This window comes from Bacteroides timonensis (assembly GCF_000513195.1).
In the GTDB taxonomy this organism is placed as follows: Bacteria; Bacteroidota; Bacteroidia; order Bacteroidales; family Bacteroidaceae; genus Bacteroides; species Bacteroides timonensis.
This window is the reverse complement of the sequence record NZ_CBVI010000089.1, coordinates 1-57,671: the sequence shown is the minus strand read 5'-3', so window position 1 is coordinate 57,671 and position 57,671 is coordinate 1. Positions and strand designations below refer to the sequence as shown.

The window sequence follows — 57,671 nt, the reverse complement described above, 5'->3', positions numbered from 1 at the left end:
CGGTAAAACTCGCAGATTGTTGGACGCTTATGTACGTGTATTGCAATTCAAATCCGATGACGAGCTGTGGGTAGGTACGGAATCAGGTCTGTATATATACAATCTGGTAAATGATAAGGTGACGCATCTGTCGGTTCCTGATCAGGATGATTTTTATGCATTGTCGGATAACGCCATTTATTCACTGTGCCGTGACAAGGAAAATGGTATGTGGATAGGTTCATATTTCGGTGGTGTGAACTATTATCCATATCAATGGACTTATTTTGAGAAGTTCTATCCAAGAGATGATCTCAGGCACTTCGGGCGTCGGGTACGAGAAATATGCGAGAGCAATGACGGTACGTTGTGGATAGGTACCGAAGATAAGGGATTATTCAATTATGACCCTGCAAACGGTAAAATAGTGCCTTTTGATCATCCTGCTATTTACAAGAATGTTCATGGACTTTGTCTGGATGGAGATGATCTATGGGTGGGCACTTTTTCCGGTGGATTAAATCGGGTGAATTTGCATACCAGGCAAGTGAAGCATTATTCCAGAGGTGAAACTCAGAACTCGATGTCCGCTAATGATGCTTTTACCATTTGCAAAACCACTACAGGCGATGTCTGGATCGGTACAACGGCCGGTCTGCTGAAATACAACCGCTCTTCTGACGACTTTACACGCATTACTGAATTGAAGAACATGTTTACTTATGATATATTGGAGGATTTCAACGGCAATCTCTGGTTTGCTACTTTCTCCAATGGAGTTTTTTGCTATAATGTCCGAAGTCAGAAGTGGAAGAATTACCTGTCGAATGAAAAAGATTCCGCTTCGCTCTCTTACAATAAGGTGATCAGTATCTATGAAGACAGCAGAAAACGCCTGTGGTTTATGACCTTGGGCGAGGGCTTCTGCCGTTATAATCCGGAGACGGATGACTTCACCCGATATGATATGTCGAAAGGTTTTTCAAGTAATACTATCTATAAGATGGTGGAGGATAAGCGTGGAAATCTCTGGATTACGACTAATAATGGTCTTGTTTGCTTCAATCCGGAGACAGAGAGCAAGCATGTCTATACCACGGCCAACGGATTGTTGAGCAACCAGTTCAATTTCCAGTCCGGATATTGTGACAAGAAAGGATGTATTTACTTGGGGAGTATCAATGGATTTATAGCTTTTGACCCTGAAACTTTTGTTGAGAATACTTTTCTTCCTCCGGTGGTCATTACTGATTTTTACTTATTCAACAAGCGGTTATCGGTGGATAGTCCGGATTCTCCTATGGAAAAGAGTATTACTTATTCAGATGAAATAGAGCTTGATGCTAATCAGAATTCCTTTTCTCTTCAGGTGGCTGCCTTAAGTTATCAAGCTCCCGAGATGAATAGGTTAGAGTATAAGCTGGAGGGCTTTAACCGTGAATGGTATACGGTAGGCAGGAACTCCATGATCAATTACTCCAATCTGCCTTACGGAAGTTATACGTTGCGTATAAAGGGATCTAATAGCGACGGTAAATGGAATGAAGCGCAACGTGTGCTTAAAATACGTATTCGACCTCCTTTTTACTTGTCTACCTGGGCCTATGTCGTTTATGTACTATTGGCTTTATGTTCTCTGGTTGCCGTTATTTTCTATTTTAGGAGAAGGAACCAACAGAAGCATCAGCAGACCATGGAGAAGTTTGAGCGTGAGAAGGAGAGGGAACTGTACACGGCTAAAATAGATTTCTTCACGAATGTAGCTCATGAGATACGTACGCCGCTTACACTCATAAAGAGTCCGCTTGAGAATGTGTTGTCGTCCAAATCGGTATCTGATGAAATCAGGGATGATTTGGAGATAATGGACCTGAATACAAACCGGCTGCTCGACCTGGTCAATCAGTTGCTCGATTTCAGAAAAACGGAGACGCAAGGATTCCAACTGAATTTTGTGGAATGTGATGTGTCGGACATCCTGCAAAAGACGTGTAAGCGTTTTAGGCTTTCGGCACGTCAGAAAGAATTGGAATTTGTTATTGACTCTCCCGAAACGGTGTATGCTTCGGTCGATAAGGAAGGATTGACCAAGATTATCAGTAATCTGCTTTCCAATGCCATCAAGTATTCTGAAACTTATATCCGCGTTAGGCTGTATGTGGAAGAAGATAAATTGTTGTTTTCGGTTTGTAATGACGGTCCTGTTGTTCCGGCAAAAATGCGTGAAGAGATTTTTAAGCCGTTCATCCAGTATAAGGAGGGAGTCTTGAGCTCCGTATCCGGTACCGGTATTGGGTTGGCATTAGCCCGTTTGCTTGCCGAACTGCATGAGGGTACATTATATATGGAAGATTCCATGGAATATAATTGTTTCCTGTTATCACTTCCGCTGAGGCATGTACAAACTGTCACAATAGAGCGAAAAGAACCGGTAATGAATGAAGAATCATCCGGAGAAGGAGAACCGGGAACCGGTCGTAAACAATGCCGGTATACCCTGTTGGTTGTAGAAGATAGTTTGGAGATGCGGTTGTTTGTGACCAAACAATTGTCATCGGAATATCAGGTGCTGACAGCCGTCAATGGTATAGAAGCGTTGAAAGTATTGGGAGAACATACGGTCAACCTGGTTATTTCTGATATTATGATGCCTGAGATGGATGGATTGGAACTGTGTGAACATCTGAAGTCGGAGCTCGATTATAGTCATATTCCCATTATATTATTGACAGCTAAAACCACCCTTCAGGCAAAAATAGAAGGTATGAGGCTTGGTGCGGACGTTTACATAGAAAAACCGTTCTCTGTGGAATACCTAAAAGTGTGTGTGTCTAACTTGTTGAGTAACCGCGAGAAGTTGCGAGTTTCTTTTGCTCATTCTCCTTTTGTACAAGCTAACAGTATGGCGATGACTAAAGCAGACGAAACCTTTCTTAAAACATTGAAAGAAGTAGTTGTGGCCAATATGCAAAATCCTGAATTCTGTCTTGACGATATGGCGAGCCTGCTGAATATGAGCCGTTCGAGCCTGAACCGGAAAATAAAAGGGATACTGGATTTGACCCCGAATGATTACATTCGTCTGGAACGTCTGAAGAAGGCGGCACAGCTGTTGCAGGAAGGAGAATGTAAGATCAATGAAGTGTGTTACATGACTGGGTTCAATACCCCTTCTTACTTCACAAAATGCTTCCAGAAGCAGTTCGGAGTTCTGCCTAAGGACTTTATAAAGTGACAACAGGGGCGATTGGTACTATTTTCGCATTGTTTGGATAAATATTTATACTCTATATCTCAGGATTTTGCTATTTTTGGACTGTCATTTTATATCGCTGTTCCTCCTTTAGTAAAAGACGGGAAATAGGCTTTATTTTAAAGATTAATTATGAAAGATACATTGATCAGCAGGAGAGAGTTTCTGAAAGATATAGGGATGATTGGAGCCGGAGTGCTGCTATCGGCAAGCCCTTGGCTTTCTGCTTTTTCGGAAGTTGTAGAAACATCCGGTGAAAAGTGCCGTCTGGCCATCATCGGTCCGGGTTCAAGAGGACGTTTTTTGATGAGCTTCCTGGTACAGAATCCTAAAGTAGAAATTGTGGCATTGTGCGATATCTATCAGCCCTCTATTGAAAAAGCACTGGAACTGGCTCCGAAAGCTAAAGTTTATGACGATTACCGGAAAATACTGGAAGATAAAACCGTTGATGCCGTACTGGTAGCTACTCCTCTTAATTCCCATTGCCAAATTGTGCTGGATGCTTTTGATGCCGGCAAGCACGTGTTCTGTGAGAAATCTATAGGCTTTACGATGGAAGAATGTTTCCGCATTTATAGTAAGCACATCAGTACGGGCAAAATATTCTTTACCGGACAGCAACGTCTTTTCGATCCGCGATACATCAAGGTCATGGAAATGGTTCATGCCGGCACTTTCGGTGAGATAAATGCTATCCGTACTTTCTGGAACCGGAATGGAGACTGGAGGCGGGAAGTGCCTTCACCTGACCTGGAACGTCTGATTAACTGGCGTCTGTATCGCGAATATTCCAAAGGACTGATGACCGAACTGGCTTGTCATCAGTTACAAATAGGGAGCTGGGCACTGCAAAAGCTTCCCGAGAAAGTGATGGGACATGGGGCTATCACCTATTGGAAAGACGGTAGGGAAGTATATGATAATGTAAGTTGCATATATGTGTTCGATGATGGAGTGAAGATGACATTTGACTCTGTCATATCCAATAAATTCTATGGTTTGGAAGAACAGATCATGGGTAATCTGGGGACGGTGGAACCGGAGAAAGGCAAATACTTCTTTGAAAGTGTCCCTCCCGCACCCGGATTTTTGCAGATGATTAACGAATGGGAGAATAAAGTGTTTGATTCCTTACCTTTTGCCGGAACAAGCTGGGCACCGGAAACCGCCAATGAAAACAAAGGGGAATTCATTCTGGGAGAACGGCCTAAATCGGATGGCACTTCTTTGTTATTAGAAGCTTTTGTTGAGGCTGTCATTACCCGTAGGCAGCCGGAACGCATAGCCGAAGAGGGCTATTATGCAAGTATGCTTTGCCTGTTGGGCGATCAGGCTTTACAGGAAGAACGGGTACTATACTTCCCCGATGAATATAAAATCAATTACCTGAATCATCAAGCTAAAACACCTCAAGCCGTATGAAAAACACAGTCATTACCGCCCGCCGGAAAAAGATGGAACTGCTGACTTTGCTGGCGTGCTTCATTATAGGTAATCTGGCAAATCTGTATGCCATAATTTCTTATGAGACTCCTTTCTCGGAGATGCTGACATCCTTTTTCTATGTCCTTGCATTTTCGGGCGTGCTTTATGTCTTTTGGACAATCCTGCGCATTCTGTTCTATGGGATAAGAAGTCTGTTTTTGAAGAAAAGAGATGCGGTCTGAAGATGATCGAGATTCAGTAACTTAATTAATACCAATGATATATGACGACACGAAGAGATTTTTTGAAAACGATGACAATGGCTTCTGCCGGGCTGGCATTCGGAGCCGGTGATGTGCTGGGAGCCCGTGCTTCCACGACGCAAAGGAAAGTGACGGATAAAGTGAAGATTGCCTATATAGGCATTGGAAACCGTGGCGAGCAGATTATAAGCGATTTTGCCCGTACCGGTATGGTAGAAGTCGTGGCTCTGTGCGATGTGGATATGGGAGCCGCTCACACCCAGAAAGTGATGAACCAGTATCCTAAGGCGAAACGCTTCCGTGATTTCCGTGAGATGTTTGACAAGGCGGGCAATGATTTTGATGCGGTAGCCATAGCTACTCCCGATCATTCACATTTCCCTATCAGTATGCTGGCTTTGGCATCAGGCAAACATGTGTATGTGGAGAAGCCACTGGCGCGTACTTTCTATGAGGGAGAATTGCTGATGCAAGCTGCGCTGAAACGTCCGAACCTGGCTACGCAGGTCGGTAACCAAGGGCATTCGGAAGCCAACTATTTTCAGTTCAAGGCGTGGATGGATGCCGGTATTATCAAGGATGTAACGGCTGTGACGGCACATATGAATAACCCCCGCCGCTGGCACAAATGGGATACCAATATCTATAAGTTCCCTTCCGGCCAGCAACTGCCGAAGGATATGGAGTGGGATGCCTGGTTGGGAGTAACTCCTTATCACGAATATAACAAAGACTACCATTTGGGACAGTGGCGCTGCTGGTACGATTTCGGAATGGGCTGTCTGGGCGATTGGGGTGCGCATATCCTGGATACGGTTCACGAATTCCTGGAATTGGGATTGCCCTACGAAGTGTCTATGAAATACGCCAACGGACATAATGACTATTTCTTCCCTTATTCTTCCACTATCCTGTTCCGTTTCCCGCAACGTAAGGGTATGCCGCCGGTTGACATTACTTGGTATGATGGTCTGGATAATCTTCCCCCTATCCCTGCCGGTTATGGTGTATCCGGTTTAGATCCTAATATTCCTGCAACTAATCAGGGAGATACGCCGGCCTCCAGTCTGAACCCCGGAAAGATCATTTATACAAAGGATTTGATATTTAAGGGTGGAAGCCATGGCAGTACACTTTCCATAATACCGGAAGAGAAAGCTAAGGAAATGGCAGGCAAACTGCCGGAAGTACCTAAGAGTCCGTCGAATCATTTCGAAAATTTCCTGTTGGCTTGTATGGGACAGGAAAAGACCCGCTCACCGTTTGAAATTAACGGTGTGTTGGGGCAGGTATTCTCATTAGGAGTGATTGCGCAACGTCTCAATACGCAAATATTCTTTGATCCCCGCACCAGGCAGATTACGAATAATGAGTTTGCGAATGCAATGTTGACCGGCGTACCGCCTCGTAAGGGATGGGATGAGTTCTATAAACTGTAATTGCATAGTATTAAATAATCAATAGAAGAAATATCAATATGAAAAAGAATTATTTGTTGCTTTTGTTAGTGTTTTGTGCCTCCGTTGTTTCAGCGCAGGACTGGGAGCCTCTTTTCAATGGGAAGAACCTGAGTGGCTGGAAGAAGCTGAATGGTAAGGCCGAATACAAGGTGGTGGATGGTGCTATTGTCGGCATTTCGAAGATGGGAACGCCTAACACATTTCTGGCTACAAAGAAGACGTATGGTGATTTTATCCTGGAGTTTGATTTCAAAGTAGATGATGGCTTGAATTCGGGCGTGCAGCTGCGCAGTGAAAGCAGGAAAGACTATCAAAAAGGACGCGTGCACGGCTATCAGTTTGAAATTGATCCCTCCAAGCGCGCCTGGTCGGGTGGCATCTATGATGAGGCCCGTCGTAACTGGCTTTATCCGCTGACACAAAATCCGGCGGCTAAAAGTGCTTTCAGGAACAATGAGTGGAATAAGGCCCGTATCGAGGCTGTAGGTAATTCTATCGCTACCTGGATCAATGGAGTGCCTTGCGCCAATATCTGGGACAATATGACCCCTGCCGGTTTTATTGCTTTGCAAGTACACGCTATCGGTAATGCTGCCGATGAAGGAAAAACAGTCAGTTGGAAGAATATCCGCATTTGTACAGCAGACGTAGAGCGCTACCAGACAGATCGGAAAGTTCCGGAGATAAATGTTATCCCCAATACCATCTCTCCGAATGAAGCAAAAGAAGGTTGGACGCTTCTTTGGGATGGCAAGACTTCGGAAGGTTGGAGAGGAGCCAAACTGAATTCTTTCCCAGAAAAGGGCTGGAAAATGGAAAACGGCATCCTGAAAGTGATGAAGAGTGGTGGCGCTGAATCTGCTAACGGTGGCGATATCGTAACTACCCGTCAATACAAAAACTTTATCCTGAAAGTAGATTTCAAGATTACTGAAGGCGCTAACAGTGGAGTGAAATATTTCGTAAACCCCGATATGAATAAAGGAGCCGGTTCGGCTATTGGTTGCGAGTTTCAGATTCTTGATGATGATAAGCATCCTGATGCTAAATTGGGCGTGAAAGGAAACCGTACATTGGGTTCACTTTACGATTTGATTCCTGCTCCGGCAGACAAGCCTTTCAACAAGAAAGATTTCAATACGGCTACGATTATCGTGAAGGGTGACCACGTAGAGCATTGGCTGAATGGTGTGAAGCTCATCGAATACACACGTCAGAACCAGATGTGGGATGCACTGGTTGCATATAGCAAGTATAGAGATTGGCCTAACTTCGGTAATTCAGAGTCTGGAAACATTCTTCTGCAAGACCATGGCGATGAAGTTTGGTTTAAGAATATAAAGATCAAGGAGTTGTAATTAATAGTATGTCTTTGAAAAGGGTGAGTTGCAGAATTGTGGCTTGCCCTTTCATTTTTCTTTAGGAAACACAGACTTGAAAATGCCGGACGTTATTAAGCATCTTTATAAATATTCACCTTCCCAGGGTGGCTTGCTTTATGCCTGGTTTCCATCTATGCATACACGTGTCGATATAATGCTGTGTGGCAGGCAGGGGGAGGGCGTTTTACTGTCGGTAGTCGATGCGGTGTACAAAATGCTGTGTCGTTTAGAAAAGATGGCCAACTATTATGATGCGGATAGTGAACTGGCATATTTGAACCGGACTGCTTCTACACATCCGCAACAGGTCAGCCACGAGCTTTATGATATGCTTACTTTCTGTGTAGATTGCTATACCCGTACCGCTGGATGTTTTGATGTAACTATTCATTCGGCTGACTATACACCCAATTTAATCCGTTGTGTTCAACTATCACCTCAGGAGCGTACCCTTCTTTTTTTGCGACCGGGAGTGACTATCAACCTTTCCGGATTCCTGAAAGGGTATGCTTTGGAAAAGACACGGAAATTATTGCAACATTATGAAGTGAAGGATGCATTGATCAATATGGGAAACAGTTCTGTATTGGCTTTGGGGCATCATCCCTTGGCTGATGGATGGAAGGTCAGTTTTGGACAGGGCGCTGTTCCAAAGGGGAGGGAACCACAGGAGTTGCTTCTTCAGAATGAATGCCTCACAACTTCCGGTAATGATTCGCGTGAGCGAAAACATATCATCAATCCTCGGAATGGAAAACCGGTGGAAGGGGAAAGAGAGGTAGCGGTGGTTACGGACAATGGTGCCATAGGCGAAGTTTTATCGACCGGTTTATTTGTGGCTGATGTCCGTCAGCGAAAAATTCTGGAAGCGGAGTTCCATCCGCGTTTGATTCTTGATCTTTAAAAGAACTTTTCAACTGAAGTAATGAGATATCTAAGTCGTATCTAAGTCGTATCTGAGCCGTACTTGCTCCGTACATTCTTCGCTCAGAGGTACTTCTGGACGAAGAAACTACGGATTTGGTACGGAGCAAGTACATCTCAGGTATTCTGTATGCAAGGATAGGATCTGTTTGTATAATATCTGTGTCAGAGGTATAGCCGGATACGCTACTAATACCTTTTTGCCTCGATTATTCTATAAAATGATCTTTTCGTTCTATCGGAAATAGCACATAAGCGCTACCTTTGAATGGCTGGATTCAGCTTGTTAGTATCCGGAAACTATCAGGAAGAACCGGTCTTATGGAAAACAGAAAATGATGTTTAATTAAAACTTTAAATCTTATGCAGGTAAATACAAAATTCCTCGTGTGTTCGCTTATATATATGGGGAGTCTTTCTGCGAATGCGGCGGGATCGTCTTCTTTGGCAAATGAAACGGTGCACGTATCTATCCTTTCGGTGGATCAAACAAAAAATGAACGGAACATTACAGGACGTATAATCGACGGAGATACCGGAGAGGCTCTTATTGGTGTCAGCATTCTGGTTAAAGGAGCCTCTATGGGTACGGTGACCGATGTTGATGGGAAGTTTTCATTGTCTGTGGCTACAGGAGATGTCTTGGAGATATCGTATATCGGCTATAAAAGCCAGTCGATAGTGATTGGCAATCAAAGTGTCTTGGATATCCGGATGATGTCCGATAACGAATTGTTGGATGAAGTGGTAGTGGTGGGCTATGGCTCTCAGAAAAAAGTGAATTTGACGGGTTCTGTTGCTACGGTTAATTTTGATGATAAGACCTTGTCGCGTCCCGTAACTACGCTTGCCTCTACTTTATCGGGTATGGTGGCCGGACTGAATGTGATGCAGACATCCAGTAAACCCAACTCGGAATCATCTACTCTGCGTATTCGCGGTACAGGTACTTTAAATGATTCTGCACCATTGGTGTTGGTCGATGGGATGGAGATGTCGCTGAATAATGTCAATCCTAATGATATCGCTTCCATTTCCATCCTGAAAGATGCCGCTTCGTGTGCTATTTATGGTAACCGGGGTGCTAATGGTGTTATTCTATTGACTACCAAGAAAGGTACGGACGGGAAAATCAACGTGACCTATTCAGGAAAATTCTCCTATAATACACCGGCTAATCTGATTCGCATGGTTTCAAACTATGCCGACTATATGGAATTTATCAATGAGGCTTCGGACAATGCAGGGCAGGCACAGGTATTTAGCCAAACTACCATTGATACGTGGCGTTCAGCGGCCAGCAATCCGAATGGAATATCCGAATCGGGCTACCCGAATTATGTGGCCTATCCGAATACGGACTGGTACGATGAGGTGTATAATCCGAAGTTGATGCAGGAACATTCTATTACGCTTACCGGTGCGGAAAAGAAAACCCGGTATAGCCTGAATGCCACGTACGTGGATAATCCCGGTCTGGTGGTAAATTCAGGAATGAAGAAATATTATATGCGCAGTAATCTGGAGTCGCAGGTCGCCAGTTTCCTAGCTGTGGGACTGAATGCATGGGGGTATCATGTCGATCAGGAAAGAAATAATGTTGATGATCTGAATGGTTTGCAAATGCAGAAAAGCACACCGGGAACCTATCCGTATTACGATGGGAAATATGGAGCTCCCGAAGCCCTCGAAGAAGATCCGGTAGTCAACAATCCGGTTTATTATCTGAATAGTGCGGGAGGCTCTTATAAAACAACGAAATTCTTTGTAAACCCTTATATTAAGATTGATTTCCTTAAGAACTTCCATTTGACTTCTAACTTCTACTACGATCATTATCGGCAGGAGAATCTGTGGCATTATTCCGATTATCAGGAAAGATTTTCATTCCAACGTGGAGAAACTATGAATGTTCCTCCTACTTCCGAATTGCTTGCGGAGTACCCTGTGAAATATTATATTGATGGAAATCAGAGCTGGAAAAATACTACCACCTTAAACTGGGGACAGATTTTCAAAGGTAAACACGATGTGGCAGCCTTAGTGGGCTATGAGGAATTCCGCAAATGGGCACGTACTACCGACATTAGTAAGAAAGGAATGCTTGATACCAGTCTTACAGACTTTGATGCATTGACGGAGCCTGATTATATCGATGGAAGCACTACAGAGTTTTCATCCCGTTCTGTCTTTGGTCGTGTTACTTATACGTATGATTCCCGTTACTTATTTGAGGCGAATGTCCGTTATGACGGTTCCTCCCGTTTTTCTCCGGAGAACCGCTGGGGTATATTCCCATCCTTCTCGGTAGGGTGGCGTTTGTCGGAAGAGAAATTCATGAAGAAGTTGAATTGGCTCGACAACCTGAAACTACGTGTTTCCTGGGGACAACTCGGAAATAACTCAATCGGTAACTATGAATGGCAGGCTGTTTATGCTACGGCTCCCCATTATGCCTTTGGCAACAAGGAGGTTCCCGGACTGGGCATGGGAAGTTTTTCCAACTACAACCTGGAATGGGAGACAACTACGGTAACCAACCTGGGTATCGACTTCTCTATGCTGAAAAACCGTTTGAGTGGAACAGTGGAGGTTTATAATAAGTTGACGGACGGTATCTTGTATAATCCGACTTTGTCACCTACTTTGTCTGGGTTCAGTTCTCCCCGACAGAATATTGCAGAGGTTACTAATAAGGGACTTGAAATAACCTTAGGTTGGAATGATCGGATCGGTTCTGTCTCGTACGGCATATCCGGAAACTTCTCTTACAACAAGAATGAAGTAACCAAATACAAAGGAAAACTTGTCCGCGGATGGCAGCAGAATGCGGATGGTAGTTCCACTTATTATACCAATCTGGGTGAGGTTTCAACAGGAGACTTGCAGCGTGTTTTGGAAGGGCACATGTTCAATGAATTTTATGTGCTGAACGTATATAAAGGCAATAGAAACTATTTTAATGCCGACGGTACGGTAAATCCGAAAGGGGGGCCTTCTGACGGAATGATCCGTACGGAAGATGATATGAAATGGTTGCAGGCCATGGCGGATGCCGGATATAAGTTCTATCCGAAACAGGGAATCGGCAAGAGTAATATCTGGTATGGTGATATCATTTATGCAGACTTGGATGGAGATGGCATTTATGGTGACGACGATGACAAGGATTTCCAGGGTTATTCTAAAACACCGAAGTATTACTTCGGTTTCCAGACAAACCTGTCATGGAAAGGCATTGACTTCTCTATGAACTGGGCTGGTGCTGCCGGATTCAAAATCAACTGGTATCAGTCTGGTGAGAATAGCAGTATAACCTGGTTTGGGTATGGAATGGGTAAAGATGTAGCTTATGACCATTACTTTTACGATCCTGAGAATCCGAATGACCCGCGGACAAATCTTACTTCGGCGAATCCCCGTCTCACCATGGATAAAGCAGCTCAGGTAAGTGTTTCCGGCCAGCATATTCTACATAATGGCAATTATCTGAAACTGAAGAATCTGACAGTCGGCTACACGCTCCCCAAAGATTGGGTACAGAAGGTGTGCATGCAAAATGTGCGTGTCTATGTTTCGGGAGAGAATCTGTTGACGATTACTAAGTTCAAAGGTATTGATCCTGAAATGATGAGTGGAGTGGGTTATGCTCCTATGAGACAATATGCTTTTGGTGTAAATGTTACTTTCTAAAATTAAATGGTATGAACAAGATTAATATAAACAGAAGAAGAAATCTGATGAAAACAATGGCCGCAGTGGTCCTTGTGGGAATGTCAACCGCAGGTTGCGTAGATATGGATTTGTCACCCAATGGAAAGCCGGCGGAAGGGAATGTATGGTCGACTCCTACCTTGGCGGAACAGACGATAGCGGGTGTGTATAATCAACTGTATGTGGATTATAGCGATGTTGCCAACGGATGGTTTGATATATGGTCCAGTACTATGGATTACGGTATAGGTATAGCTCCTACTTTCAATTTCTTATTTGCGACAAATTCTCCGAGCTCTGTTAAGGGGAGTTCTGCTCCCTGGCAAAGATTCTATAAGGGAATTATCAAGGCAAATGATGTGATTGGCAATCTGCCTACGGTCGAGGGATTTGATGAGACTAAAAGAAGCCGCTATATTTCAGAATGTATGTTTCTGCGTTGCTGGTGGTATTACAGGCTGAATATCTTGTATAATGGAGTTCCTTACTATAAAGATCCGATTAAGGATATTGATGAGGCAAAACTGGCACGTTCCACTCAGGATGAAGTCTGGGGATATATAGTGGATGATCTGACTTCCTGTATCAATAATCCGGATTTGCCGGATAAATACAGTTCGGATGATGCCAATTACGGGCATATTACAAAAGGTGCAGCCTATGCTTTAAGAGGCAAGGTATATCTGTGGATGAAAGAATGGAAAAAGGCGGCTGATGATTTTCAGGCAGTAAAGGATTGTGGATACACGCTCTATAAAGGTGCGGGTGAGGAGTCATACAAGAAACTGTTTAAGGTGGAAAATGAGCGTTGCGATGAAATGATATTCTCTTTGCAATGTCTGGACCATCCGGATTATACGCAGAAAAAGAACAGAGGTTTCGGTAACAGATGCTTGCCGCCTGACCCTTCAGGCAATGGATTGGGGTGGAATAATTATATTATAAACCCGCAGTTTGCCGAGTCTTACGAAAATAGAGACGGTAGTAAGTTCAATTGGGATGACATTATCCCCGGATATAATGATATGGGCATTGATAAGCGTATGGTGTATTTCCTGCGGAATAACATCACGGAGACTGAAAGAAAGAACGCAGTAGCTGCGGGGGCTGATATGTCCAAATATGATGCTTCCGGTAACGAGGAGAGGATTAAAAAAGCCTATGAAAACCGTGATCCGAGAATGGTAATGTCCGTTATAACCCCTTATGCCTCTTTTCTTGGTGGGGTTGAAGGAATTCCTAAAGAGTATGTGATGCGTTATCCTTTCCGTTCTTATACCACATATGGAGATTTGAAAACAGATACAAGTTTGAAGTTCTATTACTTAAACCGTAAGTTTGTGGGTGAAGGATTAGAGTTACCGAATATATATTCTGAATTGGATTTGCCGTTTATCCGTTATGCGGATGTTCTGTTGAATTGGGCGGAGGCATTGAATGAGTTGAATGATCTTCCCGGAGCCATAAGCAAAGTGAATGAGGTGCGTGAAAGGGCAGGAGCCCAATTACTGGGAACCAACGAATTTACTCAGGTTACAGGAAAAACAGATATGCACCAACGTATCATGAACGAACGCCATTGGGAATTAATAGGTGAAGACGTGATTTATTTCGATGAGATTCGCTGGAGAACCTGGAAAGATCTGAAGTTCTATAAGGACAAGGAAGGCAAGATGAATGGTATGACTCAGATATGGGGAACCAGAACTAATAATTATGCCTGGGGAGGAGATCATTACTGGAGTCTTCCGATACCGGCGAGAGAAATGCAAATGAATCCTAATATGGTGCAGAATCCGGGTTGGGATTGATGTGATTGAGTCTCTGCATACTTCATAATCTCTTTATAGGGGTTATGGAGTATATGTCGTTTTTATATGGTTATTAATTAAAATCAGATAGTTATGAATTTTAGAAAACATCTTTTTTCAGGAATCGCTCTCCAGGGAATAGGTTTGTCTTTGTTTGCACAGACAGATAAACCTAATATTGTAGTGATAATGACGGACCAGCAACGTGCCGATTTGTGTGGACGCGAAGGTTTTCCTATGGATATTACTCCATTTGTCGATGAATTGGCACATCAGAACGCTTGGTTCGATAAAGCGTATACGGTTATGCCGGCCAGTACTCCTGCACGTTGTTCCATGTTTACCGGCCGTTTTCCAACTGCAACTCATGTACGTACCAATCACAATGTGCGTGACATTAATTATGCGAAAGACTTGGTAACTGTTCTGAAGGAGAATCATTATAAAACAGCTTTAGTAGGTAAGAATCATGCTTATCTGAACTCAAAGGATATGGATTTCTGGTCTGAATATTCCCACTGGGGGAAGAATAAGCCGGTGACAGAAGGAGAGCGTGCTATTTCCAAATTCTTTAAAGAGGCAGTCGGACAGTATCTGGAACCTTCGCCTATACCTTTGAAAGATCAGCAACCTACGAGAATTGTGGATGAGGCTATAGAATGGATAGATAGCCAGAAGGACAATCCGTTCTTTGTATGGGTTTCATTCCCTGAACCGCATAATCCGTATCAGGTTTGTGAACCTTATTACTCAATGTTTGCACCGGATAAGATTCCGGCTGTGAAGACTTCACGTAAGGATGTATTGAAGAAGGGAGAAAAGTATCAGATTCTGGCGGAACTGGAAGACGCCTCTTGTCCTGATCTTGAAAGAGACCTGCCTCGGTTGCGTGGAAATTATATGGGGATGATTCGTCTCATTGATGATCAGATCAAACGCTTGGTTGAGGATCTGAAGGAAAAGGGACTATTCGAGAAAACTATCATCGTTGTTCTGTCCGATCATGGAGATTATTGCGGTGAATACGGACTAATTCGTAAGGGAGTAGGCTTGTCTGAGTCTCTAACCAGAATACCGATGGTTTGGGCAGGCTATCGGATAAAGAAGCAACCTAAAGCTATAGATGCGCATGTTTCGTTGGCCGATCTTTTCCCTACTTTCTGTACTGCGATAGGTGATTCAATACCGGTAGGTGTTCAGGGACGGAGTTTGTGGCCTATGTTGACGGGTAAAGAATATCCGAAAGAAGAGTTCTCAAGCGTTGTTGTACAGTTAGGTTTTGGCGGAGAAGATGTTCCTTTGGACGATAACTTGACTTTTGAGCAGGAAGGTGCGCTGGGACCCAATAAAGTGGCTCATTTTGACGAACTGAATACATGGACTCAAAGTGGAACTTCCCGAATGGTACGTATGGGTGACTGGAAACTGATTATGAATAGTTATGGAAAAGGGGAACTGTACAATTTGAAGAAAGATCCGTATGAAATTAATAATTTATTTGGAAATCCCAAGTTGATAGATAAGCAGAGCGAGTTGCTGACAAAATTGTTGGCCTGGGAATTGCGTTTGCAAGACCCGTTGCCATTGCCAAGACACCGTTATCATTTTAAGCGGAACCCCTATAACTATCATTTTACTGACTAATGAAGAATGTATTCAGGTTGTGTTAATAGAGCATTATCAAAATAGAATTGTATGAAAAAGAATTTATTTCTTGTCTGTTTGTTTATGTTTGGAACATTGGCATCTTGTCAATGTTCCTCTAAAAAGAGTGCTGACAATGCTGTTGTCAATGCCACTGAAACACCTGTGCCTTTGGGCGATCCGTTCATTTTGCTGCACGATGGAGTATACTATGCCTATGGTACGCATTCGAATAAAGGAATTGAATTTTATACCTCCGATGACTTGCTGGCCTGGAAGTATGGAGGGTTGGCATTGAATAAGGAAGATTCCTGGGCGGACCGTTGGTTCTGGGCTCCTGAGATTTATTTTGTAAATGGGAAATTCTATATGTATTATTCGGCAGATGAACATATCTGTGTAGCGGTTGCGGACTCTCCCACGGGACCGTTTGTTCAGGATAGGAAGGAGCCGATGATTGCTGATGAGAAGTGTATTGACAATTCTCTGTTTATAGATGATAACGGTACGCCTTATTTATCTTTTGTACGTTTCAATGACGGTAACAACATTTGGATAGCAGAGTTGGAAAAGGATTTGATTACTATCAAGAAGGAGACAATGCATCCTTGTCTCCATGTAACTCAGGAATGGGAGAAAGTCTGGCCTCGCGTGAATGAAGGTTCCTATATTCTTAAGCATAATGGGATTTATTATATGTCTTATTCGGCTAATAGTTATGAAAGTCCATTTTATGGTGTAGGCTGTGCTACGGCTACCGATCTGATGGGTACATGGACGAAGTATGATGAAAACCCTTTATTGCAAAAGCCCGGTAAGCTGGTTGGAGTGGGGCATAGTGCTATGTTTACGGATAAAGCCGGTAAACTTCGCATAGTCTATCATGCTCATAAAGATAAGGATAACATTCATCCGCGTGCCATGTACATCGGAGAAGTTTCGTTTGAAAATGTCGATGGAGTGGATCGCATGAGAATTAGTGAAGAGTATATAACCCCTAAACTTGTGAAATGAGGATTGTTTTGAGTCACAGAACTTCGATGAAAAGGGCTATTTTTATCGAAGTTCTGTTATAAACCATTGTTTGGTTGATTCTCTTAAATCTTAAAGGGACGATATTTCTATTTATTGAAATGTTTCTTTTATTGTTTATCGTCAAATTGGGCTATATTTGACGTATGAATCTATAAAAAGCACGAAAATGAAGAAAAGAATAATAGCCCTTATTAGTTTTCTTTGCTATATCATTTGCTGGGTACAAGCAGCAGATGAACATTACTATTTCAAAAACCTCAGTATTCAGGATGGGTTATCCCAGACTACAGTCAATGCAATTATGCAGGACAAGAAGGGATTTATGTGGTTTGGTACCAAGGGTGGTCTGAGCCGATACGATGGGATGTCATTCCGGAACTTTAAGCGTGATATGACTGATAATCATAGTTTGGGAAACAATTTCGTGACTTGTCTTTATCAGGACAATAAAGGGAATATCTGGGTTGGTACAGATGCCGGGGTGTATATTTATTATTCTGACCAGGAGATTTTTATTCCATTTGACCGTTTGAGTGGGGAGAATACAAAGATAGAGCGGACTGTCTTTGCTATTTCGGGAGATAAACAGGGCCGGGTATGGATAGCGGTCGAAACACAGGGACTCTTCTGTTATGAGCCGCAAAAAGGTCAACTTCATAATTATACATTGAATGAGTTCTCAGCCAATGTACAGAGCGTTGCCTTTGATAATAGTGGAACAATCTGGGTAGGATTTTATGGCAATGGCCTGTTCTATTCCAAGGATAATTTAAAAACGCTTCACCCTTATCTTTCCCCGAAGGATAGTGATGAGGTTTTTAAGGATGATGTTATTATGAAGATTGTTCCGGGAGCATATAATTGTATCTATATAAGTTCCATAAGAAAGGGAGTGCAGGAGTTGAATCTGACTTCCGGTAACCTGAGAAATTTGCTGTTGATGGATGAAACCGGTGAAATGGTATATAGCCGTGACCTGTTGGTAAATTCGGATAATGAACTGTGGATAGGAGCTGAATCGGGAGTTTATATCTACAATCTTCGTACGGACAAGTATGTGCATCTGCATGGTTCTAAGGATGATCCTTATTCGTTGTCCGATAATGCCGTTTATTCGTTGTGCGAGGATCGTGAAAGTGGCATCTGGGTAGGTTCATATTTTGGGGGAGTAGATTATTATCCGAAATCCTATACTTATTTTGAGAAGTATTATCCGAAAGATGGGGACAATAATTTGCAAGGTAAGCGGGTTCGTGAGTTTTGTCAGGATAATAAGGGCGTATTATGGATTGGTACCGAAGATGGTGGTTTGAACCGTTTTGATCCGAGAACCAAGACCTTCTCATTCTTTGCACCCAGTTCCGGGTTTACGAATATTCATGGGCTCTGTATGGTGGGTGATAAGTTGTGGGTTGGAACTTTCTCTAAAGGTTTGAAAATTGTAGATACTAATACCGGTAATATCCTGAAGACCTACCAGAAAAATGATTCTCCGCATTCATTAATTGATAACAGCATCTTTGCTATTTGCAGAACAACGACTGGTGATATTTATTTGGGAACGATGTTCGGTCTGTTAAAATACAATGAGCAAACGGATGATTTTGAAAGGATTACAGAACTGGCAGGCAGGTTTGTATATGATATAAAGGAGGATTCGGGCGGTAACCTGTGGCTGGCAACCTATGCGAATGGCGCTTATTGCTATAATGTGAATGAAAAGAGATGGAAAAACTATGTGCACAATGAGGGTAATCAAGAGAGCCTTCCTTATAATAAGGTTTTGAGTATTTTTGAAGACTCCCATCGCCAGATCTGGCTGACTACGCAGGGAGGTGGTTTCTGTCTGTTTCATCCTGAAACGGAGACTTTTACCAGCTATAATTCATCCAACGGATTGCCTAATGATGTCGTTTACCAGATCGTAGAAGATGCGGAGGGTCTGTTCTGGTTGACTACGAATAGTGGGTTGGTACGTTTTAACCCTGTAACTAAACAGGTGAAGGGATATACTACGGCCAATGGATTGCTTGGTGATCAATTTAACTACCGTTCCAGTTATAAGGATGAAGCCGGTAACATTTATCTGGGTAGTATTGATGGCTTTATTGTATTTAATCCTAAGACATTTACAGAGAATAAGAACCTGCCGCCGGTGGTGATTACCGATTTTATGCTGTTTAATAAAGAAGTTCGTGCCGATGAAGAGAATACTCCTCTTGATAAGAGCATTACTTTCTCGGACAGCATTACCCTTCAAGCTAATCAGAACTCATTTTCCTTCCGTATTGCAGCCCTGGGTTATCAGGTGCCGAAAATGAATAAATTGATGTACAGATTGGATGGCTTTGATAAGGACTGGATAACTGTGGGGGAAAGCCCTATTGTGACTTATTCCAATCTGTGGCATGGTGATTATCAGTTTCGTGTGAAAGCGTCCAATAGTGATGGTATTTGGGGACCTGAAGAACAGTTGTTATATATCCATATCCGTCCTCCTTTTTATCTTTCCATCTGGGCTTATTGCATTTATTTATTGTTGTTTATTGTTTGCTTTGTATATACTTTCTGGTATTTCAAGCAACGTAGCAGCAGGCAGCACCGTCGTCAGCTTGAGAAGTTCGAACAGGAGAAAGAACGTGAGATTTATAATGCCAAGATAGATTTCTTTACGAACGTAGCACATGAAATCCGCACTCCGCTGACATTGATAAAAGGACCTTTGGAGAATATTATTCTGAAAAAGCATCTGGATCCGGAAACTCATGAGGATCTGAACATCATGCAGCATAATACGGAAAGGTTGCTGAACCTGACGAACCAACTTCTGGATTTCAGAAAGGTAGAGAGTCAGGGATACAGTCTGAACTTTACTAAATGTGATATTACTAATGTTTTGAGAGAGACTTATATGCGATTTAGTTCCCTTTCGCGCCAGAAAGGTCTCGACTTTACATTGGAGTTGCCGGATGAAAACTTCTGTGCGCATGTCAACCGTGAAGCTTTTACGAAGATTGTAAGTAATCTTTTAAATAATGGAATGAAGTATGCTGATAGTTATATGCATATAAAGCTGGAGGTAGATCAGGAAAAACAGGCTTTCTATGTGGTGACTAAGAACGACGGAGTAATCATTCCTGATGAGATGAAAGAGGAGATCTTTCAGCCTTTTGTCCGTTTTAGCCAGAAGGAAGAGGGAAAGGTTACTACAGGCGCAGGTATCGGTTTGGCTCTTTCCCGTTCGTTGGCAGAGCTCCATCGTGGTACTTTGGTCATGGTTCAGGGAGAAGAAGCGAACATTTTCCGCTTGACACTTCCTATCATCCAGGATATGGTCATAGCTCTGGATTCTGATGTAGAGAATAAAGATGCAGAGTTGCAAGCGGAAACATCCGGTGAATCCTATCCGGATGATAAATTGGAAGGGAAACATTCGAAAGAAAGCAAACATATGGTTTTGGTTGTAGAAGACAATCCGGAAATGCTCGCTTTCATCGAACGTCAGTTATCGTCTCAATATGCTGTAATCACCGCTACCAATGGTAAAGAGGCTTTGGAAGCTTTGGATAGTAATTTCGTAAATCTGGTGGTGAGTGATGTCGTTATGCCGTTGATGGATGGTTTTGAACTTTGCAAGACTATAAAATCGAATGTAGGTTATAGCCATATTCCTATTATACTTTTAACTGCAAAGACAAATATCCAGTCTAAGATTGAGGGAATGGAACTGGGAGCGGACTCTTATATTGAAAAGCCTTTTTCACCGGAATATCTCCTGGCTGTGGTTTCCAATCTGATAAATAACCGGGAGAAGCTTCGCAGGGATTTTGCTAAATCTCCTTTTGTTGCGGTCAATACAATGGCATTGACTAAGGCTGATGAAGAATTTATCAAAAAACTGAACGAAATAATTCTTTCTAACCTGTCAAACCAGGAGTTCAGTATGGATGATATGGCAGAGAGCCTGAATATGAGCCGTTCCAGTTTCTATCGTAAGATGAAGGGAGTATTAGACTTGAGTCCCAATGAGTATTTACGCATAGAACGTTTGAAGCGTGCCGCCCAATTATTGAAAGAAGGTGAGAGCCGTATCAATGAAATCTGTTATATGGTCGGGTTCAATTCTTCTTCTTATTTCTCTAAATGCTTCCTGAAGCAATTCGGGGTACTTCCGAAGGATTTTGCCGGCTAAAGGGGGCATCCGGAATTTCCGGTGTATGAGTTATGGAAGTCTTGAACGTCTTTCTTTTTTCTGTTCGTTTTGCATCTATATGTCGGTGGCGTTGGATATATAGATACAACGTATTGGATATATAGATGCAACACATTGGATATATAGATGCAATACGTCCGATATATAGATGCTGCACGCCCTGTCTATACAACTAATTGCCGGGACAGTTTAAACTCATGCGACGCTCCGGCTAAAGTAAGTAAGAAGTAACTTGTGCAAAGAAATGAGATTTTTCAGCAAGCTCAGCATGACGGAGTGAACAAATTCATTGATGACTGATATTTAGTGGCTTTATTTGGAATAAAATTGTGGCTTTTATGCGATTTTGAGATGTTTTTTCTATTTATTGGAATGCTTATTTCGTATTGAGAAGATACTGTGCGCTATCTTTGTAACCGTCTCATAAGAGATTATACCATGATAACAATTATGTGTTTCTTAATGTCTAATAAATAAAGAATTAACCTTATGTGTAAGAAGTCGTTATTATTGCTGTTTTTACTTCCTTTTCAGTTCGTGTTCGCTCAAACAAGTTTATTGACCGATTTTCCTGAGGGATATACCCCTAAAGAAGTCGGTAAACGTCTTGCATATCATTTTGTAGATGGAAAGCACATGCTTCATATTGGAAAGTGGATTAGTTATCCGGAAACTTTTACCTGGAATGGAGGGCTAAAGTTTGCTGCACTTACCAATGATCAGGAACTTGTGAAGCTTTTGCAGAACAGATTTGAACTTCTGTTCACAACAGAAAAGGCTTTATTGCCTATCATGAATCATGTGGATGTAAATATGTTCGGTAGCTTACCTTTGGAACTGTATAAGATTACAAAGGACCAACGCTATCTGGATTTGGGTCTTCCTTATGCCGATACTCAATGGCAACTCCCTGCAAACGCCAAACCGAAAGAAAGAGAATGGGACCAGAAAGGTTATTCCTGGCAGACCCGTTTGTGGATTGACGATATGTACATGATTACTATTGTGCAGACTCAGGCTTACAGAGTTACAGGTGATCGTAAATATATAGACCGTGCTGCAAGAGAGATGGTGATGTATCTGGACGAACTGCAATGTCCGAATGGCCTTTTCTATCATGCTCCGGATGTTCCTTTCTATTGGGGAAGAGGTAATGGATGGATGGCTGCCGGTATGGCCGAATTGTTGAGCAGCTTGCCCGAAGACAGTGAATATCGTCCACGTATTCTGCACGGTTACCGTACCATGATGAAAAGTCTGAAGAAATATCAGTCTTCAAACGGTTTGTGGCATCAGTTACTGGATCATCCTGATTGTTGGCTCGAAACCTCGGGATCTGCCATGTTTACCTTTGCTTTCATTAAAGGAGTGAAGAATGGTTGGTTGGATGCCAAGGAATATGCACCCGCTGCCCGCAAAGCATGGATGGCTATGGTGAGATACATAGATGAAAATGATAATGTGAAATCTGTTTGCGAGGGTACCAATAAGAAGAACGACAAACAGTATTACTATGATCGCAAACAAAATGTAGGTGATTATCATGGACAAGCTCCTTACCTCTGGTGTGCCGTTGCACTTTTGGAGGAATAAGATAGCATTACTTTAATAATCTCATATCGAAAATCTATTTATACTTATAAGATGAACATAAGCAGTTGGGTGAAGGCCCTTACCTTTGTTGTACTGTTGTTTTCCTATTCGACAGTAGTAACCGGACAAACCAAAGTAAATGATGTCAGAGACTCTGAACGCCTCTGGCTCGACTCGGAAATTACCCATAATGGAGACTATCAGTGGAAAATGATAAAGGCAGGAGATGTAGCAGATCCTGGAGAAAAGGTATCATTGTCAGATTACCCGACCGCGAACTGGTTGCCTGCCATTGTGCCCGGTACAGTTCTGAATTCATTGGTACATAACCGTAAATATCCGGAACCTTATTACGGAATCAACAATAAGATCGAATCCAAATTAATACCGGATATCTCTGAAACCGGTCGTGACTTTTATACCTATTGGTTCCGGACTGAATTTACAGTTCCCAAATCATTTGAAGGAAAACATGTCTGGTTGCAAGTGGATGGTATCAACTATCGTGCCGAAGTATGGGTGAATGGAAATCTGCTCAGTACTATTAAAGGTATGTTTATGCAGGATTATATTGACGTGACTGACTTTGTGAAGATAGATAAGGCTAACGCATTGGCTATAAAAGTATATCCGGTTGATGTCCCCGGCAGTGCCAAACCCAAATCCTGGGGTGCAGTGGGTGAGTTCCACAATGGTGGAAACGGAAATATCGGATTGAACACTACTATGCTGATGACTGTAGGCTGGGATTTTACTTTCATGGATGGTATCCGCGACCGTAATACGGGTATCTGGAAAAACATCTCTCTCTATGCTACCGGTAAAGTAGCATTACGTCATCCTTTTGTGAAGTCCGAACTGCGTAAACCTGGTTATGACCAGGCACGTGAGTTCATTTCTGTGGAAGTTGTAAATCCTACTACCGGATTTAGTGGAATTAATTGTACGGTAAGAGGTGAGATTACAGGTGAAAATATAACTTTCGAGAAAAAGCTTAAAGTTTTGCGTGGAGAAGAGAAAATCTTGTCTTTTTCTCCGGATGAATTTCCTCAATTAGTGATTAACTCTCCTCGTTTGTGGTGGCCTGTGAACAAAGGTCCTCAAAACCTGTATGAGTTGAAAATGACCGTATCCATCGATGGAGTAGTTTGCGACTCGGTTAAAACAAAATTCGGTATTCGTGAGATTACTTCCGATACGAATACGCCTGATAAGTCACGTGTCTTTTATGTCAATGGCAAGCGTCTCTTTATCCGTGGAACGAACTGGATACCGGAAGCTATGTTGAGAACTTCTGACGAGCGTACATATGCCGAACTGCGATATAGCCGTCAGTCGGGTGTCAATCTCTTACGCATGTGGGGAGGTGGCATTGCCGAATCCGATTATTTCTTCCAGTTGTGTGATGAGATGGGACTGCTGGTATGGCAGGAATTCTGGATGACGGGTGATACACGCCATCCGAACGATAAGGGCAATTATCTGGATAATGTGGCATCTACTGTGAAACGTATCCGCAATCATCCTTCTCTGGCTTATTATGTAGCCTCTAATGAAAGTACCGAGGTTACAGGTACCCCTGAATTATTGAACAAGCTGGACGGTACGCGAGGATATCAGATGCAGTCAGAATGTGCCGGAGTGCATGATGGAAGTCCGTATAAGCAGGTGAATCCGATGCAGCATTATGAAAATACGGCATCTCCGCGTGGAAGCCGTGTCGATGGTTTCAATCCGGAGTATGGTGCGCCTACACTTCCCACAGTGGAGATTCTTCGTGAGATGATGGATGAAAAAGATCTCTGGCCTATCAATAAAGAGGTGTGGGATTACCTGGATGGAAATGGTTTCCACTTGATGACTACCATGTATACTGATTTGGTGAACAACTATGGAAAGTCATCCTCTATTGATGAGTTTGCTCAGAAAGGACAACTGTTGGGTGCCATTAACTCAAAGAGTATCTGGGAAGTGTGGAATTACAATAAGTTGGATTATGGTGATCGCTTCTGTTCCGGACTCTTGTTCTGGTATCATAACTGCTCCATGCGTCAGGTATCTTCCCGTATGTGGGATTGGTCTTTGGAACCCACTGCTTCTTTGTACCATACAGCCAATTCATTGGAGCCACTACATGCCCAGTTCGATTATCTGAAGAATACAGTGTCTGTGGTGAACGATTATTATCGCTCTTTTAATAATTACAAAGTGATAGCACGGGTATATGATATCAATAGCCGGAAGGTATTTGAAGAATCTGCTTCCGTGAATCTTCCGGAAGATGGAGTAGCCAATGATGTACTGACCATCCGTTTTCCTGAAAACATCTCTCAGGTTCACTTTATCAAGCTGGTGCTGAAGGATGAGAAGGGTAAAGACGTTTCTTCCAACTTTTATTGGAGATCAAATGATAAGTATGAAGGCAGTAAGACTCTGACCGGTCCTGCATCTTCAGGATTTGAAGACTTGAGTAAGCTGAAAGCGGCTAATGTGAAGCTTTCCTATAAAGCGCGTCAAGCAGACGGTCGCTATTTCGTAGACATTACATTGAAGAATACCTCCGGTGGTATCGCTTTCTTTAATCAATTGCAATTCCTCGATTCCAAGATGAGTCCGATACGCCCGTCGTTTTATTCGGATAACTTCTTCTCTCTGGTTCCGGGTGAAAAGAAAACTGTCACCATTGAAACGGCGGAAGAAAAGTTGACTGAGGGAGCTGTTCTGGTATTGAAGGGTTGGAATGTAACTACTCAGAAGTATAAACTCAAATAAAAAATAACGTGAAGAGATTCCATATTCTTACTGTTTTGTTGCTGCTCAGCTGGGGGATATCCGCTCAAAATCATTTTGATATTGTGGTGGTAGGCGGTAATCCCGGTGGCATAATGGCGGCGATTGCAGCGGCCCGGCAAGGCAAGACCTCAGTTATTCTGGAACGTACCCAGCATATTGGAGGACTTCCGGCCAACGGACTGGGAGCTACTGATATTGCTACCCGGGAGGCAACTACCGGTCTGTTCATGGAGTTTACTTCCAGAATCAAGCAATACTATGCAGAACGTTATGGAAAGAACTCTCAGCAGCTGAAGGATTGCAGTGACGGCTTTCATTTCGAACCGTCTGTTGCAGCCTCTATCTATCAGGATATGCTGAACGAACATAAGGATAAAATTACCGTGCTTCTTATGCGGCAGTTCGATGCTGAAGATCAGAATATCACTCTCAGAAACGGGCGCATTGAAAGCATCTGTATACTGAATCGTGAGAATGGAGAGAAAGAACTTTATCAGGGTGACATCTTTGTGGATGCCACTTATGAAGGTGATCTGGGTGCTGCGGCAGGTGTGCCTTTCCGCGTAGGTAGGGAAAGCAAAGCCGAATTCGGAGAACCCGGAGCTGGAAGAACCTATGAATACTGGAAAAGTCTGCCAGCCAGTGGTAGCACAGGAGAGTCTGATAATGCAGTCCAGGCATATAACTATCGCCTTTGCCTGACTAATGATCCTGATAATCGTGTTCTCTTTCCGAAGCCGGCATCGTATAACAGGAACGAATATGTCTCACTGATTGAAGATGTATGGACCGGAAAGAATACTCAACGGGCCATGCTGAAAGTGACCGGTGAAATGATGGAAGAAAACCGTCGTCATATCGCTGGCGGTAACCAGACTAAACTGCCAGGAGACAGTTGGGGAATCAGAAAACTGAGCAGTATCGTGAAACTGCCTAATCAGAAGACAGATGGCAATAATCAGCACGCTGCATTTATCTCTACTGATCTGCCGGAAGAGAACTGGCCTTGGCCTACTTCTTCCTGGGAGTGGAGGGATAAGTTTGCCAAACGTCTGAAAGATTATACATTGGGTTTATTCTGGTTTGCCCAGAATGATCCGGAATTGCCGGAGCATTTCCGTAAAGCAATGCTAGAATGGGGATTGGCTAAAGACGAATATCAGGATAATGAATATTTTCCCCGCCAGGTCTATGTACGTGAAGGAAGACGCTTTGAGGGAGTTTACTTCTTTACAGCTAAGGATGCTTTACCCACTGCACCGGGCAAACGCCCGCCTTTGCATGGCAGTAGCGTGACAGCCAGCCATTATGCACTCGATTCGCATGCTGCCAGAAAGCGGGAAGCCGGAAGAGTACATTTGGATGGATTTGTCAGCTACCCTACAGCAGTGTATACGGTGCCCTTGGGCGTGATTCTACCCCGGAATGTAGATAATCTGCTATTACCTGTACCTGTATCCGGTTCACATATCGGATTCTCCACATTGCGTATGGAGCCATGTTGGATGGCATTGGGGCAGGCGGCAGGTATCGCTGCTTCGTTGGCTATTGACCGTAAAGTTGCTGTTCAGGATGTGGATATGTCCATATTGCAGGATCTGCTGATTGACCAGAAAGCAACGCTGATTTACTTTCGTGACTTGCGTCCGGAAAATACAGGTTTCCATTTGGCTCAATATATGGGATTGAGAGGGTATTTGCCCGGATGGGATGCGGATTTGCAAGGAATGGTCGATGAAAAGACGTTGCAGGACTGGAGTACATTATGTGGGTTTAAGCCCCGGGCTGTTCCCGGAAAAACAACCAGATTGGAAGTATTGACTGAGATTTATAAACATATTCGTCAATAAAACGATAACTTTAACCATGCAAAACATAGATATTAAGATGAAGTTAAAACTCATAGTCGGTTTGATAGGAGTGCTGTCATTGAGTAGTTTTTCTACTCTGCCTTCTTCAGATGATACCGATAAGAAAGAACAGGAGAACTGGGTAATTGGCCCATTCCACCGTCCTGAAGGTGTCAATCCTGTACTCACTCCACAGCCTACCTCTTTCTATTGTCCGATGCGAAAGGAACAGGTGAAGTGGGAAGAAAGTGATATTTTCAATCCTGCTGCCACGGTGAAAGATGGAAAGATTGTCGTGCTCTATCGTGCTGAAGATAACTCGGCACAAGGCATTGGGAAGAGAACTTCCCGTATCGGGTATGCCGAAAGTGTGGATGGAGTGATTATGGAGAGATTCGACAGCCCGGTACTTTTCCCCGGTGGAGATGATTTTGAGAGTATAGAGTGTCCGGGTGGTTGCGAAGATCCGCGAGTGGCAATGACCGAAGACGGATTATACGTGATGCTTTATACGGCGTGGAACCGGAAGACTCCCCGTCTTGCAGTAGCTACCTCCAGAGACTTGAAGAACTGGACCAAGCACGGTCTTGCTTTTGAAAAAGCGTATGACGGGCGTTTCGCCAGAATTGCTACCAAGTCAGCCTCTATGCTTACCAAGGTGAAAGGTGGAAAACTGGTTCTCGATAAAGTAGATGGTAAGTACTTCATGTATTGGGGAGAATATGCCGTGCATGCAGCTACTTCCGACAATCTTACAGACTGGTATCCTGTGCTGGATGAGAACAACGAATTGTTGAAAATAGCCAGGCCGCGTAACGGATACTTCGACAGCCAGATGACTGAATGTGGGCCTCCTGCTATTCGTACCAAACAAGGCATCGTATTGATGTATAATGGTAAGAATGATAAAAAGAGAGGCGATGCAAATTATCCGGCAGGTGCTTACTGCGCTGGTCAGCTCCTGCTTGATTCCGAAGATCCTTATAAAGTATTGGGCCGTTTAGACAAGCCTTTCTTCATGCCCGAAGCTTCTTTTGAGAAGAGCGGGCAGTATAAGGACGGAACCGTGTTTATCGAAGGATTGGCCTATTATAAGAAGAAGCTATATCTTTATTACGGCTGTGCAGACTCCAAAGTGGCGGTAGCCGTGTGCGACGACACCAAGAAACTATTGAAAGTGAAGTAATATCAACGGATATTCCAGAGAAAGTAAATTATTGTAATGTTTAATAGATAGAATTCAAATTGTTATGTACAAGAAAGTATTCGCATTCTTATTTTTATTATCGTCTTTCCAGTTGCTAATCGCTCAGACTAGTCTTCTGAAGAATTTTCCCGAAGGGTATACTCCCGATGAAATCGGCAGACGTATTGCCTACCGTTTTGTAACCGAGAAACATGCATTGCATGCCGGAAAATGGATTGGTTATCCTGAAACCTTCTATTGGAACGGTTCTCTTAAATATGCGGCGGCGGCCAAAGACAAAGCGCTCATCAAACTTTTGCAAGCCAGATTTGAGCATCTGTTTACTACCGAAAAGGAGTTGTTGCCCATCAAGAATCATGTCGATCTGAATATGTTCGGAAGTTTGCCTCTGGAGCTTTATTGGGTGACGAAGGATGAACGCTACAAAGAACTGGGATTGCCTTATGCCGATACCCAATGGGAAGTTCCCGAAGATGCCAAACCAAGTGAGAAGGAATGGGTAGAGAAGGGCTATTCGTGGCAAACACGTCTTTGGATTGACGATATGTACATGATTACCATTGTACAGACACATGCCTACAAAGTGACCAATGATAGCAAATATATAGATCGTGCAGCCAAAGAGATGGTGATGTATCTGGATGAATTGCAACGTCCCAACGGTCTCTTCTATCATGCACCGGATGTGCCTTTCTATTGGGGACGCGGAAACGGATGGATGGCAGCAGGTATGGCAGAATTACTTCGTTATTTGCCCAAGAAGCACAAAGACCGTCCCCGCATTATGGAAGGTTACCTGACTATGATGAAAAGTCTGAAGGAATATCAGAACCCGGAAGGTCTGTGGAATCAGTTGCTCGATGATCCTGAATGCTGGACTGAAACATCGGGTTCTGCCATGTTTACTTTCGCTTTTATTACAGGTGTAAAGAACGGATGGTTGGATGCCAAAGAATATGCTCCGGCAGCGCGCAAGGCATGGATGGCTTTGGTGACTTACCTTACCGAAAAAAATCAGGTGAGAGAAATCTGTGTCGGTACCAACAAGAAGAACGACAAGCAATACTATTATGACCGTCCGCGCCGTACCGGTGATTTTCATGCACAAGGACCTTACCTTTGGTGTGTGGTTGCCCTGATGGAGAAGTAACTTATAAATTATCAATAAATAAACCATGAGTATTTTTAAATCTGTTTTATTAGGAGGCATGTTGCTGCTGAGTTCTTCAGTGGCGTTGGCTCAGGTTTCGCTATCGCAAAATAGTAGCGGATCCAACGTATTCAGTCTCGTAGGCAAGAAGGATAAAGCCTGCGTGTACTATGACGCACAAGATTTTGAAGTTGTAAAAACAACGGCGGGACTATTTGCGAATGATGTGAAAGAGGTGAGTGGACAAATCCTAGGCGTTGCTACTACCAAGGAAGCTCCTCAGAAGAATTGTATTATTGTCGGAACCTTGGGGCATAATGAATGGATTGACCAGATGATTGCAAAGAAGAAACTGGATGTGGAAACTTTGAAGAATCGTTGGGAAAGCTATCTGGTACAGCTCGTTCGTAATCCGCTTCCTGGTGTAGACAAGGCATTGGTTATTGTGGGTAGCGACCGCAGAGGTGCTGCTTACGGATTGTTGTCTGTGTCGAGGACTATCGGTGTATCTCCCTGGTACTGGTGGGCAGACGCTCCCATTGTAAAGAAGGATCAGTTACACCTGAAAGTAGATAAATATATATCTAAAGAGCCTACTGTGAAATATAGAGGTATCTTCATCAACGATGAAGACTGGGGGCTCTACCGTTGGTCTAAGAGAAACTTCGAGAAAGAAGTGGGTAATTTCGGTCCCCGGACTTACGCTAAGGTTTGCGAACTGTTGCTCCGTCTCCAGGCCAACTATTTGTGTCCGGCCATGCATGATGCATCTATGGCATTTCACCGCATTCCCGAGAACAGAGTGGTTGCAGACCGCTTTGCCATCATCATGGGTTCTTCTCATTGTGAACCGTTATTGTTTAATACCGCAAGTGAATGGAAACGTGATAAAATGGGTGAGTGGGACTACATCAATAATAAAAAAGGTGTAGACAGCGTGTTGAATGCACGCGTGAAGGAATGTGCTCCCTTTGAAAATGTATATACGCTGGCATTGCGCGGACTGCATGACAGAGCCATGAATGCAAGCAATGATATGGGCGACAGAAAAGATATGCTTCAGGAGGCTTTGATGGCCCAAAGACAGATGTTGATTGATGCCATCGGTAAACCGGGTGAAGAGATTCCCCAAGCATTTACTCCCTATAAAGAAGTGCTGGATGTATATGACGAAGGTCTGGAATTACCGGATGACGTAACAATCATCTGGCCGGATGACAACTATGGTTATATGAAACGTTTGAGCAGTCCGAAGGAACAGAAACGTTCGGGTCGTTCGGGTGTGTACTACCATTCTTCTTATCTTGGCAAGCCTCACGATCATCTTTGGATGAACACGGTTTCTCCTACATTGATGTATGAAGAACTTCGTAAAGCGTATGATGCAACGGCGGATCGCATCTGGTTGCTGAATGCCGGTGATATCAAATCCTGTGAGTTCGCTGTAGATTATTTCCTGACAATGGCTTTCGATATTGATGCTTTTAACTTTGAAAGGGCAGCCAACTACCGTACTGAATGGTTGTGTGGTATGTTGGGCGACCAATACCGTAACGAATATCAGGATGTGGTTAATTCTTTCTATAAGCTGGCTTTCGCACGTAAACCCGAATTTATGGGGTGGGGTTACCAATGGACTACTGATAAGCATGGGAGAGAACGGAATACGGATACGGATTTCTCACTTACCAACTATCGTGAGGTAGACAATCGTTTGAATGAATACCGCCGTATTGGAAGCACCGTAGAGAAGATCCTAAACAATATGTCGGACGAGAAACAGAAAGCATGTTTCTACCAGTCACTGTATTATCCGGTGAAAGGGTGCGAATTGTTGAACAGAATGATACTGGACGGACAAAGAAACCGCTGGTATTCTATTCAGCAGAGAGCATCAACCAAAGAACTGGAGAAATCAGCGAAAGCCTGTTATGATAGTCTGGAAATAATTACCAACGGCTATAACTCGTTGCTTGGCGGTAAGTGGAATCATGTGATGACGATGAAACAGGGATTTGCTGCCGCTTATTTTGAACTTCCGAAATTGAGAGACGTTGAATTGGCTCCTACTGCTTCTTTAGGCGTAATGGCCGAAGGTGAAGCTGTGCTGAAAGGCCTTCAGAGTTTCCACTCATTGCCATGTTTTAACACTTACTTGCGCCAGTCCTATTATGTAGATGTATTCAACAAGGGCGCTACTCCGCTGAAATGGAAAGCTGCTGTAACAAATGACTGGATTTTGGTTAGCAAGAAATCTGGAGAGACAGCTACTGAAGATCGTATTGAAGTTTCTATCGACTGGGCAAAAGTCCCTGCCGGTGAAAGAATACTAGGAACACTGGATATCACTTCTGATCGTGGTGAGAAGGAAAGTGTCTATATCTCCGTCTTTAACCCTACCTCTCCTTCATTGGCCGAAATGGATACGCTGTTCGTTGAAAACAACGGATATGTTTCGATAGATGCGGCAAGTTTCCACCGTAAAGTGGAGAATGATGCCATTAAGATGATTATTATTCCGAACCTGGGATGCGAGAATACAGCTGTACAGTTGGGTAATCCTATTGCTCCGGCGCAACGTACCGCAGGACGTAATACACCGCGTCTGGAATATGATTTCTATACGTTTGAGCAGGGATCGGTAGACGTTTATACGTATGTGCTGCCTACATTCCCCATCAGCAAGGACAGAGGATATGCCGGACATGAAGCAACCAATGTTGAAACCAAATATGGTGTATGTATAGACGAAGGTCCGGTAATGACTCCATCTACTTCTTCTTTCGAATATGCACAGATATGGTATGAAAGCGTATTGAAGAATTGCAGAATCAACAAGACCACTCTCCATATCGATAAACCGGGTAAGCATACGGTGAAAATCATCTGTGGAGATGCTGGAACAGTTCTGCAAAAGGTTGTGTTGGACTTTGGCGGTATGAAGCGTTCCTATATGGGACCGCAACCTACCAGAAACGAACAAGAGGTTGCTAAATAAAAGCCATTGTGAACGGTGAATAGAATTACTTCCTTGCTTGAATAGCTGGAAATTCTTTAAAATCAATAGTACCATGATGAAGAAGTTGATACTTATCCTTTGCATTTTGCAGGGTGTCCTGTTGTCACTGCAAGCGCAGGGTGAACAGCAGAATATTGCTTATACTGATAACAATGTACGGTTTACGGTCATATCGGATGGAACACTCCGTTTGGAGTATGCTCCGGATGGAAAATTTGTAGACGACAAGTCTTTTATTGCAGTAGACCGTTTATATCCGCAGGTTGATTACAAACTGAAGACAAGGGGAGCATGGATTGAAATAACCACCTCCAAGATGAAAATGCGTTATAAAAAAGACAGTGGGTGGTTTACGGACAATAATCTGATAATCGAAGCTGTAAAGGGAGCATTCCCCTTCACCTGGAAGCCCGGAATGCAACAGAAAGGCAATCTGAAAGGCACATATCGCACTCTTGATGGGATGGACGGTGATACACAGACTCAAACTTGGGTGTCTGATACGAAGAAAGGAGATAAACTGAAACTGGAAGACGGCTTGTTGGCAACTGATGGCTGGTCGCTCATTGACGATTCCCGCGGACTTTTGTTTGATAATGATCCAGACTGGGACTGGGCTAAGGAACGCCCCGCTAATGAAGGGCAAGACTGGTACTTCATGGCTTACGGGCATGATTATAAGCAGGCCTTGAAAGACTATACTCTTTTTGCCGGCAAGATGCCGTTGCCTCCTCGTTACGCATTTGGCTATTGGTGGTCGCGTTATTGGCTGTATTCTGACAAAGAGTTCCGTAATCTGATTGATAATTTTCATACTTATCAGATACCTTTGGACGTGTTAGTGGTAGATATGGACTGGCATTATACCGAGAAAGGTAAGGGAGGCTGGACCGGCTGGACTTGGAACAGGGACTTATTTCCGAATCCTCAGGGTTTCTTGAAATACCTGAAACAGAATAACGTGAAAGTGACACTCAACCTGCATCCGGCAGACGGAGTGGCCGCTTATGAAGAGAAATATCCGGAGATGGCTAAGGACATGGGTGTAGACCCGGCTACAAAGCAGACGATCCCTTGGATAAATTCAGATAAGAAGTTCATGAAGAATATGTTCAAGAATATCCTGGCTCCCATGGAAAAAGACGGAGTGGACTTCTGGTGGCTGGACTGGCAGCAGGGAATGTTCGACTCAAAGATGAAGAATCTGAGTAATACCTGGTGGATTAACTATGCATTTTTCAGCGATATGGAGCAACGCCGGGAGACACGTCCGATGCTCTACCACCGCTGGGGAGGATTGGGAAACCATCGTTATCAGGTAGGGTTCTCGGGTGATGCTGTGATTTCATGGAAGTCACTTGATTTCCAACCCTATTTCAATTCTACTGCTTCCAACGTGTTGTACGGCTACTGGAGTCATGATCTGGGCGGACATATCGGTAGCCAGATAGATCCCGAAATGTATACCCGCTGGCTACAATTCGGAGCATTAAGTCCGATTATGCGTACTCACTCTCAGAAAGGGGCTAAGCTGAATAAAGAACCCTGGGTGTTCGATAAGGAATATTGTGATATCATCCGTGAAACGATTCGCCAACGCTATGTGATGGCTCCTTATATCTACACCATGGCCCGTAAGGGGTATGACGATGGATTGTCTCTTTGCCGTCCGATGTATTATGATTATCCGGAGAACAAAGAAGCTTATGACTTTGGTAATGAGTATATGTTTGGAGATGACATTCTGGTTGTACCGGTCACTACTCCGGCTAAGGATGGTTATGCACAGGTACGTGTATGGTTGCCGGAAGGAGAATGGTACGAATGGCATACGGGAGCTTTACTGGAAGGTAACCGGATTGTAGAACGCTCTTTCGCCATTGATGAATATCCAATTTATGTAAAGGCGGGTGCCATACTTCCTTTGTATCTGGAGAATGTGATGAACCTTAACAATAATGACGAAGAGATAGCGGTGACGGTGTTTCCCGGTGGAAGCGGTACAACGGCATTTAATTTGTATGAAGATAACGGAAATGATAAGAATTATGCATCCGAGTATGCCGTGACTAAGCTGACTTCTGCCCGTAGTGGTAATGAGCAAACGATTGTTATCGGCAAGCGCAAAGGTGGCTATAAAGATATGCCTCTTGCCCGTCCGTTCACGGTGAAAGTGCTTTCATCCCTGCTTCCCCAGTCCGTCACGGTAAATGGAGTCCCAGCAGAATACAGATACTCGGTTGAAGACTTTGCATTGCTGGTAGATTTGCCGGAATTGCCTTGTAACCAGGAAAAAGTGATTAAGATCATTTATCCGTCCGGGAAGGTGGATATGAACGGACTTTTGGGGGCATCCAAAAGAGTAGCCCGGTCTATGGAACAACTGAAGTATCGTAATTCGTATATTGTCTTTAAAGAAGAGTTCGGCAAAATGGGAAGTCTGAATGAGGCTGTGATGTATGCTCCGTCAGAAACGCCCGCTTTGATCGCTGATTTCTGGAAGAGTTATCATGAATTGCCTTCCGTATTGGAACGGCAGGGCTTGAAGAGCGAGCAGGCGACATGGTTCCTGCAATCAGTTTGCTGGGGTGAAAAGTAACTCCGGATGTGTCCGGAATAGGAGTTACTGAATGAGGTATCAGTGGTTTGCTTGTTGGTATTTATGGAATCGGATAATACTCTTTGCTTCTTTTGTAACTATTTGATTGACAGTAGGCAAAAGTGCTCTATAATGAGGTAACGACTGAATAGGGATGAAGTAACGAGTGAATGGCAATGAAGTAACGACTGATATAGGTTAAGGTAACGACTGTTTCATAACGTAGGATCGCTGTAAATGATTCTGTAAATTAATGATGAAAGCGCACATAGTGCCGAATATTAAAGCTATAGTAATAGATGAAACGATACTTGATGACATTTCTGGCCGCAATTATGGCCTTTTGCTGTGCAGGAGCTGTTTTTTCTTTGCCTTCTTCGGGTAATAGTCATGATATAGCGTCATTGCATGCATGGGGACCTTACTCGAAACGTTATGCCGGCATCTCGCACATACCTGATATGCGTAAAGGGATACGTTTTGACTTCTCGGTGATGCCCGGGTATTACCGGAACCGTCAGTTAGTGCCGCATGTCCTGTTCGAATCATCCTACTATCCGTGGGAAATAAATCCGGAGATGACCCGCATCACTTACCGCTATGAACTGGAGTGGAAAGACCGGGTTTATACGGATGTCACCTATCATATATTGGATGATAACCGTACGCTGGTCGGGATACATTGTGTCAACAATACGAGTATGCCCCAAAATCTGGTCTTGAATCAGATGGCGTATATAGATTATCCTGAGACATATCCGCAGGTAACGGTTTCGGATACGTCCGGCCTGCAATGGTATAATGCCATTGACTATATTGAGAATGAACCTGCCATTAAATCCCCTCAATACAGATTGGTGTATGACGGATGGCAACGGAATGAGGAGCGCAGCGCTTTGTCCCTCGACGGTTCCATACTGGGGAGAGGGTTCGGCAGGAATGAAGGTGACCGGTTGAGCTATCTGATAAACATTCTTCCGGGGCAGGAAGACGGGGCGATAGGCATCCGGTTTAAAATAAAGAAAGGAGAGAGTGCCGTGCTGCGTCTGAAAGGACTGGTGGAACAATCTGTAGAGTTGGAAGGTACGGGGGAATTCTCCTTCTTGTCAGTTCCTTATCATGGAAAGAAGGCAGGAGAATATAAACTGGAACTTGTTTCGGGCAGTACTGTTGCAATCAGTCTGGATGGATTTTTTATAGGGGATGCTGACGATATAAACAAAGTGAATGTGGTTCGCACGCCGATTCCTTTCACCCCTGTAATGGAGGTGGGAGAAACCAAACAGGATTTTATACTGAAATACAAGGATTGTGACAACTATTATGGCGTGGCTTGGAACTACCAACATTCGGAAGTGAGGGAGATACTGAACGGTGAATTGGAGTCTTTCTTCCGTAGAAGGGTGCATGAACATGTATCTTCAAGGTTGATTGGGGACAGGAACTGGCATTATGCCAATGCTTTTTTGCGCCCTATCGTACTGGAAGCTGACTCGGAACATACCATTTACATGCTGGTGTGCAGTGGGAATAAAGAACAGGTGAAGCAGGAATTGCAGGATTTCCATTCGACACCGGATAAACTGGTTGCACGGATCAGTTCAGCGGAAAAAGCGAAGCCTGAAGACCAGGTGCTGCCAGGCGGAGAGAAGTATCTTCTGGGAAATCGCCTGCTGCAAGCCTCACTCTTGTCGAATATCGTATATCCGGTTTATACACAGAAGGAATACATCAGACATTTTACGCCGGGTAAGAATTGGAACAGCCTTTATACCTGGGACTCCGGTTTCATTGCGTTGGGACTGATTGATGTGGACCCGGTCAAGGCTTTCGAATGTATCAAGGCTTATACAACTCCGGTGGGGAGTGAATCGGCTTTCATACATCACGGTACCCCGTTACCCATTCAGATGTATGCTTATGCTGATTTGTGGAATAACAGCCTGTCACAGGAAGCGCTGAGATTCTTATATCCCAGGCTGAAACAATATTTTGATTTTATGGTCGGAGCTGATCCGTATTCACCTACCCGAATGGCAGGTTCCGGTCTGCTTCGTACATGGGATTATTTCTATAATTCCGGTGGATGGGACGATTATCCGCCTCAACATGCATTACGTGGTAACAAATCGCAGTATCAGTCGGTGACTCCTGTGGTTACCTCTGCTTATTATCTGCGGGTAGCGAAGATTCTGCGTCTGGCAGCGAAGGAACTGGGGCTGAAAAAGGATGTGAAGGAGTATGAACGGATCATCAAACTCTTGTCGTATGCCCTGCAAACTTACTCTTGGGATGAAGAAAGCGGATACTTCGGATATGTAGTCCATGATTCTCTGAGAAATGCGACAGATATTTTCCGGTATAAGGATCGATCTAATTTTAATAAGGGACTGGATGGGGTCACCCCTTTGGTAGCAGGTATTTGTTCTCCCGCTCAATTGGATCGGTTGATGGAACATTTGTTTTCTCCTGACGAACTGTGGACTAAAGTCGGGTTCTCGACGGTCGATCAGTCTGCTCCTTATTATAAAGAAGATGGATATTGGAACGGTGCTGTCTGGTTTCCCCATCAGTGGATGATGTGGAAGGCTCTTTTAGATTTGGGTAAAGGGGAAGAGGCTTACCGAGTGGCACATACAGCTCTGGATAATTGGGAGAAAGAGTGTGAAGAAAGCTATTTCACATTCGAGCATTTCATTATTTCATCGGGGAGAGGAGCAGGGTGGCACCAGTTCTCGGGGCTTTCATCTCCTATATTAAACTGGTTTGCAGCATACTATAGGCCGGGTAAAGTCTCCACCGGTTTTGAGGTATGGATTACGAAGAGTGATTTCAATGAGAATCATTCCGGGTATAAGGCTGAACTCTCTTTTGATGATTCGACAAAACCTCATGAGCGTTGCATGATTGTCTGTATGGATGCAGGACATCAATATGAAGTATTCTTCAACGGAAAACCAGTTCAGTACAGGTCTGGCCATGCAGGCATGTTGGAAATTACTTTGCCGGCTACAAATAAGGCGGGAAAGCTTGTAATCCGAGCTCATGATTGAGAGTTTTTGATAGCATTATTTTCTTTCATATTCATTATCAGCCTCTATTGAGGAATGAGATGCCTATTTCATAGGACGTGAAATGGGCATCTTGTATTATCTTCTTGAAATAATATTTCTTTTGCTCTTTTTTATGGTATGAAAGTTTGTCAATAGGTTCGTTGTGTTATCTCTAAATCATAAGTGGAATAATATATTCGTCTCATTATTGAAAATTTTGTGTCTATCACTGTTTTAGATGCTCCTAACGGGCAAAATGGGACATTTTTTCTCTTTTTAGGGATTACAGTATCATCTATTATTCAATCTAATCTCTACTTTTGTCTTGCTTTAAAGCTAAGTAAGTCTTTACAATTTTTTAAAATTTAATATTATGAAGCAGAAGATTTTAAGATTCTTTTCTGATGCAAGGGTTAGGATGTTACTCCTCCTCCTGATTTCTACAATTTATGCTCAAGCCCAATCGGGCAGAATCGTTACGGGTGTCGTTAAAGATGCCACGGGCGAAACAGTAATCGGTGTAAACGTTACTGTAAAGGGTAATGCAGCTTTGGGTACTATTACCGATTTGGATGGTAAGTACTCATTAAACGTTCCCGCTCAAAAAACTACTTTAGTATTTTCATTCATTGGTTATCAAACGGTCGAAAAAACGATTGATGCTAACGCAAGAACTCTGAACGTTACATTGGTGGAAGATTCTAAGTTGCTGGAAGAAGTTGTAGTAGTAGGTTACGGTACGATGAAGAGAAAAGACGTAACGGGTGCTGTGGCACACGTTGGCGAGGAAGTGACAAAGAACAGAGCTGCAACAAATGCTCTTGACTTCCTGGTTGGTACGGTTCCCGGTGTGCACATCACTCCTTCTACTGATGCAGGTGGCGGTGCCTCCGGACTTCTGATCCGTGGTAAACAATCGTTGAAGGCCAGTACTTCTCCTTTGATTGTTTTGGATGGTGTGGTATTCTATGGTAATATCGATGATATTAACCCGAATGATATCGAAAGTATGGATATTCTGAAGGATGCCAGTTCTACTGCTATCTACGGTTCTAAAGGTTCGGCAGGTGTTATTCTTATCAATACCAAGAGAGGTTCCTCCGAGAAACCTATTATCAACGTAAGTACAAAAATAGGTGTTTCACAAGCTACTTTTATGCCGGAGATGCCTACTGCTGAACAGTATATGCAGAGACGTGTTGATTACTTCAAAACAATTGATTACTTTAAGCCGGGCGAACAACAGCAGGGCTTGGGATATTATGATAATCCCAATAATCTGCCCGATGGCGTTTCTCGTGAACAATGGGCAAGCTATGACAGCTCTTTCTCCGGTGATTATATTGAAACCTGGATGCAACGACTGGAATTCAATCCTATTGAGGTTAACAACTATAAAGCCGGTAAATTCGTTGACTGGATGGACCTTGTTTATCAGAATGGTTTGAGACAGGATTACAATGCCTCTGTTTCCGGTAAGACGGCAAGAACCAACTATTATGTGTCGTTGGGTTATACTAATAATGATGGTATCGTAGTAGGTGATCAATTCCGTGCTTCAAGATCGCGTGTGAATTTGGATACTGAGATTACGAAATGGTTGAATATTGGTTTGAATGCGCAGTTCGTTCATAAAGGCTCGGATGATATCAAGGCAGATACGGGCGCGGCTAAAGCAGCCAGCCCCTTTGGAGACGTTTATGAGGCTGATGGGAGTATCAAGGTTAGACCTTGGGATGACAACCGTATTGCCAACCCATTACTGAACCGTTCAGTGGACGAAAAATACTACAGAACGCAGACCTTTAATTCTAGCGTTTATGGTAAGCTAACTCTTCCTTTCGGATTTACCTGGCAGACAACTTTCAATGTGCGTTATGGCTGGAGAAAGGATTACTACTTTGATTCTGATATCAAACCGGGTGTAGTAGCAGGTGGTAAAGCAAAACGTGTGGACTATTCAGACTATGAATGGAGCATTGATAACATGTTGAAATGGAACCGTACCTTTGCTAAAATTCATAACTTTGACTTCACTTTCGTATATACTGCTGAAAAGTACCAGAACTGGCAGAGTACAGGAAACAATGAAGGTTTCCAGCCGAATGGCGCACTGAGTTATCATGGTATTCAGGCCGGTATAACTCCTACTGTCAGTGCAAATGACGAAATGCAGACTGGTAATGGTTTGTTGTGGCGTTTGAATTACTCTTTGATGGACCGTTATTTGCTGACAGGTTCTGTACGTCGTGACGGTTTCTCAGCTTTCGGACAGAATAATCCTTTCGGTGTATTTTCTACAGTTGCTGCCGGATGGCGTATATCAGAAGAGAAGTTCTTGAAGGATGTTGAATGGATTAACAATCTGAAGCTGCGTCTTTCCTGGGGACAAACCGGTAACCGTGACATCGGCCGTTATGCTGCCTTCTCAAGATTAACTATTACCAACGTTATTCAGAATGGGGTAAACTATAAAGGTGTATATCCTTCAAGCTTGGCTAACAGAGACTTGAAATGGGAAACTACTACCGGGTTCAACTTCGGTGTTGACTTTGGTTTGTTCAAAAACAGACTGAGCGGTTCTGTAGAACTTTATAAGAACAAAACGAATGACTTGTTGATGGACCGTGCTATGCCTGAAATCTCAGGATATGGTAATATTGCTTCTAACTTGGGAGAAATTGCTAATCAGGGGGCTGAGTTAACTTTGTCAAGTGTAAATATCAATACCTCTAATGTGCGTTGGAATACCACCTTCACTTATTCTACTAATAAGAATGAAATCAAACACCTGTACGGTGATATGATTGATTTGCTGGATGCAGATGGTAATGTTATCGGTCAGCGTGAAGACGATGATGTACAGAACGGTTGGTATATCGGACATGCTATTGATGAAATCTATGATTATAAGTGGATTGGTGTATGGCAACTGGGCGAAGAACTGGAAGCCGCAAAATATGGCAAGCAACCGGGTGACCCGAGACTGCTGGATGTTAATAACGATGGTAAGATCAATGATGACGATAAACTCTGGTTGGGTACAAAGACTCCGAAGCATCGTATGACGTTGAGTAGTGACCTGAATTTGTTCAAATGCATCAATTTCTCTTTCGTGCTGCGTGGGGAATTTGGTTGGATGGATATTGATAATCTGCCGCGAAACGAAACTAACCGTTTCTACAATACTTCAAACTCTGTTTGGACTGAGTATTGGACGCCATGGAATCCGAATAGCAAGTATGCTCGTCTGGGTGCAAACATCGACAGTCCGGGTGTGAACATTTACGAAAAGAGAAACTACGTAAGAATGCAGAATATGGCATTGTCTTATACATTCCCGAAGAAGTTGATCAACAAGTTTATGATCGATAATCTAAGATTCAGTATTAATGTGGATAACGCATTCGTTATCTCTAAATGGAGAACTTCTGATCCTTTGACTAAGGCCATTACTCCACGCATCTGGACATTTGGTGTAGACATTACCTTATAATCTGATAGAACGATAATTAAATAAAGATATTCAAATGAAAACAAAGAAATATATACTAAAAGGTCTGGCAACTTGCCTGATAGCTGCCGGTCTTTCTGCTTGTGTTGATCTTGAACCGAAGGCGATGTCGTTCCTGACACCGGAGAACACTTTTGTAGATAAAGCAGGTTTGGAAACCATGCTTCGCCTCTGCCGTAAACAGATGAATTTTGAATGGTTTGGAGATGCTTTCAACTCCGGAAACTGTGAGACTTATTCTGTATATGAATATGCTTGGTCTGACTTGGCCGTTATGGGCGGTCCTGAAACAAAGGAAATCCATAATATGGTGACTCAGTTGACCCCTACCACCAATATGTATCTGCACCTTCGTTACTGGGTTTTCGGCTGGAACGGCATCAAGTATGCCAATACGGTTATTACCCGTGCTCCTGAAGCTGACGGTATGGCTTCGGAAGAAGACAGAAACGCTTGTTTAGCAGAAGGATATTTCCATCGCGCTTACTGGTATTATCTGCTGACTAACCAATTTGGAGATGTACCTTGGATCGGAGAAGAAATTACCGGTGCAAAACTGGACTTTAATACCGTTTCCCGCAAAACTATCTTGGCGAATATCAAGAAAGATATGGAATATGCCGTACAATGGTTACCTAAAGAAGTAATCCGTGGTGCTGTGAGCAGAGCCGCAGGTGAACATTTACTGGCTAAGATATGTCTGGCTACCGGTGATTTCCAACAGGCAGTAGATGCAACTACTCGTTGTATCAATGATTACGGATTGCGTCTGATGACCGAACGCTTCGGTATCAACTCGGATGATAAGAGCAGGGACGTATACAACGACTTGTTCCAGGAAGAGAATATCAGTATTGTTGAGAACAAAGAAGGCATTATGATCGGTCAGGAAATTTACGGTCTGGACGGATGTTCTTCTCCAAGCGGTTCAAAACGTAAGCGTAACTTCGTGCCGCAGTGGCATGCCGGAAGCAAAATGAAGACACCGGACGGAAAGAACGGAATGACTGATGCATCAGGTATTTATGATGGATACGAACAGTTGGAAGAGCTGGGTAGAGGTCTTGCCAAGATACGTCCTACCAACTATGCACAATATGAGTTGTGGAAGAATTGTGGAGATGATATGCGTCATAATTCCAATAACTGGTATGATAAATCACGTATCAAATACAATCTGCCGGCTTCAAAGGGTGGTAGTGCCGCTTACTTCGGTCAACCGGTTAATCCTGCTTACTGTACCGATACCATGCGCTGTTATTTCTCTTTCCCGATTGTGAAGGTTTTGATTGATAAGGATGATCCGAATGCAGGAGGTAAAGTACCTGTAGGTGGTTTCACTGACCAGTATATCTTCCGCCTTGCCGAAACTTACCTGAATAGAGCTGAGGCTTACTGGTGGTTAGGCAAGAACGATCTGGCTACTGCGGATGTGAATACAATCCGTCGCCGTGTGAATGCACCGGAACTCTCATCTGTTACACTGGAGGATATCTTGGATGAAAGAGCCAGAGAATTGTTCCTGGAAGACCATCGTAAGACTGAATTGACTCGTATTGCCTTCCTGAAAGCAGAAAAGGGTATAGATGGATATTCACTCAATAACTTTTCAGAAAAGAACTGGTATTATGACCGTATGATGGAGAAGAATAATTTCTTTGCAACAGAATATTATTATTCAACCAATGCATTTATCATGAAGCCGTATCACGTGTTGTGGCCCATTCCGCGTAATGCCATAGAATCCAACACTCAAGGCCGTATCAATCAGAACTATGGATACGACGGTTATGAAGATAATATCCCGGTAGAAGAACTTGAACAAAGATATAAATAAGATAATATATGAGAAGTAAATATATATTGTTTGCCTTGGCTCTGACAGGAGCCTTGGCATCCTGCTCGGACGACGATAATAAGGGAACTGCAAACTATAAGAACCCTTATTCAAACCCATTGACAGACTACAGCGTAGGTGACCCTACAGTCTGGAAAGAAAATGATCATTCATTTTATGTATATGCTACCAATACATCTGTGATCCGTAAGTCGGAAGACTTGATTCATTGGACAGACGGAGGCAAGATGTTCGACAAGAAACCTACGTTCGTTACAGAATCAGGTGCAGCCGTCTGGGCACCGGATATCGAAAAGGTTGGAGATAAATTTATCTTGTATTTTGCCATGTCTGCCATGGGCAAGCCTGCAACTGCTGGTATTGGTATTGCTTCGGCTGACTCTCCCGAAGGTCCTTTCACATTGGATATATCAGTAGACGGTAAAGGAAAGTTGTTCACTTCAAGTGAAATTGATGTAAGAAACTCCATCGACCCTTGCTACTTTGAAGACAACGGACAGAAATGGTTGGTTTGGGGTAGTTTCAACGGTTTGTATGCTGTGAAGCTGAATGAAGACGGTACGAGAGTATACCCTGACATTGCAACAGCCAAGAAAGAAAGAGTGCAGGTTGCGGGTACTGCTTTTGAAGCACCTTACATTCATAAACGTGGCGATTATTACTACATGTTTGCATCTGTCGGTTCATGCTGTAACTCTATGTTGAGTACTTATACTACGGTTGTCGGCCGTTCCACTTCTTTCTTAGGCCCGTATGTGAATAAAAACGGAGAATCAATGCTGGACAATAAATATGAAGTGCTGATCAGAGCCAATGATCGTTTTGTAGGACCGGGCCATAACTCGGAGATTATAACGGACAGTGAGGGTAATGAATGGATGTTATATCATAGTTATGACAGACACACCCCGAGCAAAGGACGCTATTTGATGATTGACCGGATTGTTTGGGAGAATGATTGGCCGGTGATTGCCGGTAATAGTCCATCTACCGAAGCAGAAGCTCCGGTTTGTAAATAAGTAATAGTGAATATATGCAGAAAATATTGTTAATCGGAACCTTTCTCGCCATAAGCTGTTTGCTTATGGCGCAAGGGCCCGTCAAAAACTATCAAAATCCGGTTGTAAATTATAGCCTGCCCGATCCCTCTGTTATCAAAGGGGAAGATGGTTATTATTACCTGTATGCCACCGAAGATATCCGAAACCTCCCTATCCATCGTTCAAAAGACTTGGTGGAGTGGGAGTATGTGGGTACTGCTTTTACCAAAGGCACTCGTCCGGATTTTGAACCTAAAGGAGGACTCTGGGCTCCTGATATCAATAAAATAGGTGATAAATACGTGCTTTATTATTCCATGTCTGTCTGGGGTGGCGAATGGACCTGTGGTATCGGATGTGCCACTGCCGATAAGCTCGAAGGCCCTTTTACAGATCATGGAAAGATGTTCCGCAGCAATGAAATCAATGTGCAGAACTCCATTGATCCTTTCTATATAGAGGATGAAGGAAAGAAATATCTCTTTTGGGGTAGTTTCCGGGGAATTTACGGCATTGAACTGTCGGATGACGGACTTTCTGTTAAGAAAGGTGCCAAGCTTCGTCGGGTGGCAGGAACAGCCTATGAAGGAACATATATTCATAAAAAAGATGGTTATTATTATTTCTTTGCATCTATAGGAACTTGCTGTGAAGGATTGAAAAGTACTTATACTACGGTTGTAGGTCGTTCGAAGAAACTTTTTGGACCTTATGTGGATAAAAACGGTAAGAAGATGCTGGATAACCACCATGAAATACTGATTCACAAGAATGAGGCTTTTGTAGGTACCGGACATAACTCAGAGATTGTAACGGATAAGGCGGGTAATGACTGGGTGTTTTATCATGCAGTGAGTACCAAGAATCCCGGAGGTCGTGTGTTGATGCTAGATAAGGTTGATTGGAAAGACGGGTGGCCATCCGTGTCTGGCAATTCTCCGTCATCAGAATCCGAAAGACCTGTATTGTAAAATAGTAAAATGAAGATTGAATATGAGGTTAAAAAGATTGTTTTTAGGGATAATGCTTTCTGCGGGCATTGCAAATATTGGAGCGGCAAACTATACTCCTGAGAATGTTTCCGTATCTTTAAAAGTTCCGGGAAATGATGCCAAACACTATTCATTAACTCTCCGGAAAGTGCAGGATGGTGTGTACGATTGTCAGCCTTCCGGGAATCTGCCGTTGGTCATTACCCGTCAGGTTACGGAGAAAGATGGAAAACAACGCATCAATGTTGTCATCAAAGCATTGGAGAATGTGTATTTCAATTATGGAGAGCAGATAAAAACCGGTTATAAGCATGATGACTGTCAGTTCTATATGCCCGGTTTCTGGTATCGTCGTAACCTGCGTTCGCCCAAAGAGGCGCCTTCATTCCATACTTCGGATAGTTGGTTGGTGCGCGAGGACCGTTTGAGCACTCCGCTTACAGCAGCTTTCAACTCTGCAAATGGTAAGTCAATGTCGGTTATCCGCATTGATAAGTTTGACAAGGAGGCGCTGGCCACTCACAAAGAAGGAGAGGTCATTGTGTCCGGAGAAACATCCATAGGCTATACCGGATTTGAAAATGTGGGAGGCATGACTGTGCTTTCTTACGGCTTTCCGTATCGGGAAGCTCCGAAAACTTATATTCGTAAATTGACTTTAGCTCCTTCTGTTGAGGCTTTTCAGTTGCTTCGCAAGGGAGACAGCATTACTCTGACCTGGGAGTTGGCGGAAATAGATGCCGCTGATTTCTCTGAGTGCGTGCAGCGCACCTGGGAGTATTGCTACGACACGAACCGTCCGCAGCCTGTTGATACACCTTATACGGTGGACAGAATGAAAGAAGTACTCAGTAATTTCTTTGTGGAAAGTTATGTGGACAATACGCCTACCCATTACTATTCCGGTGTGGAACTGAAAACGGCTACTTGCGATCATGTGGATGTTGCTGAAATCGGATTTGTGGGACGTACGTTGCTCAATGCTTTCAATGCACTGGAATATGGTACGCAACAGAACCGCCAGGAATTGATGAATAGTGCCAACAGTGTTTTTGATACCTATCTTCAGAACGGTTTCTCTCCGGCAGGCTTTTTTAATGAGGTGGTACATTATAATCGTGGCTTTAAAGAACCCAAGCACAGTATCCGCCGCCAATCAGAGGGTGTGTATGCTGTGCTGAATTATCTGACTTACGAAAAGCAGCGGAAGCGCAAACATCCTGAGTGGGAGAAACGTATCAAAGGTATTTTGGATAGCTTCCTGCGTTTGCAGAATGAGGATGGTAGCTTCCCGCGTAAGTTTAAGGATGACTTCTCCATTGTAGATGGAACGGGTGGAAGCACCCCTTCAGCTACCTTGCCTCTGGTGATGGCTTACAAGTATTTCAAGGATAAACGTTATCTGGAGAGTGCGAAACGTACAGTGGGCTATTTGGAGAAAGAACTTATATCTAAGGCGGATTTCTTCTCTTCAACCCTGGATGCAAACTGTGAGGATAAAGAAGCTTCTCTGTATGCCGCTACTGCTACGTATTATCTGGCGCTGGTTACTAAAGGGGCAGAGCGTACACATTATGCAGAACTGTCGAAGAAAGCGGCCTATTTTGCCTTATCCTGGTATTATACCTGGGACGTTCCTTTTGCCGAAGGACAGATGCTGGGTGATATCGGTCTGAAAACTCGTGGCTGGGGAAATGTATCGGTGGAGAATAACCACATAGATGTGTTTGTTTTTGAATTTGCCGATGTATTGAATTGGCTTTCGAAAGAATACAGTGAACCTCGTTTCTCCGACTTTGCCCAGGTGATTTCTACCTCTATGCGTCAATTGTTACCGTACGAAGGACACATGTGCGGTGTGGCTAAAGTGGGCTTTTATCCCGAAGTTGTTCAGCACACAAACTGGGATTATGGTCGCAATGGAAAGGGATATTATAATAATATTTTTGCTCCGGGCTGGACGGTGGCTTCCCTGTGGGAACTCTTTTCTCCGGGACGTGCGGAGAAGTTCTTATTGAAATAAAAAGATGGATATAAAATACAACGTGCATGAGTCATAATCTCATGCACGTTGCATCTATATATCCTGCATATCCGATCTATATATCCTGCATATCCGATCTATATATCCTATACATCCGATCTATATGTCCTGCGTGTCCCATCTATAGATGCTCTAAACAGCTACTTTCTTTCGTTTCTTTATCGCATAGCCAGCGCTTTATTCTCTGCTGCCTCCATAATCTCCCGTTCTCCCGGTCCTTTATCATTAATGCCGCAAAGATGCAGAATACCGTGGATAATAACCCGGTGTAACTCCGTTTCATAGTCACTGCCGAACTGCTCTGCATTTGTACGTACCGTGTCGAGGCTGATAAATAAATCTCCACTGAGGCGATTGCCCTCGCAATAATCAAAAGTGATGATATCCGTGTAGTAATCATGTTGCAGATACTGGCGGTTTACCTCAAGTATTTTCTCGTCAGAACAGAAAATATAGGCGATTTCACCGACTCTTTTCTTGTAAGTGGCAGCAACGGCTTTAATCCATTCTGTGGTTTGGCTCTTTTTGATGGCGGGCATTTCTACACCGTCTGTCTGATAGGAAATCATATCAATTAATAATTAAAAGTTAAAAGAAAAACAGATAGCTGATGATGATGGCAGCGATGATACCTGCAAAGTCCGCTATCAGTCCGCAGGTGACGGCATTACGCGTTTTAGTAATACCCACGCTTCCGAAGTAAACAGCCAGGATATAGAAAGTGGTGTCCGAAGCACCGCGGGCTACGCAGCTCATTCGTCCTACAAATGAATCTGCACCATATTCCTTCATGGTGTCAATCATCAATCCATTGGCACCGCTGCCACTCAACGATTTCATCAGTGCGGTTGGTAAGGCGCCTACAAAACTGGTATCTGCGCCAAACAATCCCACTATGTAACCGATGCCGCTTACTAACATATCCATCGCACCGGAAGTGCGGAATACGGCAATACCCACCAGAAACGCTACCAGATATGGAATGATGCGCACGGCCGTGGTAAAGCCTTCTTTGGCACCTTCTACGAAGGCATCATATACATTTATTTTCTTCCATAATCCCCAGACTATGAACAAAAGAATGATACTGAACAGGATAATGTTGGCAATCAATGTGGAATATGTACCGATTTCTTCGCGGCCGAGCTGCATAAACAAGTAAATAAGTCCAGCAAAGAAAAGGCTGATGCAACCGATAAGGATAAGGATGGGCTTGTTGATCAGGTTGATACGTTGGGCAATGCTGACGGCAATCACTCCCACAAGGGTGGAGATGGCTGATGTGATCAGTATGGGGATGAATATGTCGGTGGGCTGTGCAGCGCCCATCTGGGCACGATACATCATGATGCTGATAGGGATCAGGATCAATCCGGAAGTATTGAGCACCAGGAACATGACCATCGGATTGGTTGCCGTATCCTTTTGGGGATTCAGTTCTTGCAGTTCCTTCATAGCTTTCAAACCCATTGGGGTGGCTGCATTGTCCAGTCCCAGCATGTTGGCGGAGAGATTCATAAAGATGGAACCCATGGCAGGGTGTCCTTTGGGTATTTCGGGGAAAAGACGGCAGAACACCGGACTCAGCCAGCGGGACAACGCGTTAATCATACCGCTTTGTTCGCCGATCTTCATGATGCCCAGCCATAAAGAAAGGATGCCCGTCAGCCCCAGTGATATTTCGAAGGCTGTTTTTGAGGAAGTGAATGTTGAATTGACAAGCTCCGTAAAAATTTCAGTGTTGCCCATAAACAGGAGTTTGATGAGTGCCACAATGAAAGCAATTACGAAGAATGCTACCCAAATGTAATTTAAAACCATAAAATAACGCGTTGATTTTCGTGCAAAAGTAGGAATATCTTTCTATTTAGCGTGATAAATGGAAAGATTATTGCATTTATTAGGGCAATAACATTATTTCGAATATGAAATTCTGGCTATCTTTGCTTTCTGACATTGAAAAGCGGTTGTATATTATAATGCGGCTGTTTGCGATGCCTCTGTTTAAATCAATAATTAAACAATATGAGAAACAAATGTATGTTATTTGCAGCTTTGCTGATGTTATCCGGTGCAATCTCGGTCAAGGTCGTATTGCCACCGATGTTCTCGGATAATATGGTATTGCAGCAACAGGCGGATGCTCCTGTCTGGGGTGAGGCTAAGCCGATGAAAACGGTAAAAGTAACAACTTCCTGGGATGGAAAGACGTATGAAACGCAGGCTGACAAAGAGGGTAAATGGAAACTTTCTGTTTGTTATGGATAAAGAATATACCCAAGGTACCCGTTTTATATTCTGTGTGTCAATGTGAAAAATAAAATGAAAAACGGTATTTTTGTGCTCTACTAAATTTAAGAAAATGCAGAATGCAAAAGAAATCCAGCAAGAACTGGAACAATACATTGATCCTGTGAAGCGGGAATACCTTCCTAATTTCTTCAAAACCGGAAAGGGACAATACGGAGAAGGTGATAAATTTCTGGGTATCGTAGTTCCTAACACCCGTATTGTGGCGAAGCGTCATAAAGATGCACCATTCGAGGTAATGGTAGAGTTGCTGCAAAGTGAATGGCATGAATGTCGCCTTTGTGCCTTGCTGATGCTGGTGGAGCGCTTTAAAAAGTGCGATGAAACCGATAGAAAAGAGCTTTTCGACTTTTACCTGACGCAGACTGCCCGTATCAATAACTGGGATCTTGTAGACCTGTCCGCACCGGGCATTGTAGGCGAATATCTGAAGGATAAACCCCGTGATGTCCTCTATCGCCTGGCGAATAGCAGTTTGCTTTGGGACCAACGCATTGCAGTAGTCTCCACCTGGGCACTCATCAAAAACTACGATTTCATCGACATCTTAGCTCTCTCCGAGCACTTCCTGCACACTCGCCATGACCTGATGCGGAAAGCCGTGGGCTGGATGCTGCGTGAAATGGGAAAGCGGGACAAAGACTTGCTGGTGCGGTTTCTCGAAAAACATTGCACGACGATGCCTCGCACAATGTTGCGCTATGCGATAGAGAAATTCCCGGAAGAAGAGCGACAGGAATTTATGAAACGTTAAGTGGCAGGCATACGCTGTTGGTTACGCTTTTATCGTTTACACTGCAAAAGCCTAGATAGGCTATCAAAGTATCGCCTTTCCAGTCTTTGGGAAGTTCCAGTCCTTGCTCGCTGTCTGTCAAGGCATTTTTCATCACATAAGATATGGCAGCGTTGAAAGCTGTCTGTCCTTCTGCAAATTCCCGGTATCCGATGCGCAGAAACGGGGTGATTGTTTTGAGGAAGCTGAGTGCTATCTGAAATTTATTGCATTGCCCTTGTTGCTTTTTGGTGCGTGGATTGGTCATATGTGTAGGGCGGGTTCTCATGTAAGGCACACCTTTCCATGTACAACCTACCAGATTTCCTACTTTTCCCGTGAGTTCGCCGAAAGCTCCTTTTTTAATTTTTCCCACGATAGTTTAATTTTTAGTTATTTATGTTTTGTTGTTTGTGAAGGGGAAGAGAAGCTTGATTACGGCTTTTCTAACTCTTCATGCGTTGCTCTTTGAGGTACGTCGCATCGCAAAGGTATGAATAAACGTTTGCTTTTTCTTTTGATTTGCTGAGTTTATTTTCAAGAATTTATGAATATACGGAGAGAATGTATGTGATGCAGTGTTTCGGCATAAATATTACCAGTATCAGACAGGGTTACGTCTTACCTTCTCCCTATATAATAAGAAGGAGTAGGTAGGGAGTAAGTAGGGAGAAGGTGCGGGCTGGATATCTCTTTCTCATGGTTATCCGGATGGCTATTAGGGCCTAAACGGATACTATGCGGTAAAAAAAAAGGATTAAAAACATCCTGAATAATTTGGCATGTACCGTGAGACTTCTTAACTTTGTCACAATCTTAGCTAGCCGGTGGGTTAGGGGGGAGGTTTTTATTATTTTAATAGAAAGACGTTTACGAACGTTATCTTCTAGTCTCAAATCTCGCAAATTTGAAATTTCCAAGAAGATACGGCAACGGGAACGTCCACTTGAGGTGTTTTATCCAAACATTGCGCTTGGCGTGGTGTTCTGTATATTCATCTTGGCGTGGGCTAGCTGCGTTGCTTATCCTTGGAGATGGGCATGCGAGAGCCTGAGACTGGGATAAGTGAAAGTACAGACTCCCACGTCTTTTTTGTATACTGCCGAATCAGGGGAAGTCTATAGGCTTAATCTATATGGATTATGCTGAAGAGAGAAAAGACAACCGGTAAATCAAAGTCCATTTGGGTAATATTGGGCTTCTTGCTTATGCTGCCGTTGGCTGGTAGCTGTAGTAAAGAGGATACTAAAGAGGATGTTGTGATTCCGGACATTGCATTGAACAAGAGTGAGTTAACATTAGAGAAAGGCAAAACTGAAAGGTTGATAGCTTCTTTTACTCCGGCTGAGACACCTGATAAAGGACATGTGTGGACCAGTAGCATCCCCGGTGTTGCAACGGTGGATGAGACTGGAATGGTAACAGCGGTAACACCCGGGGAAGCGGTTATTACCGTAACAGCACTTACCGGCAAGAAAACAGCGACTTGTAAAGTGACGGTGGTGGACAAGGTTGTTAGGGTGACAGGAGTATCGATTAAACCTACAGAGTCTACTATGGTGGTGGGGGATGACTTGATACTTGAAACTGTTGTGACACCGGAGAATGCGACAAACAAAGCTGTAACATGGAGCTCGGGAGATAGCAAAATAGCATCGGTGGATGCTACCGGTAAGGTGACCGCTATAGCCGAGGGAAAGGTTACTATTGAAGCGGCTACGGATGATGGTGATAAAACGGCCTCCTGTCGGATTACGATCGTTAATAGAGGAGTGGAGATTTCTAAACCGGAGGTGTCGGATATTACTTCTGTTTCGGCTCTCGTGGAGGGAACTGTCAAAGCTTCGGGCGTTAAAGTCACGGAAGTCGGTATTTGCTACTCTACTTCCCAATCTCCTACTGTCAATGACAAGAAGGTTGTTTTATCCGGTGAGGATATTTCTTACACCCTGACCAAGCTGGAGGCAAATACTACTTATTATGTCCGCATATATGCTGTTGTGGACGGGACGGCTAAGTATGGCGACCAGGCTATGTTTACTACGGCAGTGACCGTAGAAATTTCAGTACCTCAATTCTTTTCTATTTCTTCATCTTCGGCAGAGGTCTCAGGAACAATTACGACGTATGGCTTGCAAATGGATGAGGTTGGTATTTGTTATTCTACTTCATCAATGCCGACGGTTGATGCCACTAAAGTTGCTCTTTCGGGCAATGAGATCGTATACACGCTGAATGAACTGACTCCCGAAACAGCTTATTATGTCCGCATATATGCTAAATTGGGCGGGGAATATTACTATGGAGATCAAGGAACATTTACTACCTCAGGGATTATTAAAACACACTTTGAACCTACAAATATATATGAAGGCAAGGTGGAGCTTACATCTGTTGCTCCAAGTGGGGTGAAGAAAGTAGATATATGCTACGGAACATCGCCTAATCCTAAGATTACGGATAATGTTACTACAGCAAGTGTAGGTAGTGACGGGAAGTTGAGATTGTCTTTAACAAAGTTGAGTAAGGGGACTACTTATTATCTAAGGGCTTACAGCCGTGTAGGCTCAAAGATAGAGTATTACGATGATGAGGTGTCGGTGGAAACTGTTGGAGGGAATGATTTCTTTGTTAAATATACATATGAGCGGTATGAGAAAATGGATAATACTAATCCCTATTGGCGTTATCGGGTTTTTCTGAGTTTTACCTATGATATAAAGTTGACAGGTACATATTTGCTTGAAACTGAAGATAATGGAGAATTGAAGAAAGAAACGGATTATTCTCAATCCATATATATAGAAAGTGGAATGGGTACTTTTTATTATAAGAGAGAAGATGGATATGAATCATATGAATCATATAATTGGATTGATTTTCGTGTGGAAGATGAAATCATATTTACGAATATTGAGAATAATCTGCGTTATCACTTTACGGTTCCTGCTAAATATTATAAAGGTTACTAATTTAGGCTTACTATGAAAAGTATGAAAGAAATATCACGTAGAGAGTTTTTTAAAGTCGCCATCAAAAAGGCAATTCCGTTTTTAGGGCTTATTGCTACTGCTCCTATATTGAATAGTTGCAGCAAGGATGATGAACCGTTGGGATGTAATAACAGTTGCATGGGAACGGCACAGAGTGGTTGTGGTTCTACTTGTAGTAATAGTTGCGTAGGGACATCGCAAGGTGGTTGTGGAGATAGTTGCAAAAATGGCTGTAAAGAAGGCTGTTCCAGTGGTTGTGATAATACAGCCAAATCTTCTTGTTCTGATTGCAGCACTTTTTGTAGTAATGGTTGTAAAGAAGGGTGCAGTGATGGTTGTAAGGATTCTGCTAAGTCATCCGGTTGCTCGGGCTGTGGCAATAGTTGTAATCTGGCTTGTGCACAAACTTGTACGACAACTTGTCGTGGTGCATGTGTTTCAACCTGTTTGGGGCAGTGTAAGGGTACTTGTATGTTTGGATGTCAAACGGGATGCCGGAATGGGTGCCGGAGTTACAATAAATACTAACTTTTAAAATATTCGTTATATTTTAAAAATGGAAGGAATTAAAAAGAAGGAAGTGGACTGGAAGTCTGGAATGGCAAAGAATATCACTTTTATTGTCACGAAAGACTGCCAACTCGCTTGTAAATATTGCTACCTCGTAGGTAAAAACTCGAAAGAGCGTATGTCTTGGGAGGTAGCCAAACAAGCTATTGACTATGTATTAGAACGTGAAAAGGATTTTCCCGAGGAGTCTGTGGTATGGGATTTCATAGGCGGAGAGCCTTTTCTGGAAATAGACCTGATAGATAAGATTTGTGATTATATCAAGGTTGAACAATTCCAAAGAAATCATCATTGGTTTGGCGCTTACCGCTTCAGCTTTTCTACAAATGGCATCAATTACCATGAAGAAAAGGTACAGCAATTTATCCTGAAAAATAAGGAACATCTCAGTATTGGCATTACCATTGACGGTACGGAGATGAAGCATGACCTGAACCGTGTGTATAAGGCAAGCGGACGGGGATCTTATAAAGATGTTGTGCGCAACATTCCTTTATGGTTGTCGCAGTTTCCTGATGCAAGTACGAAAGTGACTATCAGCAGTGCCGATATTCCTTATATCAAGGAAAGTGTTCTTCATCTTTATGCTTTGGGCATTCATGAAGTGAACATTAACTGTGTGTTTGAAGATGTATGGAAAGCAGGAGATGACAGGCTGTTTGAAGAACAACTGCTGATGCTGGCGGATGCTATCATTGATAATGGCTATTACCGGGATTATTCTTGTTCTTTTTTTGGTGAGCATTTAGGGAAACCATTGGATTGTAAGTTGCAGAATCAGAATTGGTGCGGTGCGGGCATGATGCTGGCTGTAGATGCAATGGGAAATTTTTACCCGTGTACCCGTTTTGCACAATACTCCCTCCGTAATAAGAAAGCTTGGATCATTGGTAATATTCATGATGGCATTGACAAGAACAAGTTGCGGCCTTTCTTGACATTGGACCGTTGTACGCAAAGTATGCAAGAGTGCATCGATTGTGAAGTGGCAAGTGGATGCGCATGGTGTCAGGGAGAAAACTACGATGCAGCCGATACTTCTACCATCTACCAGCGTTCTACAGCTATCTGTAAAATGCACAAGGCACGGGTAAGGGCTAATAATTATTATTGGAACAGGCTTTTGCGTAAAATGGAATCGGGGGGCGAACCATGCTGAAATATTTAATTGTTTTATTGGATGACACCAGTACGTCCTATTGTCATTATGAGAATACGAAGACGGAACATAAGCTAATCAGTTTGCAGGATTTGCGGGCTGCTATTCTTCTGGCAATGAAAGAGAATCTGATGGTTCAGTTTGTTTATCCTGATTACGAATTACCTCAGAAATATGAGGAAATCATAGAAACGACGGAGCATTGTAAAATTATGCCTGTTGCCTGTTGCGCTGGAGCGGATATTGTCATTTGGGATTATTGGGAGAATCCGGAAGGCCGAAATATGGACAGGGATAAGGTCTATGTACTGAGAACGAAGAAAGAGGATTTTTTCAGTCATTATGAGAAAGTGGGAAAGATGTTGATTCATGTCGCCCGCTTGAATATAATACTGACTGATGTGGATACTTTTACAGAAGCTGACTTTGATAAGTATAAGTCTGTGTTGGCTGAACTGGCTTTTCAGTTAAAGGGTTTTTATAATGAGGAGACAATCCCCCAATTCAATCTGCTGACTGACCGTATGCTGCTTGATAGTATGAATAACTGTAATGCCGGATGGGAGAATATAACGCTTGCTCCGGACGGAAAATTTTATGTTTGTCCTGCTTTTTATCTGTCAGGTGAGGGCTATTCCATTGGTGATTTGGATAAGGGACTTGATATTAGGAATCCTCAGTTATACCGTCTGAGCCATGCACCGTTATGCAAGCATTGTGATGCATATCAATGCAGGCGTTGTATTTGGCTGAATAGAAAAACGACCCTGGAAGTGAATACCCCTTCGCATGAGCAATGCGTGACTGCCCATCTGGAACGCAATGCCTCGCGTGGTTTGTTGCAAGAGATACGTAAATCGGGGTGCTTTCTACAAGGCAGGGAAATAACTGAGATAGATTATTTGGATCCGTTTGATGTGAGAAAGAAATATTAAAATGTAATGAGATATGATTATGAAGAAATTGGTAGGAGCAGTTACAGAAGAAGAGAAACTTGAGATTCAGGTTCTCTTTGAACGCCGGAATGGGCTGAATGAGTTGGCCAAAATCGTAACAGGGAGTAATGAGATGTTGTATGAAAAACTGGTGAAAGATCTTGGAGAGACAGGAAGAAAATTTCAGGACTGGTGGGATCGTATGTCAGATCAATATCAATGGGAACAGTGCGAGAAAGGTAATTGGGAGATTAATTTTAGTACGAATGAGATTTATCTGGTTTATGAAGAATAATGTTTTATTATTTATAATGTAATATTATGAGAAAGAATGTTTGTTTAAAAAGTGGGATAATGGTGGTATGCATATTATCTCTCTCCGCATGTGGTTCCGGTAAGTTTCTTGATTTGTATGCACCGGAAGAAAGCGGCTTGAATGTTATGAAGATTACGGATGAGGCATCAAATTCTGTAATAGGAAATAATTCAGCCGGAGGGGTGGGCTTTTTGGCAAAAGGAAACTTTGCCTCTACTACTATAGGAGGGTGTAAAAATAGTAATGTATACTGGGGTACGGAGAGGCTGCTCTCTATCTCACCTGATGGTCTGGAATTGGGATATGTAAGCAGTATCAATAAGCAATGGAATATTATGATTCGCAAGGCGGGTGCGCAAGGTACTTCTACGCAACGTACGTTTAGGGATGTTAATGATTTCTCATGGGGAAATGACGGGAATTTGTATTTTTCTGATAAATCGGATATTCAGCGTATACAAATAGGCGCTACTAATGCACATGCGGGCAGCATTATGCGGCAACTTACTAATAATAGCATTGACAAGAATCCCGTCATTACAATGGATGGAAAACTATTGTTCTTTACACGTGTTGACAAATCGGGACCTTTTATCTGGTCTTTGGATTTAGAAAATGGGGCGTTGACGTCTTGTGCCCGTGGCTATAATCCATGTATTGTGGGGAACAGTAACGATTCTTTTATCTGTGTCCGTAACTCTACATCGGGGATTAGTGAACTTTGGTTGGTGAATTATGTGGATGGTAAAGAAACACTGATTCTTTCAGATAAGAACAGAGGATTTACTAATCATGAGT

35 protein-coding genes (1 of these 35 running past the window's edge) are annotated in these 57,671 nt (G+C 43.2%); 32 read left to right on the top strand and 3 right to left on the bottom strand.

The genetic code is table 11. The features are described from left to right. The 24 genes from BN161_RS16355 to BN161_RS16240 form a co-directional block, all read left to right on the top strand. Positions 1-3,214, top strand: partial view of a hybrid sensor histidine kinase/response regulator transcription factor gene (locus BN161_RS16355; RefSeq protein WP_044268203.1) — the 3' portion only. 737 nt of this gene lie to the left of the window's left edge; only the last 3,214 of its 3,951 coding nucleotides appear in the window; its start codon lies off the left edge, out of view; its stop codon occupies positions 3,212-3,214. Between the two features lie 150 nt (positions 3,215-3,364). After that, positions 3,365-4,657 (top strand): Gfo/Idh/MocA family protein, encoded by a 1,293-nt coding sequence (locus tag BN161_RS16350; RefSeq protein WP_044268200.1) that lies wholly within the window; start codon positions 3,365-3,367, stop codon positions 4,655-4,657. Next, complete coding sequence (locus BN161_RS16345) at positions 4,654-4,902, top strand: hypothetical protein (RefSeq protein ID WP_044268197.1); 249 nt, start codon at positions 4,654-4,656, stop codon at positions 4,900-4,902. Before BN161_RS16350 ends, BN161_RS16345 begins: the two co-directional genes overlap by 4 nt. A gap of 41 nt (positions 4,903-4,943) precedes the next feature. After that, positions 4,944-6,362, top strand: a complete 1,419-nt coding sequence (locus BN161_RS16340; RefSeq protein WP_044268195.1) for a Gfo/Idh/MocA family oxidoreductase — start codon at positions 4,944-4,946, stop codon at positions 6,360-6,362. 38 nt (positions 6,363-6,400) lie between these two features. After that, a complete protein-coding gene (locus BN161_RS16335; RefSeq protein ID WP_044268192.1) occupies positions 6,401-7,741 on the top strand; it encodes a 3-keto-disaccharide hydrolase in 1,341 nt (446 codons plus the stop codon). Positions 7,742-7,823: 82 nt separating this feature from the next. Then, positions 7,824-8,669, top strand: coding sequence for an FAD:protein FMN transferase (locus tag BN161_RS16330; RefSeq protein ID WP_044268190.1), 846 nt, complete (start codon positions 7,824-7,826; stop codon positions 8,667-8,669). Positions 8,670-9,052: 383 nt separating this feature from the next. Next, entirely contained in the window at positions 9,053-12,382 is a 3,330-nt protein-coding gene (locus tag BN161_RS16325; RefSeq protein ID WP_044268188.1) for a SusC/RagA family TonB-linked outer membrane protein, read from the top strand. Positions 12,383-12,393: 11 nt separating this feature from the next. Continuing rightward, positions 12,394-14,214: a RagB/SusD family nutrient uptake outer membrane protein gene (locus BN161_RS16320; protein WP_044268186.1), complete on the top strand. Its 1,821-nt coding sequence runs from the start codon at positions 12,394-12,396 to the stop codon at positions 14,212-14,214. Positions 14,215-14,307: 93 nt separating this feature from the next. Next, entirely contained in the window at positions 14,308-15,858 is a 1,551-nt protein-coding gene (locus tag BN161_RS16315; protein WP_044268184.1) for a sulfatase family protein, read from the top strand. Between the two features lie 51 nt (positions 15,859-15,909). Beyond that, on the top strand, positions 15,910-16,872 hold the full coding sequence (locus BN161_RS16310) for a glycoside hydrolase family 43 protein (RefSeq protein ID WP_044268180.1): 963 nt from the start codon (positions 15,910-15,912) through the stop codon (positions 16,870-16,872). Positions 16,873-17,059: 187 nt separating this feature from the next. Next, on the top strand, positions 17,060-21,085 hold the full coding sequence (locus BN161_RS16305) for a hybrid sensor histidine kinase/response regulator transcription factor (protein ID WP_044268178.1): 4,026 nt from the start codon (positions 17,060-17,062) through the stop codon (positions 21,083-21,085). A gap of 510 nt (positions 21,086-21,595) precedes the next feature. Then, positions 21,596-22,699, top strand: a complete 1,104-nt coding sequence (locus BN161_RS16300) for a glycoside hydrolase family 88/105 protein (RefSeq protein ID WP_044268175.1) — start codon at positions 21,596-21,598, stop codon at positions 22,697-22,699. Between the two features lie 51 nt (positions 22,700-22,750). Beyond that, positions 22,751-25,471, top strand: a complete 2,721-nt coding sequence (locus BN161_RS16295) for a glycoside hydrolase family 2 protein (protein WP_044268172.1) — start codon at positions 22,751-22,753, stop codon at positions 25,469-25,471. 8 nt (positions 25,472-25,479) lie between these two features. Further along, positions 25,480-27,342: an FAD-dependent oxidoreductase gene (locus tag BN161_RS16290; RefSeq protein WP_044268169.1), complete on the top strand. Its 1,863-nt coding sequence runs from the start codon at positions 25,480-25,482 to the stop codon at positions 27,340-27,342. Between the two features lie 37 nt (positions 27,343-27,379). Continuing rightward, positions 27,380-28,528 carry a glycoside hydrolase family 130 protein gene (locus BN161_RS16285; protein ID WP_044268253.1) on the top strand — a complete coding sequence of 383 codons (1,149 nt, stop codon included), beginning with the start codon at positions 27,380-27,382 and terminating at the stop codon, positions 28,526-28,528. A gap of 64 nt (positions 28,529-28,592) precedes the next feature. After that, a complete protein-coding gene (locus BN161_RS16280; RefSeq protein WP_044268164.1) occupies positions 28,593-29,699 on the top strand; it encodes a glycoside hydrolase family 88/105 protein in 1,107 nt (368 codons plus the stop codon). A 25-nt stretch (positions 29,700-29,724) separates the two neighbouring features. Further along, the gene (locus tag BN161_RS16275) at positions 29,725-32,697 is read left to right on the top strand and encodes a glycosyl hydrolase 115 family protein (protein ID WP_044268162.1); all 2,973 of its coding nucleotides are present in this window, start codon (positions 29,725-29,727) and stop codon (positions 32,695-32,697) included. A 73-nt stretch (positions 32,698-32,770) separates the two neighbouring features. Then, positions 32,771-35,317 carry a glycoside hydrolase family 31 protein gene (locus BN161_RS16270; protein WP_044268250.1) on the top strand — a complete coding sequence of 849 codons (2,547 nt, stop codon included), beginning with the start codon at positions 32,771-32,773 and terminating at the stop codon, positions 35,315-35,317. 299 nt (positions 35,318-35,616) lie between these two features. Further along, positions 35,617-38,370 (top strand): MGH1-like glycoside hydrolase domain-containing protein, encoded by a 2,754-nt coding sequence (locus BN161_RS16265; RefSeq protein ID WP_044268160.1) that lies wholly within the window; start codon positions 35,617-35,619, stop codon positions 38,368-38,370. Between the two features lie 373 nt (positions 38,371-38,743). Continuing rightward, positions 38,744-41,866 carry a SusC/RagA family TonB-linked outer membrane protein gene (locus tag BN161_RS16260; protein WP_044268159.1) on the top strand — a complete coding sequence of 1,041 codons (3,123 nt, stop codon included), beginning with the start codon at positions 38,744-38,746 and terminating at the stop codon, positions 41,864-41,866. Between the two features lie 34 nt (positions 41,867-41,900). Next, positions 41,901-43,721, top strand: coding sequence for a RagB/SusD family nutrient uptake outer membrane protein (locus BN161_RS16255; RefSeq protein ID WP_044268155.1), 1,821 nt, complete (start codon positions 41,901-41,903; stop codon positions 43,719-43,721). 8 nt (positions 43,722-43,729) lie between these two features. Then, positions 43,730-44,761 carry a family 43 glycosylhydrolase gene (locus tag BN161_RS16250; protein ID WP_044268152.1) on the top strand — a complete coding sequence of 344 codons (1,032 nt, stop codon included), beginning with the start codon at positions 43,730-43,732 and terminating at the stop codon, positions 44,759-44,761. 65 nt (positions 44,762-44,826) lie between these two features. Beyond that, positions 44,827-45,753, top strand: a complete 927-nt coding sequence (locus BN161_RS16245) for a family 43 glycosylhydrolase (protein WP_244436523.1) — start codon at positions 44,827-44,829, stop codon at positions 45,751-45,753. 22 nt (positions 45,754-45,775) lie between these two features. Further along, positions 45,776-47,797 carry a hypothetical protein gene (locus tag BN161_RS16240; protein ID WP_044268146.1) on the top strand — a complete coding sequence of 674 codons (2,022 nt, stop codon included), beginning with the start codon at positions 45,776-45,778 and terminating at the stop codon, positions 47,795-47,797. A 179-nt stretch (positions 47,798-47,976) separates the two neighbouring features. Here the strand turns inward: BN161_RS16240 and ybeY are convergent, their stop codons facing one another. Both ybeY and BN161_RS16230 read right to left on the bottom strand, forming a co-directional pair. Then, entirely contained in the window at positions 47,977-48,387 is a 411-nt protein-coding gene (gene ybeY, locus BN161_RS16235) for an rRNA maturation RNase YbeY (RefSeq protein WP_007211142.1), read from the bottom strand. Positions 48,388-48,406: 19 nt separating this feature from the next. Beyond that, positions 48,407-49,639: a nucleoside recognition domain-containing protein gene (locus BN161_RS16230; protein WP_044268143.1), complete on the bottom strand. Its 1,233-nt coding sequence runs from the start codon at positions 49,637-49,639 to the stop codon at positions 48,407-48,409. Between the two features lie 204 nt (positions 49,640-49,843). Here BN161_RS16230 and BN161_RS16225 point away from each other — a divergent pair, with 204 nt between their 5' ends. Next, positions 49,844-50,086, top strand: a complete 243-nt coding sequence (locus tag BN161_RS16225) for a hypothetical protein (RefSeq protein ID WP_244436520.1) — start codon at positions 49,844-49,846, stop codon at positions 50,084-50,086. 94 nt (positions 50,087-50,180) lie between these two features. Then, positions 50,181-50,882: a DNA alkylation repair protein gene (locus tag BN161_RS16220; protein ID WP_044268140.1), complete on the top strand. Its 702-nt coding sequence runs from the start codon at positions 50,181-50,183 to the stop codon at positions 50,880-50,882. On the opposite strand, the gene BN161_RS16215 is transcribed toward BN161_RS16220, so the two are convergent. Then, positions 50,869-51,276 (bottom strand): DUF6266 family protein, encoded by a 408-nt coding sequence (locus BN161_RS16215; protein WP_044268137.1) that lies wholly within the window; start codon positions 51,274-51,276, stop codon positions 50,869-50,871. The two genes, BN161_RS16220 and BN161_RS16215, sit on opposite strands and share 14 nt — an antisense overlap. Before the next feature lie 766 nt (positions 51,277-52,042). Between BN161_RS16215 and BN161_RS16210 the strand changes: the two genes are divergently transcribed. The 6 genes from BN161_RS16210 to BN161_RS16185 all read left to right on the top strand — a co-directional run. Beyond that, complete coding sequence (locus tag BN161_RS16210) at positions 52,043-53,872, top strand: Ig-like domain-containing protein (RefSeq protein ID WP_044268136.1); 1,830 nt, start codon at positions 52,043-52,045, stop codon at positions 53,870-53,872. Between the two features lie 247 nt (positions 53,873-54,119). Beyond that, the gene (locus tag BN161_RS29905; RefSeq protein ID WP_044268133.1) at positions 54,120-54,428 is read left to right on the top strand and encodes a hypothetical protein; all 309 of its coding nucleotides are present in this window, start codon (positions 54,120-54,122) and stop codon (positions 54,426-54,428) included. Between the two features lie 21 nt (positions 54,429-54,449). Then, the gene (locus tag BN161_RS16200) at positions 54,450-55,622 is read left to right on the top strand and encodes a radical SAM peptide maturase, CXXX-repeat target family (RefSeq protein WP_044268130.1); all 1,173 of its coding nucleotides are present in this window, start codon (positions 54,450-54,452) and stop codon (positions 55,620-55,622) included. Then, positions 55,616-56,557 (top strand): CXXX repeat peptide maturase, encoded by a 942-nt coding sequence (locus BN161_RS16195; protein WP_044268127.1) that lies wholly within the window; start codon positions 55,616-55,618, stop codon positions 56,555-56,557. The genes BN161_RS16200 and BN161_RS16195 overlap by 7 nt, the downstream gene beginning before the upstream one ends. 19 nt (positions 56,558-56,576) lie before the next feature. Beyond that, complete coding sequence (locus BN161_RS16190) at positions 56,577-56,852, top strand: CXXX repeat peptide modification system protein (RefSeq protein WP_044268246.1); 276 nt, start codon at positions 56,577-56,579, stop codon at positions 56,850-56,852. Positions 56,853-56,878: 26 nt separating this feature from the next. After that, positions 56,879-57,671: TolB family protein (locus BN161_RS16185; protein WP_394332300.1), on the top strand; the 793-nt coding region annotated here is incomplete at its 3' end.

Excerpts from the sequence above, each read along its gene's own strand:
- BN161_RS16250 (WP_044268152.1), top strand. The coding sequence starts at position 43,730 with ATGAGAAGTAAATATATATTGTTTGCCTTGGCTCTGACAGGAGCCTTG.
- BN161_RS16210 (WP_044268136.1), top strand. The coding sequence starts at position 52,043 with ATGCTGAAGAGAGAAAAGACAACCGGTAAATCAAAGTCCATTTGGGTA.
- BN161_RS29905 (WP_044268133.1), top strand. The coding sequence starts at position 54,120 with ATGGCTGTAAAGAAGGCTGTTCCAGTGGTTGTGATAATACAGCCAAAT.
- BN161_RS16200 (WP_044268130.1), top strand. The coding sequence starts at position 54,450 with ATGGAAGGAATTAAAAAGAAGGAAGTGGACTGGAAGTCTGGAATGGCA.
- BN161_RS16345 (WP_044268197.1), top strand. The coding sequence starts at position 4,654 with ATGAAAAACACAGTCATTACCGCCCGCCGGAAAAAGATGGAACTGCTG.
- BN161_RS16255 (WP_044268155.1), top strand. The coding sequence starts at position 41,901 with ATGAAAACAAAGAAATATATACTAAAAGGTCTGGCAACTTGCCTGATA.
- ybeY (WP_007211142.1), bottom strand. The coding sequence starts at position 48,387 with ATGATTTCCTATCAGACAGACGGTGTAGAAATGCCCGCCATCAAAAAG.
- BN161_RS16310 (WP_044268180.1), top strand. The coding sequence starts at position 15,910 with ATGAAAAAGAATTTATTTCTTGTCTGTTTGTTTATGTTTGGAACATTG.
- BN161_RS16265 (WP_044268160.1), top strand. The coding sequence starts at position 35,617 with ATGAAACGATACTTGATGACATTTCTGGCCGCAATTATGGCCTTTTGC.
- BN161_RS16195 (WP_044268127.1), top strand. The coding sequence starts at position 55,616 with ATGCTGAAATATTTAATTGTTTTATTGGATGACACCAGTACGTCCTAT.
- BN161_RS16260 (WP_044268159.1), top strand. The coding sequence starts at position 38,744 with ATGAAGCAGAAGATTTTAAGATTCTTTTCTGATGCAAGGGTTAGGATG.
- BN161_RS16285 (WP_044268253.1), top strand. The coding sequence starts at position 27,380 with ATGAAGTTAAAACTCATAGTCGGTTTGATAGGAGTGCTGTCATTGAGT.
- BN161_RS16350 (WP_044268200.1), top strand. The coding sequence starts at position 3,365 with ATGAAAGATACATTGATCAGCAGGAGAGAGTTTCTGAAAGATATAGGG.
- BN161_RS16340 (WP_044268195.1), top strand. The coding sequence starts at position 4,944 with ATGACGACACGAAGAGATTTTTTGAAAACGATGACAATGGCTTCTGCC.
- BN161_RS16225 (WP_244436520.1), top strand. The coding sequence starts at position 49,844 with ATGAGAAACAAATGTATGTTATTTGCAGCTTTGCTGATGTTATCCGGT.
- BN161_RS16315 (WP_044268184.1), top strand. The coding sequence starts at position 14,308 with ATGAATTTTAGAAAACATCTTTTTTCAGGAATCGCTCTCCAGGGAATA.
- BN161_RS16190 (WP_044268246.1), top strand. The coding sequence starts at position 56,577 with ATGAAGAAATTGGTAGGAGCAGTTACAGAAGAAGAGAAACTTGAGATT.
- BN161_RS16280 (WP_044268164.1), top strand. The coding sequence starts at position 28,593 with ATGTACAAGAAAGTATTCGCATTCTTATTTTTATTATCGTCTTTCCAG.
- BN161_RS16240 (WP_044268146.1), top strand. The coding sequence starts at position 45,776 with ATGAGGTTAAAAAGATTGTTTTTAGGGATAATGCTTTCTGCGGGCATT.
- BN161_RS16230 (WP_044268143.1), bottom strand. The coding sequence starts at position 49,639 with ATGGTTTTAAATTACATTTGGGTAGCATTCTTCGTAATTGCTTTCATT.
- BN161_RS16270 (WP_044268250.1), top strand. The coding sequence starts at position 32,771 with ATGATGAAGAAGTTGATACTTATCCTTTGCATTTTGCAGGGTGTCCTG.
- BN161_RS16320 (WP_044268186.1), top strand. The coding sequence starts at position 12,394 with ATGAACAAGATTAATATAAACAGAAGAAGAAATCTGATGAAAACAATG.
- BN161_RS16220 (WP_044268140.1), top strand. The coding sequence starts at position 50,181 with ATGCAGAATGCAAAAGAAATCCAGCAAGAACTGGAACAATACATTGAT.
- BN161_RS16275 (WP_044268162.1), top strand. The coding sequence starts at position 29,725 with ATGAGTATTTTTAAATCTGTTTTATTAGGAGGCATGTTGCTGCTGAGT.
- BN161_RS16300 (WP_044268175.1), top strand. The coding sequence starts at position 21,596 with ATGTGTAAGAAGTCGTTATTATTGCTGTTTTTACTTCCTTTTCAGTTC.
- BN161_RS16335 (WP_044268192.1), top strand. The coding sequence starts at position 6,401 with ATGAAAAAGAATTATTTGTTGCTTTTGTTAGTGTTTTGTGCCTCCGTT.
- BN161_RS16305 (WP_044268178.1), top strand. The coding sequence starts at position 17,060 with ATGAAGAAAAGAATAATAGCCCTTATTAGTTTTCTTTGCTATATCATT.
- BN161_RS16330 (WP_044268190.1), top strand. The coding sequence starts at position 7,824 with ATGCCGGACGTTATTAAGCATCTTTATAAATATTCACCTTCCCAGGGT.
- BN161_RS16325 (WP_044268188.1), top strand. The coding sequence starts at position 9,053 with ATGCAGGTAAATACAAAATTCCTCGTGTGTTCGCTTATATATATGGGG.
- BN161_RS16245 (WP_244436523.1), top strand. The coding sequence starts at position 44,827 with ATGGCGCAAGGGCCCGTCAAAAACTATCAAAATCCGGTTGTAAATTAT.
- BN161_RS16295 (WP_044268172.1), top strand. The coding sequence starts at position 22,751 with ATGAACATAAGCAGTTGGGTGAAGGCCCTTACCTTTGTTGTACTGTTG.